At 70.4% G+C, this 55,743-nt stretch carries 54 protein-coding genes and 1 pseudogene; 29 read left to right on the top strand and 26 right to left on the bottom strand.

Annotated features, from left to right (window positions below; all coding sequences use genetic code 11):
- Positions 1-344: 344 nt before the first annotated feature.
- The 7 genes from ACZ5XZ_RS01240 to ACZ5XZ_RS01210 form a co-directional block, all read right to left on the bottom strand.
- Positions 345-815, bottom strand: coding sequence for a DUF3291 domain-containing protein (locus ACZ5XZ_RS01240; protein WP_468973316.1), 471 nt, complete (start codon positions 813-815; stop codon positions 345-347).
- 32 nt (positions 816-847) lie between these two features.
- Complete coding sequence (locus tag ACZ5XZ_RS01235; RefSeq protein ID WP_468973313.1) at positions 848-1,486, bottom strand: helix-turn-helix transcriptional regulator; 639 nt, start codon at positions 1,484-1,486, stop codon at positions 848-850.
- A 63-nt stretch (positions 1,487-1,549) separates the two neighbouring features.
- A complete protein-coding gene (locus tag ACZ5XZ_RS01230) occupies positions 1,550-1,975 on the bottom strand; it encodes a lasso peptide biosynthesis B2 protein (RefSeq protein WP_468973310.1) in 426 nt (141 codons plus the stop codon).
- The gene (locus ACZ5XZ_RS01225; protein ID WP_468973308.1) at positions 1,972-2,232 is read right to left on the bottom strand and encodes a lasso peptide biosynthesis PqqD family chaperone; all 261 of its coding nucleotides are present in this window, start codon (positions 2,230-2,232) and stop codon (positions 1,972-1,974) included. Before ACZ5XZ_RS01225 ends, ACZ5XZ_RS01230 begins: the two co-directional genes overlap by 4 nt.
- A complete protein-coding gene (locus ACZ5XZ_RS01220; protein ID WP_468973305.1) occupies positions 2,213-2,710 on the bottom strand; it encodes an asparagine synthase-related protein in 498 nt (165 codons plus the stop codon). Before ACZ5XZ_RS01220 ends, ACZ5XZ_RS01225 begins: the two co-directional genes overlap by 20 nt.
- On the bottom strand, positions 2,703-4,025 hold the full coding sequence (locus ACZ5XZ_RS01215) for an asparagine synthase-related protein (protein ID WP_468974143.1): 1,323 nt from the start codon (positions 4,023-4,025) through the stop codon (positions 2,703-2,705). The genes ACZ5XZ_RS01220 and ACZ5XZ_RS01215 overlap by 8 nt, the downstream gene beginning before the upstream one ends.
- A gap of 206 nt (positions 4,026-4,231) precedes the next feature.
- Positions 4,232-4,387 carry a lasso RiPP family leader peptide-containing protein gene (locus tag ACZ5XZ_RS01210; protein ID WP_468973302.1) on the bottom strand — a complete coding sequence of 52 codons (156 nt, stop codon included), beginning with the start codon at positions 4,385-4,387 and terminating at the stop codon, positions 4,232-4,234.
- Positions 4,388-4,725: 338 nt separating this feature from the next.
- Here ACZ5XZ_RS01210 and ACZ5XZ_RS01205 point away from each other — a divergent pair, with 338 nt between their 5' ends.
- From ACZ5XZ_RS01205 to ACZ5XZ_RS01195, 3 genes and pseudogenes are all read left to right on the top strand, one after another.
- Positions 4,726-5,598, top strand: coding sequence for an LLM class flavin-dependent oxidoreductase (locus tag ACZ5XZ_RS01205; RefSeq protein ID WP_468973299.1), 873 nt, complete (start codon positions 4,726-4,728; stop codon positions 5,596-5,598).
- A gap of 211 nt (positions 5,599-5,809) precedes the next feature.
- Positions 5,810-6,529 (top strand): DUF899 domain-containing protein, encoded by a 720-nt coding sequence (locus tag ACZ5XZ_RS01200; RefSeq protein ID WP_468973296.1) that lies wholly within the window; start codon positions 5,810-5,812, stop codon positions 6,527-6,529.
- 68 nt (positions 6,530-6,597) lie between these two features.
- A pseudogene (locus tag ACZ5XZ_RS01195) lies at positions 6,598-6,816 on the top strand (hypothetical protein); the annotation flags it as partial.
- Positions 6,817-7,017: 201 nt separating this feature from the next.
- Here ACZ5XZ_RS01195 and ACZ5XZ_RS01190 read toward each other — a convergent pair.
- From ACZ5XZ_RS01190 to ACZ5XZ_RS01165, 6 genes are all read right to left on the bottom strand, one after another.
- Entirely contained in the window at positions 7,018-7,485 is a 468-nt protein-coding gene (locus tag ACZ5XZ_RS01190; protein ID WP_468973293.1) for an ATP-binding protein, read from the bottom strand.
- Between the two features lie 252 nt (positions 7,486-7,737).
- Positions 7,738-8,610 (bottom strand): carbohydrate ABC transporter permease, encoded by an 873-nt coding sequence (locus ACZ5XZ_RS01185; protein ID WP_468973290.1) that lies wholly within the window; start codon positions 8,608-8,610, stop codon positions 7,738-7,740.
- Positions 8,607-9,503, bottom strand: a complete 897-nt coding sequence (locus ACZ5XZ_RS01180) for a carbohydrate ABC transporter permease (protein WP_468974141.1) — start codon at positions 9,501-9,503, stop codon at positions 8,607-8,609. Before ACZ5XZ_RS01180 ends, ACZ5XZ_RS01185 begins: the two co-directional genes overlap by 4 nt.
- A gap of 52 nt (positions 9,504-9,555) precedes the next feature.
- Positions 9,556-10,947, bottom strand: a complete 1,392-nt coding sequence (locus tag ACZ5XZ_RS01175; RefSeq protein WP_468973287.1) for an ABC transporter substrate-binding protein — start codon at positions 10,945-10,947, stop codon at positions 9,556-9,558.
- A gap of 158 nt (positions 10,948-11,105) precedes the next feature.
- Complete coding sequence (locus tag ACZ5XZ_RS01170) at positions 11,106-12,056, bottom strand: sugar-binding transcriptional regulator (protein ID WP_468973285.1); 951 nt, start codon at positions 12,054-12,056, stop codon at positions 11,106-11,108.
- Positions 12,057-12,140: 84 nt separating this feature from the next.
- The gene (locus ACZ5XZ_RS01165; protein ID WP_468973282.1) at positions 12,141-13,487 is read right to left on the bottom strand and encodes an MFS transporter; all 1,347 of its coding nucleotides are present in this window, start codon (positions 13,485-13,487) and stop codon (positions 12,141-12,143) included.
- A 155-nt stretch (positions 13,488-13,642) separates the two neighbouring features.
- Here ACZ5XZ_RS01165 and ACZ5XZ_RS01160 point away from each other — a divergent pair, with 155 nt between their 5' ends.
- From ACZ5XZ_RS01160 to ACZ5XZ_RS01090, 15 genes are all read left to right on the top strand, one after another.
- Positions 13,643-14,434 (top strand): DeoR/GlpR family DNA-binding transcription regulator, encoded by a 792-nt coding sequence (locus tag ACZ5XZ_RS01160; RefSeq protein WP_468973279.1) that lies wholly within the window; start codon positions 13,643-13,645, stop codon positions 14,432-14,434.
- A 74-nt stretch (positions 14,435-14,508) separates the two neighbouring features.
- Positions 14,509-15,507 carry a zinc-dependent alcohol dehydrogenase family protein gene (locus tag ACZ5XZ_RS01155; protein WP_468973276.1) on the top strand — a complete coding sequence of 333 codons (999 nt, stop codon included), beginning with the start codon at positions 14,509-14,511 and terminating at the stop codon, positions 15,505-15,507.
- 43 nt (positions 15,508-15,550) lie between these two features.
- On the top strand, positions 15,551-16,954 hold the full coding sequence (gene xylB / locus ACZ5XZ_RS01150; RefSeq protein ID WP_468973273.1) for a xylulokinase: 1,404 nt from the start codon (positions 15,551-15,553) through the stop codon (positions 16,952-16,954).
- A gap of 230 nt (positions 16,955-17,184) precedes the next feature.
- Positions 17,185-17,943, top strand: a complete 759-nt coding sequence (locus ACZ5XZ_RS01145; protein WP_468973270.1) for a trypsin-like peptidase domain-containing protein — start codon at positions 17,185-17,187, stop codon at positions 17,941-17,943.
- A gap of 336 nt (positions 17,944-18,279) precedes the next feature.
- On the top strand, positions 18,280-19,311 hold the full coding sequence (locus ACZ5XZ_RS01140; RefSeq protein WP_468973268.1) for a 2,5-dihydroxypyridine 5,6-dioxygenase NicX family protein: 1,032 nt from the start codon (positions 18,280-18,282) through the stop codon (positions 19,309-19,311).
- Positions 19,312-19,365: 54 nt separating this feature from the next.
- Positions 19,366-20,634 (top strand): FAD-dependent monooxygenase, encoded by a 1,269-nt coding sequence (locus ACZ5XZ_RS01135; RefSeq protein WP_468973265.1) that lies wholly within the window; start codon positions 19,366-19,368, stop codon positions 20,632-20,634.
- Between the two features lie 106 nt (positions 20,635-20,740).
- Positions 20,741-22,138 carry an MFS transporter gene (locus tag ACZ5XZ_RS01130; protein ID WP_468973262.1) on the top strand — a complete coding sequence of 466 codons (1,398 nt, stop codon included), beginning with the start codon at positions 20,741-20,743 and terminating at the stop codon, positions 22,136-22,138.
- Positions 22,139-22,187: 49 nt separating this feature from the next.
- Positions 22,188-23,036 (top strand): FAD binding domain-containing protein, encoded by an 849-nt coding sequence (locus tag ACZ5XZ_RS01125; RefSeq protein WP_468973259.1) that lies wholly within the window; start codon positions 22,188-22,190, stop codon positions 23,034-23,036.
- Entirely contained in the window at positions 23,033-25,387 is a 2,355-nt protein-coding gene (locus ACZ5XZ_RS01120; RefSeq protein WP_468973256.1) for a xanthine dehydrogenase family protein molybdopterin-binding subunit, read from the top strand. Before ACZ5XZ_RS01125 ends, ACZ5XZ_RS01120 begins: the two co-directional genes overlap by 4 nt.
- Positions 25,384-25,917, top strand: a complete 534-nt coding sequence (locus tag ACZ5XZ_RS01115) for a (2Fe-2S)-binding protein (protein WP_468973254.1) — start codon at positions 25,384-25,386, stop codon at positions 25,915-25,917. The genes ACZ5XZ_RS01120 and ACZ5XZ_RS01115 overlap by 4 nt, the downstream gene beginning before the upstream one ends.
- A 3-nt stretch (positions 25,918-25,920) precedes the next feature.
- Complete coding sequence (locus ACZ5XZ_RS01110) at positions 25,921-26,601, top strand: SRPBCC family protein (protein WP_468973252.1); 681 nt, start codon at positions 25,921-25,923, stop codon at positions 26,599-26,601.
- Positions 26,598-27,260, top strand: coding sequence for an isochorismatase family protein (locus tag ACZ5XZ_RS01105; protein WP_468973249.1), 663 nt, complete (start codon positions 26,598-26,600; stop codon positions 27,258-27,260). The genes ACZ5XZ_RS01110 and ACZ5XZ_RS01105 overlap by 4 nt, the downstream gene beginning before the upstream one ends.
- 38 nt (positions 27,261-27,298) lie before the next feature.
- Positions 27,299-28,153: an alpha/beta fold hydrolase gene (locus ACZ5XZ_RS01100; protein ID WP_468973246.1), complete on the top strand. Its 855-nt coding sequence runs from the start codon at positions 27,299-27,301 to the stop codon at positions 28,151-28,153.
- Between the two features lie 78 nt (positions 28,154-28,231).
- Entirely contained in the window at positions 28,232-28,714 is a 483-nt protein-coding gene (locus ACZ5XZ_RS01095; protein ID WP_468973243.1) for a MarR family winged helix-turn-helix transcriptional regulator, read from the top strand.
- 76 nt (positions 28,715-28,790) lie between these two features.
- Positions 28,791-29,597, top strand: a complete 807-nt coding sequence (locus ACZ5XZ_RS01090; protein ID WP_468973240.1) for a maleate cis-trans isomerase family protein — start codon at positions 28,791-28,793, stop codon at positions 29,595-29,597.
- Here the strand turns inward: ACZ5XZ_RS01090 and ACZ5XZ_RS01085 are convergent.
- Positions 29,594-30,460, bottom strand: a complete 867-nt coding sequence (locus ACZ5XZ_RS01085) for a class I SAM-dependent methyltransferase (RefSeq protein ID WP_468973237.1) — start codon at positions 30,458-30,460, stop codon at positions 29,594-29,596. The two genes, ACZ5XZ_RS01090 and ACZ5XZ_RS01085, sit on opposite strands and share 4 nt — an antisense overlap.
- Before the next feature lie 137 nt (positions 30,461-30,597).
- On the opposite strand from ACZ5XZ_RS01085, the gene ACZ5XZ_RS01080 reads away from it, so the two are divergent.
- The 3 genes from ACZ5XZ_RS01080 to ACZ5XZ_RS01070 all read left to right on the top strand — a co-directional run bounded on the left by ACZ5XZ_RS01080 (position 30,598) and on the right by ACZ5XZ_RS01070 (position 34,073).
- Positions 30,598-31,224: a TetR family transcriptional regulator gene (locus ACZ5XZ_RS01080; RefSeq protein ID WP_468973234.1), complete on the top strand. Its 627-nt coding sequence runs from the start codon at positions 30,598-30,600 to the stop codon at positions 31,222-31,224.
- Between the two features lie 230 nt (positions 31,225-31,454).
- Positions 31,455-32,903: a Dyp-type peroxidase gene (locus tag ACZ5XZ_RS01075; protein ID WP_468973232.1), complete on the top strand. Its 1,449-nt coding sequence runs from the start codon at positions 31,455-31,457 to the stop codon at positions 32,901-32,903.
- A gap of 339 nt (positions 32,904-33,242) precedes the next feature.
- Entirely contained in the window at positions 33,243-34,073 is an 831-nt protein-coding gene (locus ACZ5XZ_RS01070; protein WP_468973226.1) for a HipA family kinase, read from the top strand.
- Between the two features lie 170 nt (positions 34,074-34,243).
- Here the strand turns inward: ACZ5XZ_RS01070 and ACZ5XZ_RS01065 are convergent, their stop codons facing one another.
- Positions 34,244-34,948, bottom strand: a complete 705-nt coding sequence (locus tag ACZ5XZ_RS01065; protein ID WP_468973222.1) for an alanyl-tRNA synthetase — start codon at positions 34,946-34,948, stop codon at positions 34,244-34,246.
- Positions 34,949-35,022: 74 nt separating this feature from the next.
- Positions 35,023-36,036, bottom strand: coding sequence for a DMT family transporter (locus ACZ5XZ_RS01060; protein ID WP_468973218.1), 1,014 nt, complete (start codon positions 36,034-36,036; stop codon positions 35,023-35,025).
- Between the two features lie 247 nt (positions 36,037-36,283).
- On the opposite strand from ACZ5XZ_RS01060, the gene besA reads away from it, so the two are divergent.
- Positions 36,284-37,669 (top strand): L-propargylglycine--L-glutamate ligase BesA, encoded by a 1,386-nt coding sequence (besA, locus tag ACZ5XZ_RS01055; protein WP_468973215.1) that lies wholly within the window; start codon positions 36,284-36,286, stop codon positions 37,667-37,669.
- A 56-nt stretch (positions 37,670-37,725) separates the two neighbouring features.
- Here the strand turns inward: besA and besB are convergent, their stop codons facing one another.
- Genes besB through besD form a run of 3 tightly spaced genes read right to left on the bottom strand, consistent with a single transcriptional unit; the run spans position 37,726 to position 40,843 of the window.
- Positions 37,726-39,273 (bottom strand): L-2-amino-4-chloropent-4-enoate dechlorinase/desaturase BesB, encoded by a 1,548-nt coding sequence (besB, locus tag ACZ5XZ_RS01050; protein ID WP_468973212.1) that lies wholly within the window; start codon positions 39,271-39,273, stop codon positions 37,726-37,728.
- Complete coding sequence (gene besC / locus ACZ5XZ_RS01045; protein ID WP_468973209.1) at positions 39,270-40,043, bottom strand: 4-chloro-allylglycine synthase BesC; 774 nt, start codon at positions 40,041-40,043, stop codon at positions 39,270-39,272. Before besC ends, besB begins: the two co-directional genes overlap by 4 nt.
- Positions 40,044-40,084: 41 nt before the next feature.
- Positions 40,085-40,843 carry an L-lysine 4-chlorinase BesD gene (besD, locus tag ACZ5XZ_RS01040; protein ID WP_468973206.1) on the bottom strand — a complete coding sequence of 253 codons (759 nt, stop codon included), beginning with the start codon at positions 40,841-40,843 and terminating at the stop codon, positions 40,085-40,087.
- A gap of 581 nt (positions 40,844-41,424) precedes the next feature.
- Between besD and ACZ5XZ_RS01035 the strand changes: the two genes are divergently transcribed.
- From ACZ5XZ_RS01035 to ACZ5XZ_RS01025, 3 genes are read left to right on the top strand one after another with little or no spacing between them, the layout of a single operon-like run.
- Positions 41,425-42,234 carry a 2OG-Fe(II) oxygenase family protein gene (locus tag ACZ5XZ_RS01035; RefSeq protein WP_468973203.1) on the top strand — a complete coding sequence of 270 codons (810 nt, stop codon included), beginning with the start codon at positions 41,425-41,427 and terminating at the stop codon, positions 42,232-42,234.
- Positions 42,235-42,273: 39 nt separating this feature from the next.
- On the top strand, positions 42,274-42,864 hold the full coding sequence (locus ACZ5XZ_RS01030; protein WP_468973200.1) for a nitroreductase family protein: 591 nt from the start codon (positions 42,274-42,276) through the stop codon (positions 42,862-42,864).
- Complete coding sequence (locus tag ACZ5XZ_RS01025) at positions 42,861-44,162, top strand: cation:proton antiporter (RefSeq protein ID WP_468973197.1); 1,302 nt, start codon at positions 42,861-42,863, stop codon at positions 44,160-44,162. The genes ACZ5XZ_RS01030 and ACZ5XZ_RS01025 overlap by 4 nt, the downstream gene beginning before the upstream one ends.
- A gap of 102 nt (positions 44,163-44,264) precedes the next feature.
- Here the strand turns inward: ACZ5XZ_RS01025 and ACZ5XZ_RS01020 are convergent, their stop codons facing one another.
- Positions 44,265-44,744 (bottom strand): hypothetical protein, encoded by a 480-nt coding sequence (locus tag ACZ5XZ_RS01020; RefSeq protein ID WP_468973194.1) that lies wholly within the window; start codon positions 44,742-44,744, stop codon positions 44,265-44,267.
- Positions 44,745-44,782: 38 nt separating this feature from the next.
- A complete protein-coding gene (locus ACZ5XZ_RS01015) occupies positions 44,783-45,343 on the bottom strand; it encodes a hypothetical protein (RefSeq protein WP_468973191.1) in 561 nt (186 codons plus the stop codon).
- 202 nt (positions 45,344-45,545) lie between these two features.
- On the opposite strand from ACZ5XZ_RS01015, the gene ACZ5XZ_RS01010 reads away from it, so the two are divergent.
- On the top strand, positions 45,546-45,800 hold the full coding sequence (locus ACZ5XZ_RS01010; RefSeq protein WP_468973189.1) for a hypothetical protein: 255 nt from the start codon (positions 45,546-45,548) through the stop codon (positions 45,798-45,800).
- A gap of 97 nt (positions 45,801-45,897) precedes the next feature.
- Complete coding sequence (locus ACZ5XZ_RS01005) at positions 45,898-46,575, top strand: TetR/AcrR family transcriptional regulator (protein WP_468973186.1); 678 nt, start codon at positions 45,898-45,900, stop codon at positions 46,573-46,575.
- 6 nt (positions 46,576-46,581) lie between these two features.
- Here ACZ5XZ_RS01005 and ACZ5XZ_RS01000 read toward each other — a convergent pair whose 3' ends face one another.
- Both ACZ5XZ_RS01000 and ACZ5XZ_RS00995 read right to left on the bottom strand, forming a co-directional pair.
- Positions 46,582-47,403: a VOC family protein gene (locus ACZ5XZ_RS01000; protein WP_468973183.1), complete on the bottom strand. Its 822-nt coding sequence runs from the start codon at positions 47,401-47,403 to the stop codon at positions 46,582-46,584.
- 105 nt (positions 47,404-47,508) lie between these two features.
- A complete protein-coding gene (locus tag ACZ5XZ_RS00995) occupies positions 47,509-48,129 on the bottom strand; it encodes an L-threonylcarbamoyladenylate synthase (RefSeq protein ID WP_468973181.1) in 621 nt (206 codons plus the stop codon).
- A 161-nt stretch (positions 48,130-48,290) separates the two neighbouring features.
- Here ACZ5XZ_RS00995 and ACZ5XZ_RS00990 point away from each other — a divergent pair, with 161 nt between their 5' ends.
- Entirely contained in the window at positions 48,291-49,874 is a 1,584-nt protein-coding gene (locus ACZ5XZ_RS00990; protein WP_468973178.1) for a glycosyltransferase family 39 protein, read from the top strand.
- A gap of 91 nt (positions 49,875-49,965) precedes the next feature.
- Here the strand turns inward: ACZ5XZ_RS00990 and ACZ5XZ_RS00985 are convergent, their stop codons facing one another.
- The 3 genes from ACZ5XZ_RS00985 to ACZ5XZ_RS00975 are packed head-to-tail and all read right to left on the bottom strand — an operon-like array spanning position 49,966 to position 53,853.
- Positions 49,966-50,685 carry a hypothetical protein gene (locus tag ACZ5XZ_RS00985; protein ID WP_468973176.1) on the bottom strand — a complete coding sequence of 240 codons (720 nt, stop codon included), beginning with the start codon at positions 50,683-50,685 and terminating at the stop codon, positions 49,966-49,968.
- A gap of 16 nt (positions 50,686-50,701) precedes the next feature.
- Positions 50,702-51,829, bottom strand: coding sequence for an NAD(P)/FAD-dependent oxidoreductase (locus ACZ5XZ_RS00980; protein WP_468973174.1), 1,128 nt, complete (start codon positions 51,827-51,829; stop codon positions 50,702-50,704).
- Positions 51,826-53,853 carry a LodA/GoxA family CTQ-dependent oxidase gene (locus ACZ5XZ_RS00975; RefSeq protein WP_468973171.1) on the bottom strand — a complete coding sequence of 676 codons (2,028 nt, stop codon included), beginning with the start codon at positions 53,851-53,853 and terminating at the stop codon, positions 51,826-51,828. The genes ACZ5XZ_RS00980 and ACZ5XZ_RS00975 overlap by 4 nt, the downstream gene beginning before the upstream one ends.
- Before the next feature lie 351 nt (positions 53,854-54,204).
- On the opposite strand from ACZ5XZ_RS00975, the gene ACZ5XZ_RS00970 reads away from it, so the two are divergent.
- A complete protein-coding gene (locus ACZ5XZ_RS00970) occupies positions 54,205-55,632 on the top strand; it encodes an FAD-binding oxidoreductase (protein WP_468973168.1) in 1,428 nt (475 codons plus the stop codon).
- Positions 55,633-55,743: the final 111 nt, after the last annotated feature.

Genomic DNA, 55,743 nt, shown 5'->3' with positions numbered 1-55,743 from the left:
AGCGGGTGGTGCACGGACCGTCGCACGAGCGATCACCGGCCCGTCGATCACAGGAGACGGAAGAGCGAGCTCACGCGGTTCGGGGCCCCGTCGATATCCGGCCCCTCCCCCGCACCCCACGTCCCGTCCGGCACTCAGGCGACTGGCCAGTGCGAACGGGACCGTGAAGTTCGCACACGCACTCGACCTGGCGGCCCGGTGCCACGGCCCCGGATCGCCCCGGAAAGCACCACTGCCTGGCGATACACCGCTTCGGGCCGAACACCGAAAGCCGAGGCGACATTGTCCTTAATCGGGGTCCTTTGGAAAGAAGGACCTCGCCGGCGCCCACTCTCGCCACAGCCCTACAGCTGCGCGACCCCGGATGGTGCCGGGTAGGGGTCGCGGAAGGTGAACGCGAGGGGGCCGGGGCCGTGTTCGCGTACCCTCGCGACCCGCTCCATCGCCTCCGCGATGCTTGGGCGGTGACCGGCCGGGATCCACCACAGAGCCTGGTGCGCATCGGCCATGCGGTGGAACCACTCGCGGCGGCGGCTCAGTACGCGCAGGTGATCGGTCTGGTAGGTGAAGTTCCGCAGGGCTTCGACCGACTCCCAGACCGAACAGTTGATCAGGAGCATGTCGTCGTTCTCGTCGGGGCGGGCACCGGTCGCGTCCTCGCCCCCATCGTCGACCATGCGCCACACGAAACCGGGGCTGCGCTCGGCAAGCGCGTTGATCTCGGGCAGTTGGGCGACGAAGCCGGCCAACTCAGGGCCGTCCAGCGGAGCGACGATGCGGCCGATGTTGACCTGCGCGAGGTGAAAGCCAGTCATGAGCACAGCATGGCTCGACCCTACTTCTATAGTCAATGAGTTTTTGTTTTAGAGAGGGCCACACAACACCCGCCGGGACACGGGTCCATCGTCGGCGACCACTGCTCGGGTGCCAGGCCCTCCAGCAGCGCGAGATTCATCCCGCAGACCAAGGCGGGGAACTCCTCGGCCAGCGCGTGGAAGGGGCAGTTGCGCAGCCGCAGCGTCTCCCCCTCCCAGAAGGGCTGGTAGCCGCGGGCCTGCAGCACCTCGACCAGGTCGTCGGCGGCCGCATCCGGATGTGCCGCGCCCGCGGCCTTCGCCGCGGCCTGTAGCTCCCGGTCCAGGCCGGCGTTCTCCACCACCTCGGCGAGCAGCCGACCGGCCGCGTCGTAGGACCGGGGCGGGACGGACACGGCGTGCTCGCCCTCGGCACGCCGGTACACCTTCGCCGGCCGCCCCGCCCCGGGGCCGGTGCGCCCGGACAGTCGCCGGAAGGACACCGCCAGCAGCCCCGCCTCGACCAGCTTGTCCAGGTGGAAGGCGGCCAGCGATCGGGAGATCCCGACCGCTTCCGCGGCCGCGTCGCGCCCCACCTCACCCGGGGTGGCGGCGACATGTCGATAGAGCCGACGGCGCACGGGGTCACCCAGCACACCCAGCACCGCAAATGCGGAATCTTCAGCAGTCACGCGCCGATTCTATGACCAATGGAAGTGCTCGAAACAGATCTGTGTCGCCCGCGCGGCTCCACGCTACGGGCGGTGGTCGTTGAGCGGGGGAACGGTGAGCAGGGTGCGGTAGGTGGCGGTGTCGTCGGGTTCGCCGACGCGGCGACCGTCGGCTTCGACCCAGGCGTGAGCGGCGAACGGCGGGGTGCGTACCCCCGTGGACCAGGTGGGCCAGGTGCCGCCGAGGCGGCACAACAGGGCCGTGGCGAGGGAGCGTTGGAGGCAGTAGTGCCCGGAGCACAGGACGCTGACGGCCGTGACCTCCTGCCGGGCCCGCAGGGCGGTGGCGTGGTCGGCGGGTCGCGCTCCACGGCGGGCGGCCCGCAGGACGGCCTGCAGACGCTTGGGCGGCAGGTGGGCCAGTAACCGTGCGCCGGCGACGGCGGTGCGAGCGGCGGCTCGGCGGCCGAACGGGGGACGGTGGTGGCCGGTGTCGAGGATCTGGCTCACGGGGCGCCGACCACCAGTCCGCAGCGGGTGAGACTGTCGAGCAGGGCGGCGACGTCGGCCGCGGCGCGCTCGCGGGGGACGGGGCGGGTGGCGGCGAGTCGATCGGCGATCTGCTGAGGGCCGGCGCCGTCGAGGAGGGCCTGGAGGACGGTTGCGCCGGTGGCGTTGAGTTGCCAGTAGCGGCCGTCGCGCTCGTCCAGCAGGACCATGCCTTCGTCGGTGGGGCAGCAGGCGACGTCAGTGCGTAGCCGTGTCAACGGGGTGCTCCTGGTGTGGGTGGCGGCGGGGGACGAGGTGGGCGGGGTCGGGGTGGGCGGCAAGGTCGCGCAGCCACACCTCGGCGGCCAGCGTGTTCTCCAGTTCCGGAGCGCCGCCGATGTTCAGGTCGGGGCTGATCAGGGCGCGGCGCAGGAGCTCCCGGTCGGCGAGGCCGGCGGTGACGAGGTGTGAGGTGTCGGCGATGCCGGACAGGTGGCGGCGGTGGGTGCGCAGGCCGAGGTACCAGTCGGGGCCGCAGTGGTCCTTGGTCGTGCGGTGCAGGATGTGTGCGGGCACCAGGCCGTCCATCGCGGCGGCCAGCAGGGGTTTGTACGCCCAGGGGTGGCCCGCTTCATGAGGCCGGGCGGTCAGGCAGGCGGTCAGCACGGCGTCGTCGCAGAAGGGGCTGTCCGTCGGCAGTCCATGAGTGCTGGACGCCTCGTGGAGGAGGGCGGCGCCGCGTCCGGCCTCACGCATCTGGAGGAGCCAGGCGTGCCGGCCGGGGTCGGGGTCCAGCGGCTCGGTGTGCGCGGCTGCGCGACGCAGGGCCGTGGCGACCAGGTCCACGGCATGGTCGCTCGCCCAGGGCGGCAGGGCCGGCCGGGGTCCCCACGGGGCGGGGCCCTGGTGCGTCCCGGCACCTTCGCGCAGGCGTGCGGCGGCGCTGGTGAGCCAGGCCGGGTAGGAGCCGGTGCCCAGGAGGGTCCGCGCGGCGGCCGGCAGGCTCCAACGGCCGCGGGCCTTGAAGCCGTTGGTGGTCGGGCGGCACGATGGCGTGGTCGCCTCCGTGCCCGGACAGGCGCAGCTCGGCTCCCCGGGCGCGCAGCGCGTCGGCCGTGTGGCGGTGCCGTGCTCGGTCGCGCAGCAGGCCCGAGGGCTCCTCCAGGGGCTCGCGACGTTCGTCGAGACCGGTGAAGCACGCGGGCAGGTCGGCGGAGGGGAAGACCAGGGGTTCGACGTGGGGCAGGTGGTCGGCGGCGAATCGGGCGTAGTGGTGGTCCTGGTTGCCGGGCCTGTTCCAGTGCTGGGTCGAGGTGACCAGATGAGCGCCGGCTTCAGCGGCCAGGAAACACAGCGAGGTGGAATCCATTCCGCCGGACAGATCCGCGGCCAGCACCCGGCCCGGACGCACACGCAGCGCCACGGCGGCCCGCAGGGCCTCACGCAACAGGCTCGCGGCGTCCACCATGGGCAGGTGCGCGGGCGGTGGCCGCCACCACGCGGTGGTGCACGTACGTCCGTCAGGAGCGACCCGGAGAGCGTGGCCGGGCTCGACGGATTCCACCCCGGTCCACATCCCGGCGTCGGCCAACGGGTGCGGCAGGCAGGGCGCGGCGAGACGGGCGGCGACCCGGGCCGGATCAAGGTCGGCGTCCGTGAGGTGGGCCAGCGTGCGGGCCCGGTCCGCGCACACCGTCACTCCCCCGACCTCCGCGCGGTACAGGCGCCGGGCTCCGAAGGCGCTCCCGCGGACGTACAGGTGGCCGTCCACGGACGCGGCCACATGGAAACTGCCGTGCACCCCGTGCAGCGCGGATTCGACGTCCGCGACCGTACGGACCCTCTTCAGACGGGCCGTCAGGTCCACCGGGGTCGTGGACGAGGTGCCCACGACCGCCAGCATCCGCCCGCCCTCCGAAGCCAGCACCATCCGCTCCGACGGCCACGAACCCACCAGCCACGGCCGGCCCGACGGATGGCACACCACCTCGACGGCCGCCTCCCGCAACCGTGCCGCACATCCCTGCCGCGTCTCCCGATCCGGGAGCGCCACGAACCAGCTCGCCACCATGTCACTCACTCAGCAGCCCACCCTCAACACCTCGCGCCGAAACGCTCCCTGGCACGCCTGCCCCCGAAACGCGAACGGGCTCCGGCCCGGTTCGCCGGACCCTGGACTCCTCCCGTCGGCGGTTCTCCCACGAGGACCCCCAACGGAAAAGTGCGGGTGCCGGCCCGCGCCGCACGGCGGTCACACACCGGCACCCGCACACCGGGTCACGACCAGACGTACCAGGTAGCGCCCGCCTCGGGGTAAAGCCCCGTATTGCCCTGGGTGAGGTCGGCGAAGTCGCCGACTTCGGTCAGCAGCGGGGACTCGTACACGTCAGCGGTCTCGATGTTCCGCGTCTCGATGTTCTGCGTTTCGATCAAGGTGAGCACCTCCAGATCAACACGGGTGGACGATCCAGCCGCTACCGGCAAAAAGATCTGCTCTGCCAGGCTGAGAGTTTCCGAATGCGTCCACCCATTTCTCACTGAGCCGGATCGGACAGGCCCCTGCACACGGGGCAGCCCGGATATGAATCCGGTCGCGCGCTCTCAGCACCGACCCATCGACCCTGGCAGCGGGGAATGAAATGCCGATGAAACGACGCCGGACTGGGCACCCCGCTCACCATACGGTCACGACACTTGTCGGTGGCCTGGCCTGAAGTCGCCTGGCTCCGCCTCCCATTGCCTCTTCACGGCCGGTTGCGCATCCTGCTGTGATGCGCTTCTCCCTGAACATTCCCAACTTCGGTGACTTCGCGGACCCCCGTAACGTCGCGACCGTGGCGACCGCGGCCGAACAGGCCGGCTGGGACGGGCTCTTCGTCTGGGACCACGTACTGCACCGACAACACCAGGGGCGCCCCTTCGCAGACCCCTGGATGCTGCTGACCGCGGCCGCGCTGGCGACCTCCCGGATCCGGCTGGGCACGCTGCTGACGCCGGTCCCCCGTTACCGTCCGCAGCAACTCGCCCGCCAAGTAGCCACCCTGGACCACCTCAGCGGCGGCCGGGCGATCTTCGCCGCAGGTCTGGGCGGTCCGATCGAGGACGAATACCGCAGCTTCGGCGACGCCGCCGAGCCACGCGTCCTCGCAGAGCGGCTGGACGAGGGGCTGGAGCTGTTGCGGCACTTCTGGTCCGGCGAGCCGGTGAACCACCACGGCCGGCACTACGAGGCCCGGGACGTGACGCTGCTGCCCGCCACCGTTCAGCGGCCCGGTCCGCCGATCTGGATCGGCGGGTTCTGGCCGCGTCGCCCGCCCATGCGGCGAGCCGCGCGGTGGGACGGCGCGGTGCCGCTCTTCGAGTCGGCGCGGCATGGCCATGTGCCGGATGCGGCAGAGGTACGGGAGCTGGTCGGCTATGTGCGCAAGCAGCGTTCGGAGGGGGCCGAGCGTGCCGGGTACCCCTTCGAGTTCGTGCTCGGCGGTGCCACGCCCCTGGACCCGGCCAAGGCCAGGGACGTGATCGGTCCGCTGCACGACGCCGGCGCCACCTGGTGGGACGAGCGGCAGGTCCAGACGGGCCCCGATCTGGACCGCCTGCCCCCGGTACTGCGCCGCGCCGAAGCGGGGCCGCCGGTCGTCTGAGGTGCCCCGGAGTGGCGGCAGGAGTAGACAGGAATGGTGACGGTCGACGAGCCGGACGGGGACGAGGCCCTGCCAGAGCTGTGCGGCGTACCGGTGCGCACCCGTGCCATGTGGCGGTCGACCCCGGACGCAGGGGGTCCTGCTGAGCGGCGCCCCCTCACACCCCGGCCCGGCGCGAGCGCTCGGACCGCACTGGAAGGTGCACTTCGCCATGACGACACCCGCGATCGTTTCACCGCAGGAGTGGGAGGCAGCGCGCCAGCAGCTGCTCGTGGAGGAGAAGCGGCTCACCCACGCCCGTGACGCACTGGCCGCCAAGCGCCGGCGGATGCCGTGGCAGGCGGTGGAGAAGGAGTACGCGTTCGACGGGCCCGAGGGCAGGGCGGGTTTGCTCGACCTGTTCGAGGGGCGCCGTCAGTCGATCATCTACCGCGCCTTCTTCGAGCCCGGCGTCTTCGGCTGGCCCGACCACGCCTGCCGCGGCTGCTCCATGCTGGCCGACCAGGTCGGCCACCTTGCCCATTTGCACGCCCGCGACACCACTCTCGCCTTCGTGTCGCGTGCGCCGCAGCCGGACATCGAGCGCGTCAAGGCACGGATGGGCTGGGCGATGCCCTGGTACACCATCACCGACGCATTCGACACCGACTTCGGCGTGGACGAGTGGCACGGCACGAACGCGTTCCTCCGCGACGGCGACCGCGTGTTCCGCACGTACTTCGTCAACGCCCGCGGCGACGAGGCGATGGGAAGCCTCTGGAGCTACCTCGACATCACTGCGCTCGGGCGGCAGGAGATCTGGGAGGACTCGCCGGACGGATACCCCCAGACCCCGCCCTACGAATGGTGGAACTGGCACGACGCATACGGCGAGGCCGAGCCGGCACCGGAGTGGGTGGCCCAGACCGGCCGAGGGCCACGACACCGGTGAGCTGAGACCGCCGGCCGAGGAGACCGAGACGGGGAAGATCATCATCAGCGAGAACGTCTCGCTCGACGGTGTCGTCCAGGACCCCACCGGCGAGGAGGGCTTCAGCCGCGGCGGCTGGTTCCTCCAGATGGGGGACAAGGACCGCGAGGCGTGGGCCAAGCTCAAGCGTGGTGGACGAAGTCTCCCGGCTCAAGCAGGAGCTGGACGGCGACATCGTCGTCTACGCCAGCATCCAACTCGTGCAGTTGCTGATGGAGCACGACCTCGTCGACGAACTGCGCCTCACCGTGTTCCCGGTCGTGCTCGGGGCCGGCGAGCGCCTCTTCGGCGAAGTCGGCGACGAGAACCCCTGCGCCTCATCAGCGCCCGCACCCTTGGCGACGACCTCCTCTTCCTCACGTACCAGCCCGTCCGGGACGCCCCCTAGGGGGGTCTCTTGGCTCTCCGTGGCCTGCCTGACGGTCGCGGCGGCGCAGGTCAGCTGCAGGTCAGCCCTGGGGGGCGTCGGTCGACCGTCGCAGAGTCGCCCGGACCCACTTGCCGCCCGCGGGATCCAGTCCGCACGTCCAGGACTCGGCGAGCGCAGCGATGATCATCATCCCGCGTCCGCAGTCCTCCTCCCGCCCGGCCGCACGCTGGACGGGCAGGATCACGGAGCCGTCGTGCACCTCGATGTGCAGCACATCGGATTCCAACGCCAGCCTGAGGGCGATCACGGAATCCGGCCCCCGCTCGCGCCCGTATTCGGCGAGCAGCCGGGCACCGTGGCGAATGGCGTTCGTGGCCAGCTCGCAGACGATCAGTACGGCCGCTTCGATGAATTCTTCGTCCTCGCCCCGCATTCGCAGAAATTCCGAGGTGAGGGTGCGCGCCTGCCGGGCGGAGGACAGGACTGCCGGCAATGCGCACGAGGCAGAGGTCAGTTCGACATCACGCGGGATGGCGAATTCAGCCACAACAGTCATTTTCCTTGACCCTTCAAGCAAGCAAAGCGTGCGATCAACGCGGCCGCATCTGCGGCTTTTTGCTCATGTGAGCAATAACAGCTCATATATGCAATTTCCCTTCCATTAAAGATCCGTGAAATGGGGTGTCAATAGCCTGCGGTCACGGTTTTGAAAGATGAGCTGTTTCTGCTCAGACGAGCGGTATTGCCGCAATCTTGCGTGACGGTCCGTGGCGGAGCAGTGATGCCCGGCGAACGGGCGTCATTTCACGGCTCCGAGGGAGAGGCCCTGGACGAGTTTGTCCTGGGCGGCGAACCCGGCGAGGAGCACCGGGAGGGAGATGACGGTGGCGGCGGCGCAGACCTTGGCCAGGAACAGGCCCTGGCTGGTGACGAAGCCGGTCAGGAACACCGGAGAGGTGCCGGCCACGATCCCGGTCAGGACCCGGGCGAAGAGCAGTTCGTTCCAGCTGAAGATGAAGGAGATCAGGGCGGTCGCGGCGATGCCCGGCATGGCGACGGGGGCGACGATCCGCAGCAGGGTGGTGTGGAGTCCGGCGCCGTCGATCGATGCGGCCTCCAGCATCTCGACCGGGACCTCGGCCAGGAAGGAGCGCATCATCCACACCGCGATCGGCAGGTTCATCGAGGTGTAGAGGATGACCAGCAGCCAGATGTTGTCGAGCATCCCGGTGTTCTGCGCGACGAGGTAGATCGGCAGCAGTCCGGCGACCAGCGGCAGCATCTTGGTGGAGAGGAAGAAGAACATCACATCGCTCCACTTGCGCACCGGCTTGATCGACAGCGCGTACGCGGCGGGTACGGCCAGCGCCAGTACCAGCAGTGTGGAGACGACCGCCGCGGTCAGGGAGTTGATCAGCGGCGGCCAGGGGCTGACGCCGGTGCCCGCTCCGAAGAACTCGCGGTAGCCGTGCAGGGTGAGAGGGGCACCCACGCTCGGCGGATTGCTCGCCGCGTCCGTCTCGCTGTGGAAGGACGTCAGCACCATCCACGCCACCGGCACGAAGAAGAGCAGACCGCACAGCCAGGCGAGCAGGCCCAGGTACGCGCTCCGGCGACGCCGACGGCGGGCGGAAGCGGGAAGCCGGTGTGCGGCGCGCGGCGCGCCGGTCATCGGGGGCCTTCCTCGCGGAGCAGGGACGAGACGGTGCGCAGCGCGAGGGTGGCCACGAGCAGGGAGCCGATCAGCACGACGACGCCCTGTGCGGAGGCCCGTCCGTAGTCGTGGGCCTGGTAGAAGGTCTGGTAGATGGTGTAGGGGAGGTTGGCCGTGCCCAGGCCACCCGACGTGATGGTGAAGACCGCGTCGAAGTTCTGGATGATGAAGACGGTCCCGAGCAGGGCGGCCAGTTCCAGATAGCGCCGCAGGTGGGGCAGCGTCAGATAGCGGAAGATGTCGAAGGCGGAGGCGCCGTCCACCCGCGCGGCCTCGACGACGTCGGTGGGCCGGCTCTGCAGCCCTGCGAGCAGGATCAGCATCATGAACGGTGTCCACTGCCAGATCAGCGCCACCTCCACGGCGGCGAGCGGAGCGCTGGTCAACCAGTCCGGCTGTGGTGGGTCGTCGCTGCCGAACAGGCTCCACAGCCAGGTCAGTGAGCCGTTGAGGAGCCCGTACGAGGCGTTGAACAGGGCGTGCTTCCACAGCAGCGCGGAGGCGACGGGCACCACCAGGAACGGGGTGATGAGCAGGGTGCGCACGATGCCGCGGCCGCGGAAGCTCCGGTCCAGCAGCAGCGCGAGGCCCAGCCCCAGCAGCAGGCTGACCAGCACCACGGTCACCGTCAGCAGGATCGTGGTCCACACCGCGTTGCGCAGCACGGGGTCGGTGAAGACGGCCCGGTAGTTGCCGAAGGCGGCGAAGCCGCGGTTGTCCGGGGCGAGGGCGTTCCAGCGCAGGAAGGAGATCACCACCGTCGCCACGAACGGGAGCTGGGTGACGACGATCAGGAAGACCAGGGCGGGCAGGAGGGGCGCGCGGCGGGCCCGGGCCCTGGCCCGGTCCAGGGCCGGACGGCGGCGGGTGTGGGAGGTTCCGTGTGAGCCGTGCCGCGATGCGTCAGCCGCCTCCGTAGGCACGGGCCACCTCCCGCGCCAGTCGCTGGCTGTGACGGAGGGCGGCGGGCACGCTCTGCTTGCCGGCGATGGCCGAGCTGATCTCGTGGGAGACCTTGGTGCCGAGGTCGGCGAATTCGGGGATGCCCACGAACTGGATCCCGGGCGCGGGGCGGGGCTGGAGCCCCGGGTCGTCGGGCCGGGCAGAGCTGATCGCCCGCTCGGTCGGGCCGGCGAAGGCACGGGCGGAGCGGATGTACCGGGGATCGCGGTAGAGGGAGGCCCGCTTGCCGCCGGGCACCTTCGACCAGCCCAGGGTGCGGCCCACCAGCTGCTCGTACTCCTTGCCGGAGGCCCAGCGGATGAACTTCCAGGCCGCGTCCTGGTTCCTACTGGCCTTCTGCACACCCCACGCCCAGGTGTACAGCCAGCCCGAGTTGGCGGTCCGCTCCACCGGGGCCGGTGCGTAGCCGACCTTGCCCGCGACCTTGGAATCGGCGCTCTCCAGCGAACCGGCGCCGGCGGTCGCGTCGTACCACATGGCGACCTTGCCCTGCTGCATGTCGTTGAGGCACTCGGTGTAGCCGGCCTGCGGCGCGCCCGCCTCTCCGTGCTTGCGGACCAGATCGACGTAGAACCGGGTGGCCTTGGTGAACTCCGGGCTGTCCACCTCGGCCTGCCAGTTCTTGGTGAACCAGGTACCGCCGAAGGTGTTCACCACGGTCGTCAGCGGGGCTACCAGCTGGCCCCAACCGGGCTGGCCGCGCAGGCAGATGCCCTTCATCCCCTTGCGGAAGCCGTCCAGCTCGGCGGCCAGGGACGCCACCTGCCGCCAGGTGGGATGGGCGGGCATGCTCAGCCCGGCCTCCTTGAACAGGTCCTTGCGGTACATCAGGAACGACGACTCGCCGTAGAACGGCTCCGCGTACACCTTCCCGTCGGCGGCCGTCAGGGACGTGCGGACCGGGGCCAGGATGTCGCCCTGGTCGAACGAGCGGTCCTTGGCGGCACGCGTACCCAGCTCGGTCAGCCAGCCGTTGCGGGCGTAGATCGGCGTCTCGTAATTGCTCACGCTCGCCACGTCGTACTGCCCGGCCTGGCTGGAGAAGTCCTGGCTCATCTTGTCGCGCAGATCGTCCTCCGGCAGCACGGTGAAGTTCACCGTCACACCGGTCTCCTTGGTGAAGTGCTCGGCGGTGAGCTTCTGCAGATCCACCATCTGCGGGTTGTTCACCATCAGCACGTTGAGGGTGTCGCGGCCGCGGTTGCCGACATCGCCGGCGCCCCGGTAGCAGCCGCCGGCCGCCACGGCCAGGGCCACACCGGCCCCACCGACCGCGCGGCCGAAGCGGCCGAAGCGGCCAGGGCCGTTCCTGCCACGGCGTCGTGCTCTCACGACTGGCACCTTTCACCCGCCCGCGGCAACAATGCCGGTTTCCTTGCGCACTCCCCCCAACGGAGCAAGGAACTGGCGCCCACGGACGCGACGCGCGGGCCCCCGGTCGCGCGGGCGGCGCCTGGGAGCATGGCGTCGCCGCAGAGCACGGCGTCGTCTCAGAGCAGGCTCTCGGCGACCCCGGCGTCGGTGACCACGCCGTTGAAGAGGCCGGTCTTGAGTGCCGCCGCGGCGGCGGTGGCCCGTTCGACGCCGTCGGCCATGAGGATGACGTCGGGGACCTTGCGCAGTTCGTCGAAGCTGATGGCGATGATGCGTTCGGTGAGTTCGGGGACGATGTCGCGGCCCTCGGCGTCGAGCGGCCGGCCGGCGACCTCGGCGCATACGCCCCGGCGTCGGTAGTCCTCCCGGTCGGCGTCGCTGAGCGCGTCGAAGACGGTGGAGAGCCCCGGGCCCCAGCCGCCGACCGTGACGACGGCCTTGGTCACGTCGCCGAAGCGGCGCACCGCGTCGACGACGCCGGGCTGCTCGCGCAGCATCCGGGCCGCCGTGGCGTCGGGCAGCAGCAGGGGCGCGTAGATCGGGTAGACCACGCCCCTGGATATGGTCGCGGCCCGGCGCACCGCCTCGACGGCCGACACATTGACCGGACGCAGCGGGGTGACTCCGCAGAGCTGGACGACCGTGCATCGGGCGAGTGTGGTCAGTTCGAGACCGAGGGCTTCGACCTCGGGGCCCCAGACGAGGCCGAGGACGTCGTTCTCGGTGACGATCTCGGCCAGCAGGTCGGCGGTGACCGCACCGAGGCGGCGGGTGGCCTGGGCCGTGTCGTCCGGGTCTTCGTGCCGGGAGTCGATGACGATGGCGTGCCGCAGGCCGTATCGCGTGCGCAGGGCGTCGGAGAGCGGGGCGTCGAGCTCGGCGGGCAGACGGATCTCCAGCCGGATCAGGCCCTCGCGGAGGGCGGACTCCAGCGTCCGGGCCACCTTGAACCGGCTGATCCCGAACTCCTCCGCGATCTCCATCTTGGATTTGCCTTCGAGGTAGAACCTCTTGGCCATCGCGGCGGTCTGCACCAGGTATTCCGGGCCGGTGTGGTGTGTGCGCATAACAGCCCTGGCCTTCCGGGACGGGACGCCGTCCCACGTCACTGCTCACGTGAGCGCATGCGTCTCATATGCACCTTTTCTCCATTAAAGCCCCCGGGAAGGCGCTGTCAACGCCTCCACCTCCTGCCGCTCCGCCTGGTGCACGACGGCGGGCGCACCGGGTTCCGTGCGCGGCTCGGGCGTCTTGATGCACAGCACGAGGACGGTGCTGAGCAGATGCAGGGCGGCGTAGATCCACATGACTCCACCGATGCCGATCGACCCGATGAAGAGCGTGCCGATGAGCGGGCCGAGGGCCATGCTGGCCCCGGCGCCCAGCGTGTAGGCCGACATGATCTGCCCCTTGCGTTCGGGGGCCTGCGCGGTCATCAGCGGGGGCAGCGGGACGTATCCGGCCATGCCGACACCCAGCGCGCCCGCGGCGATCGCGACGAGCAGGTAGTCGTGCCCCGCGACCTCGGGTACGTAGTACAGCGCCAGGCAGGCGAGGGCCGAGACCACGCCGCCCAGCCAGGCCACAGTCCTGCGCCGGCTCCACCGGTCGCCGAGCGCACCGAAGAACACCACACAGGCGAGGTTGCTGGCCATCATGACGATCAGCAGTGAGGCCCACTCCTGGGCGCGGAAGCCGACCTGGTCGACGAGGTGGAGCGGGACGAAGACCCACACGCCGAACTGGGACGTGGTGTTGATGAGCCGGACCACCGCCCCCAAGCCCACGCGCGGCTCGGCGAACATGACGGTGAAGCAGCCCAGGAACGTACGGGGCAGGCCGACGCGCTCGGACTCCCTGGACAGGCCCTGGAATCCGGTGCGTTCCCGCAACAGCAGCAGGACGACCAGGGCGCCCGCGACGATCATCGCGAGCGACACCCACAGCGTGCGGTAGAAGCCGATCGAGGGCTTGAGGAACGAGACCAGGGCGGAGCCGAGGACGGGGTAGCCCATGGTGAAGCAGAACCAGAACCAGCCGAGCGCCTTGCCGAGCTGCCGTTCCGGGGCGCCCGCCATGATCCAGACCATGAACCCGTAGGCGAACAGCGGATACCCGAAGCCGCGCAGGCCGTAGGTGGCGAGGATCAGCGGGTAGGAGTGGGCGGGGACGGCGACCGAGAGCATCAGCGCGTGGCAGACCACCCAGCAGGCCGCCCCGGCCATCATCACCCGGCGCGGTCCCCACAGGTCGCACAGCCCGCCCGCCAGGAAGGCGCCCACCGCGGCGGTGACTCCGTACGCCGTGAAGACGATGCCGACGCCGGCCTCCGCGAAGCCGAGGTCGGTCTTGAAGTACGCGGGCAGATAGCTGGTCTCCACACCGTCGCCGACCATGAACAGCAGAACGCCGACATAGCCCCATAGGAGGGCCCGGGGCATCCCGAGGACGGCGGGGCGGGGCAGCGACAGATCGCGCTTTCGGGGTGTGCGCAGCACGGCGGGGACCTCCTGAGGGGCCGGGCGTTCGCCCGAACATGGCCATCAGACTGAACAACCTCACAGAGAATTTCAAGAGCTTCACATAAAGTGTGTGATGTTCTAGGGTGAGAGCACGGCGACGACCGCCGGCGAAACGAACGGGGGTGCCCACGATGCGACCGAGTCGCGGCTCCGAGGCAGAGGTGGAGGAGCGCCGGCAGGCGGTGCTGCGCCATGTCGCCCAGGAAGGCGAGATCCGCATCGCCGACCTCGCCGAGCGGATGCGCGTCAGCGTGATGACCATGCACCGGGACCTGGACAACCTCCATGAGCGCCAGTTGCTGCGCAAGGGCCGCGGAGTGGCGACGGCCTTCTCCAACGTCGCCATGGAGAGCGCGCTGCGCTTCCGGGAGCACGCCAATGTCGCGGTCAAGACCGCCATCGCGGACGCGCTGGTGGCGGAGGTCTCCCCCGGGGACACGGTGCTGATCGACTGCGGCTCCACGCTCTTCCCGCTCGCCCGCCGGCTCGCGGCCGTCGAAGGCATCCGCGTCATCACCAACTCGCTGCGCATCACCTACCTCCTGGCGGGCTCGCCGGCCGAGGTGACGCTGCTCGGCGACCGCTTCTACGAGGACTTCGAGTCCTGCGCCGGTCCGCAGACCCGGCGGCAGCTGCAGGACATCCGCGCCACCGTCGCCTTCGTCACCGCCACGTCGATAAGCGGCGGCCGCCTCTTCCACCCGGTGCGCGAGTACGCGGACAACAAGCAGGCGTATCTGCAGGCCGCCGACCGCGCCGTACTGGCCGTCGACCACAGCAAGTTCGGCCGCACGGCCACCTATCCGTACGGCGATGTCAGCGGCTACGACCTGCTGGTCACCGACGCCGAAACCCCCGAGAGCGAACTCAAGCCCGTCCGCGACCTCGGCGTCGAGATCCGCACCATCGAACCCCACAGCTGAGCCGGCCCCCGCCGCAGCTCCCCGCACCCCCGGGCGCACTCCCCCGAGCGCCTCCCCGAGAAAGGCCCCGATCCATGCGCGCTGTCGTCATCCACACCCCCGGGCACCACGAGGTCACCACCGTCGAGGACCCCACCCCGGGCCCCGGCGAGGTCGTCGTCGCCCCCGCCGCGGTGGGCATCTGCGGCACCGATGTGCACATCGTCCAGGGGGAGTTCGCACCCACCCCGTATCCGATCATTCCCGGCCATGAGTTCACCGGCGAGATCGTCGCGCTGGGGGCGGGAGTGACCGGGCTGCGCACCGGGGAGCAGGTCGCCGTCGATCCGTCACTGTTCTGCGGCGCCTGCCACTACTGCTCGATCGGGCACGGCAACCTGTGCGAGAACTGGGGCGCGATCGGCGACACCGTGGACGGCGCGATGGCCGAGTACGTCAAGGTCCCGGCGGCCAACTGCTACCGGCTGCCCGAGGGCGTCGACATCGCGCAGGGCACGCTGATCGAACCGCTGTCGTGCGCGGTACGCGGCTTCGACGTCCTGCCGCGCCGCCTCGGCGACCACTACCTGATCTACGGCGCGGGCACCATGGGGCTGATGATGCTCCAGCTCGCCAAGGCCGCGGGCGCCGCCTCCCTCTCGGTCGTCGACATCAACACCGACCGTCTGGAGGTCGCCCGACGGCTGGGGGCGGACGCCACGGCGGTGAGCTCCGCGGCGCTGGACCGGCCGCAGGGCTGGGAGACCGTGATCGACTGCACCGGCGTCATCCCCGTGATCGAGGACGGCCTCGGCCGGGTGCGACGCGGGGGCACCTTCCAGCAGTTCGGCGTCGCGCCGTCCGCCGCCAAGGCGTCCTTCTCACCGTTCCGCGTGTACAACGACGAGATCACCATCGTCGGATCGATGGCCGTCCTGCACAGCTTCGGGCGGGCCGTGGACCTGATGGCCAAGGGGGTCATCGACGCCGACACGATGATCACCCACAGCTTCGGGCTGGACGACTTCGCCGCCGCCCTGCAGACGTTCCGCGACGGAACGGGCCGCAAGATCCAGCTCCGTCCGCAGGCCTGAACCCCCTTACCGTCCCGTCGAGTTGCACGGAAGCGACATCGTCATGCCCACAGTTGCCGGGGTGGACTCCTCTACCCAGTCCTGCAAGGTCGTCGTCTGCGACGCCGACACCGGGGAGGTCCTCCACCAGGGCCGCGCCGCCCATCCCGACGGCACCGCGGTCTCCCCCGAGGCCTGGTGGCAGGCTCTGCTCCAAGCGGGCGACGGTCTGCTGGAACACACCGACGCCCTCGCGGTCGCGGGACAGCAGCACGGCCTGGTGGCCCTCGACGGGGCCGGCCGGCCGGTGCGCGACGCACTGCTGTGGAACGACACCCGCTCCGCGCAGGCCGCCGCGGATCTCGTCGCCGAGCTCGGCGGACCGGAGAAGTGGGCCCGGGCGGTCGGCACCGTACCGGTCGCGGCCATCACCGTCGCCAAGCTGCGCTGGCTGGCCGAGCACGAGCCGCACCACGCGGACCGCACCGACCGGGTGCTGCTGCCGCACGACTGGCTGACCTGGCAGTTGTGCGGCGGCCCCGCTACCGGCGCCGAAGCGGTCACGGACCGGGGAGACGCCTCGGGTACCGGCTACTGGTCCCCGGCCGAGGGCGCCTACCGAAGGGATCTGCTCGCCCTCGCCTTCGGCGGCCGGATCCCCGAACTGCCCCGCGTGCTGCGCCCGAAGGAAGCGGCGGGCCGCACACCGCACGGGGCCCTGGTGGCGGCGGGAACGGGCGACAACATGGGCGCGGCCCTGGGCCTGGGCATCCAGCCGGGCGACGTGGTGATCTCGCTGGGCACCAGCGGCACCGCCTTCGCCCTCTCCGAGCACCCCGCGGCCGACCCCACCGGTGCCGTCGCCGGCTTCGCCGACGCCACCGGCCGCTTCCTGCCGCTGGTGTGCACCCTCAACGCCGCGCGGGTCCTCAGCTCCACCGCCCGCATGCTCGGCATCGCCCTCGACGACCTCGACCCCCTGGCCCGCGAGGCCGAGCCCGGCGCCGGCGGCCTGGTGCTGCTCCCCTACCTCGGGGGCGAGCGCACCCCCAACCTCCCCGAGGCCGCGGGCAGTCTGATGGGCATGCGCAAGGCGAACATGCACCCGCCGAACCTCGCCCGGGCGGCCGTCGAGGGCATGCTGTGCAACATGGCCGACGCCCTGGACCGGCTGCGCGCCCAGGACGTCAGCGCCCGACGCGTCCACATCATCGGCGGGGCGGCCAAGGCTCCGGTGGTCGGCGAGATCGCCGCCGAGATCTTCGGCACCCCGGTCACCGTGCCCGAACCCGGGGAGTACGTCGCCCTGGGCGCCGCCCGGCAGGCCGCCTGGGCCCTGGCGGGTACGCCCGAGCCGCCGCACTGGCCACTCGCAGCGGCTCGGCAGATCCCCGTACCGTCCGACGGCTCGGCCGGCCGCCGCATCCGCGAGGCCTATGCCGACGCGCGGGCGCTGGTGTACGGATGACCGCCCCGGCGCCCGGCGACCGACGCCTCGGACGCCCCGAACTTCCCGGACGCCCCGTCAACTGACCGCGCCCACGCCGCGGTCCACGCCCCCTCCGGGCGGGCGCGTGACGCGGTTCACATGGTCCAAAAGAGATGATGGCGTTCCCGAGGGGCGGGTTCCGCGATTGGCTGAGGCCGCAGTCCCGCGTCCTTGTTCCGACCGACCCAGCCCACACGGGAAGTGATCGCATGTTACGTGTGTTACGCGCCCTCGGCCTCACCCTCCTCCTGGCAGGCATGACCCTCGCCGCGGCCCCGTCCGCGAGCGCCGACACCCGCACGGCCGTCGGAGGCGGCACCGGCATCATCTTCCGGCTGAATCCCACGCCGGAGACGCCCACGAGCTACTACATCTGCACCCTCACCGCGGTCGGCCGGGACTCGGCCGGCAACCTGGTGGGGCTGACCAACGCGCACTGTTTCATCGACGAGCAGGGCAACAAGCTGGTCGGCGAGCGGGTCTACCGCGACGCCTCGCCGGCGGGCACGGCCTTCTCCCCCGCTCCGATCGCCGACAGCCGCCCCGACCTGGAAACCGGGGCCATCGGCACGGTGACGTACGTCAGCACACCCAACAACCTGCTCAACTCCGGCCCCAAGGGCCTGGACTACGCGGTGATCAAACTCGACGAGAGCCGGGTCGCCCCCACCAGCACCGTCGGACAGGTGACCATCACGTCGATCGGCGCCCCGCCCGCCAACGGAACCCGCATGTGCAAGGAGGGCCACCGGACCGGCCTCACCTGCGGCGTGAAGCTGGGGACCAACGGGATCTGGTTCACCCACCTCATCTGGACCGACGGCGGTGATTCGGGTTCCCCCGTCGTCAACGGTCAGACGCTGGTCGGCAACGCCTGGGGCGCCCAGCACAGCTCGCCGATCCTGAGCATCATCGACGCGATGAACGCCCACGGCGGAGTCGGCGCCGGCTTCCATCTCGCCGCCTGAACCTCCCCGCACCTCCCGTCCCCCGGTCCTGCCTCCTCGGCGGGGCCGGGGGACGGTGCGTAGCGGCGGGTCCTCCTGTCGGGCCGTCGGGAAAGAACCGTGTCGACTCGGCGCGCGCCCCTTGCCAAGGCAGATCGTACGTGTTCGGATTATCTCCGTCGGGCGGCTCCGATCGTGTCGAATCCGCTGGTCAACCCCTGTGCCGCGGGGCGATTTCGCGCTGCCCCGCGCTCCCCCGTCCCCCTCGACCGGCGCGTCCCGAGCAGGGCCGCCGGATGCCGCGGTCGGCACGACGGCCGTGCGCGGTACCCGTAAGCGAGCCCTGGGAGGAACCCCGTGTTCGATCTTTCGTCCGTCGATCTGCTCGATGCGTTCACCCGCGAACTGCGGCTGTGCAAGGTCCGCAGCGGCGAGCATGTCGTCGTCCTCGCGGAGCCCGGCAGCCGTGGCGACTACGTGGCGGCGGCCTTCGGTGCGGCGAAGGCGTGCGGTGCGCATGTCATCGCCGCGACGGTGCCGGGCGGCAGCCCCGCCCCGATGCCCAGCACCCACACCGGTGCGGGTCCGGGCCTGGTCTCCGTCCTCGACGACACCACCGCGCAGGACCTGCTGAAGTCCGCTGACCTGGTCGTCGACCTGACCCGGGAGGGCTTCATCCACGCACCGGTCCAGCAGGAGATCCTGCGCACGGGCACCCGCATCATCTTCGTCTGCGACGCCCCCGACGTGCTCGTCCGCAACCTGCCCGAGGAGGGCGACAAGGCCGAGGTCCAAGAAGGCGTCGACCTGTTGAAGCGGTCCTCCGTCATGCGGGTCACCTCGGACGCCGGCACCGACCTGACCGTGCAACTGGCGGGCGCCAAGCCGGAGTTCCAGTGCGGGTTCGCCGACGATCCGGGCCGCTGGGACCACTGGCCGAGCACGATGGTGCTGTGCTGGCCGGAGATCTCCGACGGGCAGATCGTGCTGGCCGAGGGCGACATCCTGCTGCCCTTCAAGGAGTACGTGCGCGACCCCGTCACACTGCAGATCGCCGGCGGGCACATCGAGAAGGTGTCCGGCGGCGCCGAGGCCGCGATGCTGTCGACGTTCTTCGAGGACGCACGGGACCAGTGGGCGCGCAGCCTCTCCCACATGGGCTGGGGACTGATGCGCTCGGCCGACTGGTTCGCCACGGCGATGTACGGCAAGGACGACCTGATGGGCATGGACGCCCGTGCCTTCGCCGGGAACTTCCTGTGGTCGACCGGGCCCCATCCGGTGCTGGGCCGGGAGTCCTACGCTCATCTCGACATCGCCATGCGCGGCTGCACCGTCGCGGTGGACGGCACCGAAGTGGTCACCGCGGGACGGCTCGCCGAGCGCTGAGCCCGCCCCGCCGTACCGCGAACCATCCGTAGTCGCCCGTGAGTTGGAGGAAGAGTGGCGTCCAGTCAGTCGTACGAAGTCGGCGTCGTAGGGGGAGGTCTCGGTGGGCTGACCGCCGCGTTGGCACTGCGGCAGCGCGGTCTGCGGGTCACCGTCCTGGAGCAGGCGGCGCAGCTCGGCGAGGTCGGCGCGGGCATCCAGACCGCGCCCAACGCCAGCCGGATCCTGCTGGGCCTGGGACTGCGCCGGCAGCTGGAGGCCATCCACACCGAGCCGCTCGACCAGGTGCGGCGGCGCTGGAAGGACGGCAGCGTCATCGGCCAGACCTCGCTGGGGCAGCGCTGCAAGGACGAGTTCAACGCCCCCTACTGGCACTACCACCGGGCCGACCTGCACCGCGTCCTGCTGGACGCCTGCCTCGACCCCGCGGGGCCCGGCCCCGTCGTGGCGGTGCACACCGCGAGCAAGGTCACCGCGCTGGACCGCACGGATCCACAGCGCCCCGTGGCGGTCACCGAGGACGGCCGGCGCCACACCTGCGACGTGCTGATCGGCGCCGACGGGATCCGCTCGCGGGTCCGCGAACTGATGGGCGCCCCCGACACACTGCTGTTCTCCGGCGAGATGGCCTACCGGGCGCTGATCCCGGGCGAGCTGATCGCGGCCGACCCGGCGACGCGCTGGCTCGTGGACCGCTACCAGAGCACGATCTGGTACGGGCCCGACCGGCACCTCGTGCACTACCTGATCCGCGGCGGCGAGTACCTCAACATTGTGGCGTGCGTGCCGTGCACGGACGAGGTCCGCGAGAAGTGGACCCTCCCCGCGACGGCCGGGGACCTCGTCGACGCCTTCCCGGGGTGGGACGACCGGGTACCGGCGATGCTGTCCAAGGCGAAGGAGGACGTCTCCGTCTTCGCGCTCCACCACCGGCGGCGCGACCCGGTGTGGATGGACGGGCGGGTCGCCCTCCTCGGCGACGCCTGCCACGCGATGCTGCCCTACCAGGCGCAGGGCGCCTCGCAGGCCATGGAGGACGCCGCCGTCCTCGCCGAGGAGCTGGGGGCGGTCACCGCCGGCGGCGTCGAGGAGGCGCTGCGCCGCTATGTCGACCGGCGCGCCAGACACGCCGGAATGGTCCAGGACGCCTCGCTGCAGAACAAGACCTTCTACCACCTGCCCGACGGCCCGGAGCAGCGGGCCAGGGACGCCAAGCTCCAGAACTTCGACGGCGAGTCGGACCTGTCGTACCGCTGGCTGTGGGGCGGCACCCCGCTCAACGACCACGACAGCGGCGCATTCTCCTACCAGTTCGCCCGCTGAAATTTCTTCTTGCAGGAACCTGCATCCGACACCCGCATGCGAGGGCGATGAGCTTCACGTCCGCGATGATGCCGCACGTACCGACCCGCAACACCGTGGAGCGAACGTGAAAACAGGAGATCAGATCGTTCAGGAACTCCCCTGGAGATGGTCCGTCCAGGGCAGGATCTTCATCATCGGTGGCCTCGGCTACCTCTTCGACGCCTATGACATCGCCCTGAACGGCTTCCTCATGCCGCTGCTGGGGGCGCACTTCGACCTCTCGCTCAGCGCGCGCGGCCTGGTGGCCACCGCCAACCTCGTCGGCATGGCCGTGGGCGCCATCGCCTGGGGCGCGGTCGCCGACCGGATCGGGCGCAAGAAGGCCTTCAGCGTCACCTTGCTGATCTTCGCGCTGTTCTCGGTGCTCGGCGCGCTCGCGCCGAACTACCCGGTCTTCCTCGGGCTGCGCTTCCTCGCCGGTGTGGGGCTCGGCGGCTGCATCCCCGTCGACTACGCGCTGGTGGGCGAGTTCTCGCCGCGCAAGTACCGGGGCCGGGTGCTGACCGCGCTCGATCTGTGGTGGCCGATCGGCGTGACGCTGTGCGGGTTCGTCTCGACGGCGATGCTGCCCCTGGAGGGGAACTGGCGCTGGATGCTCGCGACGATGGTGCTGCCCGCGCTGCTGCTGTTCTGGGCGCGCCGCGGCATCCCCGAGTCGCCGATCTATCTGACGAAGAAGGGCCGGGAGACCGAGGCCCGGCAGGTCATCGACGGGCTCGTCGCCCGCACCGGCGCCCCCGCCGAGCCCTACGTCATCCCCGAGCCGGTCGCCGCTTCGGGGCCGCGCGGAGTGGCCGCGGCCGCCGAACAGCTGGGCCGTATCTGGAAGTTCAGTCCCCGGATCACCTCCGCGGCCTGGCTGCTGTTCGCCACCATCATGCTCGTCTACTACGCGGCGCTGAGCTGGCTGCCGTCCATCCTCAAGGAGGAGGGCCTCGGTGACACGGCCGCCTTCATGAGCACCACCCTGATGAGCGGTGTCGGCATCCTCGGTGTCCTGGTCTCCACCGCGCTCGTCGATGTGATCGGCCGCAAGTGGATCATCGGGGTCTCGGCGCCGGTCGGGTCGCTGGCGCTGGTGGTCTTCGCACTGGTGATGAAGATGCCCACCGGGTCGGTGGTGACGATCGCCGCCTTCGGCTTCCTGATGCAGCTGGCCATCCCCGTCCTGTACGCCTACGTCGCCGAGCTGTACCCCACTCCCCTGCGGGCCAGCGGCTTCGGCTGGGCCTCCTCGGTCAGCCGGGCGCTGACCGGCTTCGCACCGCTGCTGTTCGGCTCGGTGATGTGGCCGGTGCTGGGGCTCCCGGTGACCTTCGCGGTGCTGGCGCTGGCGGTGCTGGTGGCCGTCGTGTGGATGGCCATAGCGGCACCGGAGACCAAGGGCCGGGCCCTGGACAGCGCCGGCGAGGACCCGTCGGCGGCCACGGCCGGGGCGGTGCCCGAGCAGGCGCAGCTCTGACGACCCATCAGCACCACAGCACCACAGCACCACGTACGACAGGAGGACCATGAAGCCCGCACCGTTCCGGTATCACCGGGCCCCCGACGTCGAAGGAGCCACCCGGCTGCTGGCCGAACTCGGTGACGACGCCAAGGCCATCGCCGGCGGACAGAGCCTGGTCGCGATGATGAACTTCCGACTGGCCCGCCCGCGACACCTGATCGACATCGGCGGCATCCGGGAGCTCGACCGGCTGCACCGGGACGCCGGGGGCGCGCTGCGCATCGGGGCGCTCACCACCCACCACACGGTGGAGACCGCTCCCACGGAGGTGCTCGGGGCGGGCTTTGCGGTCCTGCGGGACGCCATGGGCTGGATCGGGCATCTGCCCATCCGCACGCGCGGCACGGTCGGCGGCAGCATCGCGCACGCCGACGCCACGGCCGAGTGGTGCCTGCTCGCGGTGGCCCTCGACGCCGAGTTCGTGGCGCGCGGCCCGCGCGGCGAGCGGAGCATCCCGGCCGCGGACTTCTTCCTCGGCTACTACACGACCGCCCTCGACCCGGACGAACTGCTCGTCGAGATCGTCTTTCCCCGGCCCGCTCCGCATGCGGCCCTCACCGAATTCGCCGAGCGGCGCGGTGACTTCGCCCTGGTGGCGGCCGCCGTGGACCTCGACGTCGAGGAGGGGACCGTACGCGGCGGCCGGGTGGCGCTCGGCGGTGTGGCGGCCACGGTGGTACGGGTGCCCGAGGCGGAGGCCGTGCTGGCCGGCGAAGGCTCCTTCGAGGCCTGCGCGGCCGCCGCCGCACAGGCCGTCGATCCCCCCGACGACGCGTCCGGCAGCACGCACTACCGCCGGGGACTGGTCCGGACGCTGGTCCGGCGGGCCTGCGAGGAGGCGATGTCCCGATGACGGAACGGAAGCTGGTGGGCAGGTCGGTGGCCCGCCGCGAGGACCCTCGGCTGCTGTCCGGACGCGGGCGGTTCGTCGACGACATCGCGCTGCCCGGCATGCTGCACGCCCAGTTCGTGCGCAGTACGGTCGCCCACGGCGAGATCGCCTCGGTCGACCTGTCGGCGGTCCGCCGCGTCCCGGGTGTCGTGGCCGCGTTCACGGCGGACGACCTGGCCCTGGGCGACATCACCGCCCAACTGGGGCGTCCTGCCTCGGAGTTCGTCCCGACCGCGATGCCCGTTCTGGCCCGCGACAAGGTCCGCTACGTCGGGGAGCCCGTCGCGATCGTGGTGGCCCGGGACGCCTACGCGGCCGAGGACGGACTGGAGGCGGCGCGGGTCACGTACACCACGCTGCCACCGGTCATGTCCGAGGAGGCGGCCCTCGCCCCGGGCGCTGCCCTCGTCCACGCCGAGGCCGCCCGCAACACCCTCGTCGACGTCTCGCTGTTCGCCACGGACGGCATCGACGACATCTTCGACTCCGCGCCCTGTGTCGTCCACGTCGACAGCAGGACCGGCCGGCAGAACGCGCTGCCGCTGGAGACCCGCGGCGTGGTGGCGCACTGGGACGACCGCGAGGAACAGCTCGTCCTGCAGACCTGCACCCAGGTCCCGCATCAGGTACGGACGGTGGCCTCCCGCAGTCTGCGTCTCGACGAGCGCGCGGTGCGGGTCGTGGTGCCCGACATGGGCGGCGGCTTCGGCCAGAAGTGCGTCGTCGGCCGGGAGGAGATCGCGGCCGGCGCGGCCGCGCTGCGGCTGCGGCGGCCCGTGAAGTGGATCGAGGACCGCAAGGACGCGCTGTCCGCGTCGTTCCTCGCCCGTGAACAGCACTATCGGGTGCGCGCCGCCTTCGACGCGGACGGCGGGATCCTGGCGCTCGACGCGGACGTGGTGTGCGACATGGGCGCCTACTCCTGCTATCCGTTCACGGCGGGCATCGAGCCGCTGATGGCCTCCGCCGAGATGCCCGGTGTCTACCGGGTGCCCGCCTACCGGGTGCGCGGCCGGGCGGTCACCACCAACAAGGCCCCCACCGCGCCGTACCGGGGCGTGAGCCGGCCGCAGTACGTGATGGTCGTCGAGCGGCTCTTCGAGCGCGCCGCCCGCGAACTGGACCTGGACCCCGTCGAGATCCGCCGCCGCAACGTCATCACCGACTTCCCGTACACGGGCGTCAACGGCATCACCTACGACCCCGGTTCCTATCTGGAGTCCCTGAATCTCTGCGAGCGGCTCGTCAGGGACGAGGGCTGGTACGACCAGCAGGCCGCGGCGGCGGCCGAGGGACGGCACCTCGGCATCGGCTACGCGTGCTTCAGCGAGCGCACCGGTTACGGCTCGGCGACCTTCGCCCAGCGCAAGATGCAGGTCGTGCCGGGCTTCGACATCTCCGAGGTGCGGATGGACACCAGCGGCGCGGTGACCGTCACCACCGGCACCATGAGCCACGGGCAGAGTCACGAGACCACGATGGCGCAGATCGTCGCCGACGAACTCGGTCTGGACATGGCCAAGGTGCGACTCCACCAGGGCGACACCGACCGCATCACCTACGGCTGGGGCACCTTCGCCAGCCGCTCCATCACCGTCGGCGGCAGCGCGGTGCGCCTGGCCGCGGCGAAGCTCGGCGACAAGCTCCGCGCCGTCGCCGCGGCCCGCTGGGACGTCGGCCCGGACGAGGTGGAACTGGCGGACGGCCGCGTCCGCCGCCGCGACGACCACGGTGCCGTCCTGACCTACGAAGAGATCGCCGACATCGCCTACCTCCAGGCGCAGCTGCTGCCCAAGGACATCGAACCGGGCCTGTCGGCCACCGCCACCTTCGACGTCTTCAACGACGGCACCTTCTCCAACGCCACCCACGGTGTCGTCGTCGAACTGCACGAGGGCACCGGGCAGGTGCAGATCCTCCGGTACGTCTGCGTGGAGGACTGCGGGGTCGCCATCAACCCGCAGGTGGTGGAGGGGCAGTGCCGCGGCGGCATCGCACAGGGCATCGCGGGTGCGCTGTTCGAGCAGGTCACCTACGACGCCCAGGGCGAGCCGTCGGCGACCAGCTTCATGGACTACAAGGTGCCCACCGCCCACGAGATCCCCGATGTCCTGATCCACCACCTGGAGACGCCCTGCGCCTTCACCGAGACCGGCGCGAAGGGCGCCGGCGAGGGCGGCACCATCGGGGCTCCCGCCGCCGTCCTCAACGCCGTCAACGACGCCCTGCGCCCCACGGGCGTCGAGCTCGACCACACACCGGTCACCCCGGAGACCGTGTACCGCGCCCTGCACCAGGAGGCCACCCGATGACCGATGACGCAGTCGTGACGCAGCGGGAGTTGCAGCTGTTGACCCTCGACGTCAACGGCGAGCAGCACGAGGTGATCACCGAGCCGCGCCGCACCCTCGTCGACGTGCTCCGTCACGAGCTGCGGCTGACCGGTACGCACGTCGGCTGCGAGCACGGCATCTGCGGCGCCTGCACCGTGCTGGTCGACGACCGTCCGGTGCGCGCCTGCCTGATGTTCGCGGCGCAGGCCGAGGGGGCCCGGATCCGTACCGTGGAGTCCCTTTCGGACGGGGACCGGCTCAGCGATCTGCAGCGGGCGTTCAGCGAGCACCACGGGCTGCAGTGCGGGTTCTGCACGCCGGGCTTCCTGATGCTCGCCGAGGGGTTCCTCGCCGAGCGGCCGGAGGCGACCAAGGAGGAGATCCGGGAGGTCGTCGCCGCCAATCTGTGCCGGTGCACCGGCTACCAGACCATCGTCGAAGCGATCGACGGGTGCGCGCGGGCCCGGCGCCGGGCCTGCGCGGGTCTTTGTGACAGCAAGGAGAAATGACGTATGCAACTGACCCACGAGGTGCCGGTGCAGGCCTCGCCGGACGAGGTCTTCGCCCTGATGAACGATGTCGAGCGGGTCGCCGGGTGCATGCCGGGCGCCGCGCTCGACGGGCAGGACGGCGACGTCTGGCAGGGCCGGGTGAAGATCAGGGTGGGTCCGGTCAGCGCCGCGTACGCGGGCACGGTCCGGTTCCTGGACGTCGACGCCGACCGGCGGCGGCTGCGGGTGCACGCCCGCGGGGCCGACGCGCACGGCAGCGGGGACGCGGAGGCCGAGGTCGCGCTGGAGGTGGTGGCGGCGCCCGGGGGCGCGGTGCTCCAGCTCTGCACGGACCTGGTGATCCGCGGCAAGATCGCCCAGTTCGGGAAGGGGGCGATCGCCACCGTGTCGGACCGGATCCTGCAGCAGTTCGCCCGGAATCTGGGGAGTCTGCTGGACCAGAACCGGGCCGGCGCGGCGGCGCCCCGCGACGCGGCCGTCACTTCCACCGCGCCCACCGCACCACGGGCCGCCCTCGCGCAGAGCACCGAACTCGACGGCCTGGCGACCCTGCTCGGCCCGTCCGCCGCCAAGTACGGCCTGGTCGCCGGGGCGTTCGCGTTCGGGCTCTTCGAAGGCTGGCTGCTGGGCCGGCTCGGTGCCCAGGCACGGGAGCTGCGCGCCCTGCGGAGGGCGTCGTGAGCGCCGCGCGGTACGGGCCGGAGACCGAACTCGCCTATGCCCGGGCGGGCTTCGGCGGCCCTGTGCGCCGCGGTGAGCGGCCCGCGATCGTCGTGGTCGACCTCACCCGTGGCTTCACCGAGGACGTCTTTCCGTCCGGCGCCGACCTGACCGATGTCGTCGGCGCCACAAGCGAGTTGATCGAGGCGGGCCGCGGGGCCGGCGTGCCCGTCGTGTTCACCGCGATCGCGTACACGCCGGCCGAGGCGACCGGCGACGCCCTCCCCTGGCTGCACAAGGCGCGGGGCATGCGGGCGCTGCGCGAGGGCAGCGCGGAGGTCGTGGTCGATCCCCGGCTTCCGCGCCGGCCCGCGGACCACCTGATCGTGAAGAAGGGCGCCTCCGCCTTCTTCGGGACCTCGCTGGCCGCCCTGCTGACCGGCCTCGGCCGCGACACGGTGCTGGTGTGCGGGGCGACGACGAGCGGTTGTGTGCGGGCCACGGCCGTGGACGCCGTGCAGTGCGGATTCTCGGTGCTGGTGCCGCGCGAGTGCGTCGGCGACCGGGCGGCCGGCCCGCACGAGGCGAATCTCTTCGACATCCAGGCCAAGTACGGCGATGTGATCGGCCTCGCGGACGCCGTCGGCTATCTCGGCGGGCTACCGGGCCCGGTCCGGTGACCCCGCCCCCACTCCCCCGTCCGCCACTGGAGGTTCCCGTGCCACCGAACCCGCCCACCCGCTGTCTGCCGCAGTCCGCGCTCGCCGACTTCGCCGACGTACCCGCCACGAGCCGCTGGGTGCGTTCGGGCGGCACCCGTCTGCACGTCCTGGACTACGGCGGCGACGGCGTCCCGCTCGTCGTACTGCCCGGCATCACCAGCCCCGCGATCACGATGGACTTCGTCGCGCGTGAACTGACCGGCCTGGTACGCCCGTTGGTGCTCGACATCCGCGGCCGTGGGCTCTCCGACGACGGCGGCCGCTACGACCTCGACGCGTACGCCGAGGACACCGAAGCCGTCGTCACCGGGCTCGGTCTGGACCGCCCGGTGCTCTTCGGGCACTCCATGGGCGCGCGGATCGCGGCGGTGACGGCCGTCCGGGGCAGGGTCGCGCTGCGCGGCACGGTGCTGGGCGACCCGCCGATGAGCGGACCGGGGCGCGGGCCCTACCCGACGGCGCTGACGGCGTTCCTGGACCAGTTGGCGCAGGCCGCACGCGGCACGGACGCGGACGAGGTGGCCGAGTCGTGGCCGCGCTGGCCGCGGCCGGAGCAGGAACTGCGGGCGCGCTGGCTGGCCAGCTGCGGGCGGGAGGCCGTCGTGGCCACCCATCGCGGTTTCGAGAGCGAGGACTTCTTCCGCTGGTGGCCCGGTGTGCCGGGCCCCACGGCGCTGCTGTACGGCGCCGAGAGCCCCGTCGTCACCGCCGAGGGCGCGCGGGAGGCGGCCGGGCTGCACCCGTCCGCCGCGCTCGTCAGGATTCCGGACGCCGGCCACATGCTGTTCTGGGACAACCCGCCGGCCGCGCTCGCGGCGCTGCGCGAGGCCCTCGGCCCGATGCTGACCTGACACCCCGTCCGCGGACCGGTTCCCGGACCGTCCCGTTCCGGCTGCCGGACCGAGGCGGAGCCATGCTTAAGTGAGCCCATGGCTGACGAAACCGCACCCTCGACCTCCACCCCGCCCCGGCCTCCCGCCGCCCTGACGACCGCGCCCGGCTACCAGGTCCGGCGCCTCTACCAGGCGTATCTCGCGGTCTGGATCCGCGCGGTGGACCCGACGCTCACCGGCCCGCAGTTCGCGGTACTGCAGACCGTGGACGCGGCGCCGGGGCACGATCAGCGGTCGATGGCGTCGGCGGTGGCCCTGGACACCTCGACGATGGCGGACGTCGCCCGGCGGCTGGAGACCCGGGGGCTGATCGTCCGCAGGACGGCCGCCGACGACGGCCGCCGCAAGCTGCTCTACCTGACCGAGGAGGGCAAACAGACCCTCGACGACGCCAACAGCCGTGCGCGGCAGCTCGACCAGCGGCTCCTGGAGCCCTTCGGCGGCGAGCGCCGCGAAGAGATCGTGCACCTGCTCACGTCGCTCGCCGACCACTGGGAGCGGCTCACCGAGGACCTGTAGCCGCGCGCCGCGGCACTCCACGGGTCCCGGTCCCGCTCGTCAACGACCGTCTGCACACCGGACCCCGGAGGATGCCGTGCCCCGCCCCGACCACCACATCGGCCTGATCGTGCCCAGCTCGAACCGCACCATGGAAACGGAGCTGCCGCGCATGCTGCATGCGCGGGAGTCCGTCCTGACGGAGGACCGGTTCGTCTTCCACAGCAGCCGGATGCGCATGCAGCACGTCACGCCGGAGCAGTTGCGCGCCATGAACGCGCAGACCGGACGCGCCGCCCTGGAACTCGCCGACGCGCGGCCCGACGTGGTCGCCACGGCCTGCCTCGTGGCGATCATGGCGCAGGGCCCGGGGCACCACTGCACCGCGGAGGACGAGATCACCACCGTGCTGCGCGACCAGGGCGCGCCGGCCCCCGTCGTCTCCAGCGCCGGGGCGCTGCTCGACGGGATCAGGGCCCTGGGGGCGCAGCGGATCGCGATCATCACTCCGTACAGGAAGCCGCTGACCCGCCTGGTCGCGGAGTACATCGAGGACGCGGGCACCGAGGTGGTGGACGCGCTGAGCCTGGAGGTGGCGGACAATCTGGCGGTGGCCCGCCTCGACCCCGCCGACCTGCGCGCGCACTGGCGGCGCCTGGACCTCTCCCGGGCCGACGCACTGGTCCTCTCCGCCTGCGTCCAGATGCCGTCGCTGGCGTCGATCCAGCCGGTCGAGGACGCGGCGGGCCTGCCGGTGCTCTCCGCGGCCACCGCCACGGCGTACCGCATCCTGACCGCACTGGACCTTGCGACGTTCGTGCCCGGCGCGGGCAGCCTGCTCAGCGGCCGCGTCCGCCGGCCCGCCGACTCTCCTGGGGCCGCTGCCGGCGGGCGGCCGGTCTAGGCCGTCTCCGATGGGCCATGGCCGGGACGGTGGGCCGTGACCAGCAGGGCGGCGCTGCGCAGGCGTACCGCGCCGTCGGCCTCGTGGGGGCGCAGGGTGTCGATGAGCCTTTGGCGTGCGCGCTCCTGCTCGTCCGGTCCGACCTGGCTGGTCAGGTGGTGTCCGGGGCCGGATTCCAGCAGCAGGGCGGCCGCGTCGGCGGCGTCGCGCCCCCACGTCCCGTAGGCCTCGGTCTCGGCCACCTCGATGTCCTGGTACCCGGCGGCGGACAGCACCTCGCGCAGCAGGTCCGGTTCCGCCAGGGAGAACATCCCCGGACCTCCCGGCGCGCCGAAGCCCTCCATGGGCAGGATGTCGCGCAGTGCGGCGACGGCCCGCAGCCACTCGTTGGCCTCGGCACGCGTCGCACAGACGAAGGCGATGCGGCCACCGGGGCGCAGGGCCCGCCCGATGTTGGCGAAGGCGGCGACGGGGTCGGCGAAGAACATCACTCCGAAGCGGCTGATCACGACGTCGAACGCGCCCGGCTCGAAGGGGTGGGCCTGCGCGTCGCCCTGCTCGAAGGCCACATTGCCCAGCTCTTCGAGCTCCGCGGTCCGGCGTGCGCGCGCCAACATCGGGGCGGAGAGGTCCAGGCCCAGGGCCCGGCCGCGGACGGCCCGGCGTGCGGCGAGCCGGGTCGTACTGCCGGCTCCGCAGCCGATGTCCAGGACGCGGTCGCGGTCGGTGAGGGCGGCGGCGGTGAGCAGGGGGGTGTTGAAGCCCCCGTTCACGGCGTCCCAGCGGTCCTGGTGCTGGGCCCAGTGGGTGCCCTCGTAGCCGTTCCATGCCTGTGCCTGATCGGTGTTGACGAGGTGTTGCATCCGTGACCTCCTGCTGGCTCCGGTGTCTGCCGAGACCTAGAATGGGCGCTCGCCCAAACAGTATGGGCGCACGCCCATACTGGCAACGCCCTTTGTGTGCCGGAGTGTTCACCGCGAGCACGTACAGGAGAGGTCTTATGTCACCACGTGGGGTAGCGATCCCCGACCCGCGCGAGCGGCTGTTCGCCGCCGCGGAGCGGGTCGTGTCCCGCGAGGGCCCGACCGCCCTCACCAGCCGAGCGATCACCACCGAGGCGGGCTGCGCCAAGGGGCTGCTGCACACGCACTTCGACGGCCTGGACGAATTCGTCGCCGAGCTGGCCCTGGACCGGCTCGCGCGCACCGCACGAGAAGCCGCGCAACTCCCCGGGCGCGCCGGTCGGGCAACCGTGGCCGACAACCTCGTCACGGTCGCACTCGCCCTGCTGAACTCCCTGGACCCCGCGGTCATCGGCCTGGCCATGACCCGCTCCGGCGCCGCCCTCCGGATTCGCCGGGCACTGGAGGCCGGCGCGCCGGGCTTCGCGGCGATGCAGGACGCGATCACCGCGTACCTGGACGCCGAACGGCGGCTCGGGCGCCTCGCGGACGGCACCGACACCGCGACCGTCGCACTCGCTCTCGTCGGCACTCTCCACCACCTGCTGATGACCGACTGGGCCGGCGCCCCGCACCCCCGCGAACCGGCAGAACGACTGATCGCCCTGCTCATCGGCACCGACTCGGACGGCACGGCGGGCACTCAGGCCACGCCGCCCGGGTGAGCCGGCGCCCCGCTACGACCCGAAGGGCGGCTTCAGCTCCGGGTGGCCGGGCACGCCGGCCAAAGGGAGCGGGACGGTGGCGAGTTCTGTCATATGACGTGGCCATATGGATGAATCGCACGGACGTACGGGGGACCTGCCGGCCCCCACCGTGGCGAGCAGCTCCCGATCGGGAATGCGGGAAGCGCGGCGTTGCCGCCCTTCCCGAACCCGAACGAAAGGAGCAATCGATGGACGTCGACTTCGACAAGGAAACCGGTATCGGCCCCACGGATCCGAAGGGAAAACTCACCACCGAGGAGAAGGCCCTCCTCCGTGATATTCAGGGAAACATCCTGAAGAGCCACGGCCGGGACCACAGCCGGCACCTTTTCATCAAATTCGACGCGGCCAAGGCACAGGAAGCCAGAGCCTGGCTCGGCGAGTTGAGCAAGACCAAGGTGACCTCCGCGCTGAAGCAGTGGGACGATTCACGCGCCCGCGCCGAAATCTTCGAGAAATCGAAGAAGGAGGAGGACCCCGAGGCGTATCTCGGTGTTGAGCTGTCCAAGAAGCCCAGCAGCATCTTCGTCAACGTCATGCTGTCGGCCAAGGGGTACGACGCCCTCGGCCTGAGCGGCAAAAAGCCGACGGACACCACGTTCGGCGCAGGCGCCGCCGGCGCGGTGAGCAGGCTTGCCGACCCGCCCCGGAAGGACTGGGAGTCACCCTTCAAGGAGGATCTGCACGCGCTCGTCGTCATCGCGGACGACGACCCCGGCAAGGTCGCCGCCGAGGCCAAGGTCATCGCCGACTCCCTCAAGGCCGGCAAGGTGGTGAACACCGAGGTCGGCCGGGCCCTGCGGCGCGGCAAGAACGGCCCCGTCCACGAACACTTCGGCTTTGTCGACGGCGTGAGCGACCCGCTGTTCTTCGCCAAGGACATCCCCAAGAACAGCAAGCAGTGGAACCCCGGGGCGCCGCTCAAGCTCGCTCTGGTGAAGGACCCCGGCGGGCACTCCAAGACCGGCTACGGAACATTCCTGGTATACCGCAAGCTCGAACAGAATGTCGACCAGTTCAACATGGACCGGCACGAGTTGGCCAAGGCCCTGGCGAAGGAGGACAACCGGACCGAACCCAACCACGCCGACCGCGAACTGGCCGGAGCCTACCTGGTGGGACGCTTCCCCGACGGATTCCCGGTCTCGGAGAACGCGACTCCCGACGGCGCCGACAAGGACATTCCCAACAACTTCAACTTCAGCGCCGACACCGGCGGACTGAAGTGCCCGTTCCAGTCGCACATCCGCAAGACGAACCCACGCGGAGACACCACCAAGTTGGGCGGGACGCTCAAAGAGGAGCGAACCCACCGCATTTCCCGCCGGGCCATCAGCTATGAGAAGAAGGGCAAGGTCGGTCTGCTCTTCCTGTGCGTCCAGGGGAACATCCAGAACCAGTTCGAGTTCATGCAGTCGGCCTGGGTCAACGCCCCCGGATTCGTCCAGCCCCAACCTCCCACCGGCCTGGACCCCGTGGTCGGCCAGGGCAAGCCGGTCGCCCAGCAGTGGCCCGCGAAGTACGGCTCCGACAAGAAGGTCACCCTGAGCCTGAAGCAGTCCGTGCACATGAAGGGCGGCGAATACTTCTTCATGCCCAGCATGGGCTTCCTCAAGGGCCTCGCAAAGACCAGCTGACCCGCAAGGCCGGCTGACCCACAAGGCCGGCTGATCCGTGCGGTCCACAACCGCCCGGGACCGGATGCCCGCCACCCGGCCCCGGGCGGCCCCCTGGCGACCTGCGCCCCGGCGTCAGCCGGCCGCCCGCCCGGCTTCCCGGGCGTGCCGGGTACGTGCGCGCGCCAGGGCGGCGTCGAAGCATCTCCCGTCGAAGCGGTCCGTCGCGTGAGGGTGCGCGCGGTACGACGCACGCGCGACCTGCAAAAACTATAATGCACTCCATATTTGCACTAGGCTTCACTATTACTACCCGAGGTGGGCCCGGTGGGCGCCGTGACGAAGTAGGGGCGGGAAGGCATGGCCATCACAGCGTCGGATGCGCTGCGCAGGGTGACCGCCGTCCGGTACGTGACCCCGCTGCGGAGCGGGGGCTCGGTCCCCGGCGCCGTCGAGGCCGACGACCTGGGGACGTACGTCGTCAAGTTCACCGGCTCGGCGCAGGGACGCAAGGCGCTCGTCGCCGAGGTCATCGTCGGCGAGCTGGCCCGGCAACTCGGCTTGCGGGTCCCGGAGTTGGTGCTGGTCGACTTCGACCCCTCGGTCGCCGCGGAGGAACCGCACCAGGAAGTGCGGGACCTGCTGCACGCCAGCGCGGGGCTCAACCTCGGCATGGACTATCTGCCGGGAGCGACCGACTTCACCCCCGACGCCGCGGACGCCGTCGAGGTCGATTCGGCGGAGGCGGCCAGAATCATCTGGCTGGACGCGTTCACCGCGAACGTCGACCGCACGACCCACAGCCCCAACCTCATGACCTGGCCGTCCTCCGGCCACCAGCGCCCCCGCCTGTGGCTCATCGACCACGGCGCCGCCCTCGTCTTCCACCACCGCTGGGACACCGCGACCGACACGACCACGAAGGCGTACGACTTCCGGCACCACGCGCTCGGCACCCGACAGCCCGACATGGCCGCGGCCGACGCCGAGTTCGCCCCCCGCATCACCACGGAGCTGCTGCACGAAGTGGTCTCCGCCATTCCCGATGCCTGGCTCACCGACGAACCGGGATTCGCCACCGCGGCAGAGGTCCGCGACGCCTACGTCGCCCATCTCACGGCCCGGGCCCGGGACTCCGCCTCCTGGCTCCCGACGGAGTTCCCGTCGCCGCGCGGTCCGGCCACCGGTTAGGGGCTAGGGCCTGTCCGATGGGTCAGGGTCGGACAGACCCCAAGGGCCGCGCGAACGCAAGAGGCCGCAGCCACGGCAACGCATCTCCGCAGTGGCTGCGGCCTCTTCGTGGAGCGCGGCTTCGATCACGACCGGGACGTACGCTCCACCGACGCCCGGGCCGGCGCCGATCAGTCGAGCGGCGCGTGGACCGCCTCGTAGCCGACCTTCAGCCGGCTCGACTTGATTTTGACGGAGCGGATGGAGACATCGGTGAGGCAGCTCAGGTCGGTGACGTGCGTGCCACCACAGAACTCCGTCGCGAGGCCCTCGATGGTGATCGTCCGCCGCCCGTCGCACTCGCCGGAGCTGATCGGGAGGCCCTGTGCGAGGGCCTTGGCCACTCCCTCCCGCAGGGAATCAGCCAATTGCTCCTTGTCCATTTCCGCGCCCTCCAGCTCGTATTCGACCCGAGCCTGGCCGGGAAAGTGGTTGCTGCCCACGTGGCGCACCCCGAAGGGGCGAATCAGCGCGTCGACCAGGTGACCCGCGGTGTGGAGGGCGGCATGCAGGCGACGTTGTTCGGCGTCGATGGCCGCCGTGACCACTTGGCCCTCGGAGAATCCAAGGGGGTCGTTCCCGGATTCCGGGACCAGTTCGACGTAGACCCGTCCCGATTCGGGGTCACGGAGGGGAGACGCGGGAATATCGTCGACCCAGCCCCGATCGCTCGGTTGCCCTCCGCCCTGCGGATGGAAAATGTTGTCCACCAGGGCCAGCCGAATCCCGGCGGCGCTCGACGCGCAACTCAGAATCCTGCTCTTGGCCTCGTAGGTGTACGTCTGGGTCAGATAGACGTTGTTCTGCGTGCCCACTGTCTTTGGGGTGCCTTCCATATGGCTCACGGTGTGCTGCGGGAGAGTGCTCATGGTGCGCTACAGGAGAAGATCGAGGGGCGGAAAATGGCGAATTATTTGAGCCCCGGTGCCGCCGGTCCGTGCCGCTCGGCCGGTCGCGCCGTTCTGTGCTGGGCCGGCGGCTCCTTCCCGCCCGCCCCGTCCCACTCGTCCGTGTGGGCCGTTTCGGGCTCTCCGGTCTGTGCGTCGGGGGCGTCGCCGGAAGCCGCCCGGCGCGGACGGCGATTGATGAGTGCGACGCCCGTGATGCCGAGCGCCCCGCCGACCAGTGCCAGGGGGGACGGCACCTCCCCCAGCCATACGTACGCGACGACGAGGGCGACCGGTGGCACGAGGTACAGGGCCGCGGTGGACGAGGCCATGGACAGCCGGGCGACCGCGTAACCCCAGACTACGAAGCCCACCGCGGAGGGGAACAGTCCAAGGAAGATGGTGGACCCCAGTGACGCCGCCGACGCGGTCGCGAAGCCGTGCACCATCCAGGGGAAGAGGGGGAGCAGGAAGAGGGTTCCCGCCCACATCGCGTAACAGGCGACCTCGAGGCCGGTGTACCAGGCCAGGAGGGGCTTGGTCGCGAAGTGGTAGACGCCCTGGACAACGGCCGCGGCGAGGACGACCCACGCCGACGCGGTGTATTGGGCGTGGCCTCCGGCCACCGCGATCACCGCCGCGCCTACGATCGCCACCACGCTTCCGACGGCCTTCAACCAGGTGATCCGCTCCCCGAGGAAGGCCGCCGCAAGCAGCACGCTGAACACCGGTGCGACGGCGATGAGCAGGCTCGCGGTGCCGGCGGGGACGTGCACCTCGCCCCAGTTCAGAAGGACTTGGTAAGCCGACATGCCGCTCACACCGCACAGCACGATCATGGGCAGGTCGCGGCGGCGCGGTGTGCGTACGCCGAGGAACGGTGCCGCGATCGCCAGGGCGACCGAGGCGACCATGAGGCGTGCCAGCGAGAGGCCGGCGACACCGAAGCCCTCCAAGCCCACGCGAATGGCGGGGAAGGCCGACGCCCACGCGAAGACAGTGAGGGCCAGAGCCCAGATGGCTTTCGGGATCTTCACGAGCCCGATCGTGTCACCGACGCATGTCCGGAGCAAATGCCCCAGACGCAAATAAAGGGGTGTCGGGTCATTTCTGGCCACACACTTTACGGCGAACACTCGTACTTTTTTGCGAGAAATCACTGGAACGGGTAATTCCGATCCCACTTTTACCGACAAGCTCGTAGCCTCGCCTGGAGCACCCGGTCCGTATGGATCTGTGCGGACCCTCGGCCGCAACCCAGACAAGCGAGGCAGAGCGCTTCTTATGGCTGATTTCGACTTCACGCGGATTCTGATCTATGCGTTCAACTACGCCGACCGGATACTGCAGGAGGTGTCGTACCTTCGCTACTCGGCGGAGCGGAGCCTTTGTTTCCTGTGGGACCTCCGCGACCCGGCGGTGCGGGCTGTCGTCATCACGTCGGAACCAGTCGATCCCTACACGCTCGAGTACCACTTCCGCGACGTCTTCCGGTTCGACGACCGCATGATCGAAAGCGCCCGTGAGCGGCTGACCCTGCTGACACCGAGCTCCCACCAGCCGCGCCCGCTCGATGATCTGGTCCTCGAGGAGGACCGGATCGTGGACGCGCTGCGGGGCGCCGCGCAGGAGAGCGCGCGGACGTCCATCGTCCACTTCATGGCCTCCGACTCCCTCGACGAGTTGGCCCGCCGGGTCGGTGCCGATCTCGAAGAGGGCCACCGGTCCTTCGTCGCCCGCTGGGGAAGCAAGGCCGGCGGCAAGGAGATCCTCCTGCGCGCCGGTGTCGCGGTACCCGACGGGACGGCGGAGGAGCTGCGCAGCGAGGAGGCCGTGGTACGGGAGATCGAGCGGCTCGCCTCGGGCCCGCGCCGGGCGCGGCGCGTCATGGTGAAGCTGAGCCCGGACACCTATGCCGCGTCGATCGGCAATGTGCTGGTCGACTGCGACAAGCTCGGCAGCACCGGGGATCTCCTCGCAGCCGCCGAGGTGATCCGGATGCCCTCCGACGACTTCTACCGGGAGCTCGCCGACGGAGGGGCGATCGTGGAGGAGTTCCTCGACGACGTCACCTCGTCGCCCAGCGGGCTCGGGGACATCCGCGCGGACGGCACGGTCAAGGTGGTCGCCAGCCACGACCAGGTGCTGTCGGGCGGCCAGTACTGGGGGTGCCGGTTCCCGGCGGAGGAGCGGTGGCGGCCCGTCATCAACGACGCGGTCGCGCGCACGGGTGCGGTGCTGGCCGAGCTCGGTCACCGGGGCACGTTCGGTATCGACTTCGTGATCGCGGGAGAGCGCGGACCGCTCGCGGTGGAGATCAACCTGCGCAAGGTCGGTCCCAGTCATGTGCTGAAGTACGCCGAGGCACTCGTCGGCAATGAGGTCGGGGACGACGGACTGCTGCGGCGGAGCGACGGAGCGCCGATGTGCTACGTGCACGGGCGGCTGCACGAACCGGAGGCGCTCGGCAGGATCGACCCGCGGACCGCCGTCGAGCGGCTCCGTGCGGAGGGGTTGCTCTACCAGCAGGACAAGGGCGAGGGCGTGGCCCTGCATGTGCTGGGGGCCCTGAAGTCCTGCGGCTTCGTGGAGTTGACCGCCTTGGCCCCCACCTTCGAGGCCGCCGACGCGTACAGCAAGGCGGCGAAGGCGTCCCTGATGCGTGCTTGACGGAGGCCTGCTCGAGAAGATGAACCGCCCCGCGTGACCAGGGCGGTTCATCTCGCTCAGAGTTGGCGCAGGGCCTGCTCGAAGGTCTCCACGATGCGCTCCGGCTCCTCGGTGCCGACGGATATCCGCAGCATGTCCCGGTGCAGCCCTCTGGCCCGCAGAGCGGCACGGCCCTCGGGCGTCGAGAGCAGGTCGTAGTGCGCGATGAAGATCTGCGGTGACGCCATCGTGAACTCGGCACCGAAGCTGGGGCCCTTGGCAACCGCGAGGCGGTCGTACACCTGCTCCAGCGGGACTTTGAGGTCCATCATGAGCAGGCCCCCCGGTGCGTCGGACCGGCGTTCGACCTTGCGGTAGTTGCCCTCGGAACGTGCGTCGTACGCCCAGTCGACGCGTCGGACGACCCTGTCGTGGCGTGCGAGGCAGGCGGCGAGGGCAAGGGTGTTGGCGTTCACCCGGTCCATACGTTCCGCGTAGCCGCGGATCCGGGCCGCCACGCGTGCCGTGTCGCGGTGGTAGGGCTCGTCGCCGTGGCGCGGCAGCTCGGTGCGCAGGTCCGGTCCGAAGGAGGAGTCCGGGTTGACCACGGCCGCGCCCATCAGGACGTCGGCCGATCCGGTGGCGTACTTGGTGAGGCTCTCGCAGACCACGTCGGCGTGGGGAAGCACATCGACGTTGTAGGGGGTGGCGATCGTCGCGTCGACCACCAGCGCGCAGCCCGCCCGGGCGGCGATCTCCCGCAGGGCCGGGATGTCCGGGGCGCGCAGGCTCGGATTGCTCGGCACCTCCGCGATGATGCCGGCGAGCTCCCCGGCGTGCGCGTCGGCGACACGGGCGATCTCCGGCAGGTCGAACGGGTCGGGGACCGTGGTGTGTTCGACGTCGATGACGCGCTTCTCCAACAGGCTCATGGTGTCGAAGAAGATCCAGCCGAGCTGGAGCCATCTGCGCCGGCCGTTCTCCCGCTGGATCCCGGAGACCGCGGCGATGGCCGCCGCCACGGCGTTCATGCCGCTGTTGTGCAGCGATACGTCCGCTGTGTCGCGCACACCGTAGGCGTGGGCGAGGACAGCCCTGACGGCTTCCGAGGGCGCTTCCTCCACCGCGGCCTCGGCTTGCCGGCTCTCGATCAGACCGGCGTCCAGCAGGACGTCTTCCGCCTCGCGCGAGGACAGGTGGCTACCCGTGTGCTGTACGTATGCGCGGACCCGTGCGGCCGAGGGACCGTCGGCGGGGAGCCGCACCCCGTGCAGGCCGTGTCTGTCGAACGCGGCGTCAGGGGAGAGTCCGGCGTACGCCGCGGCGGCCCCCGCGGCTCGTGCCGAGCGGGCCAGGACGAGGCCCTCGCCCGGTCCGATGCCGTCCTGCGCGAGGAGCCCCGCCACCCGTGTCACATACGGATGAGTACGGAAGCGCGGATAGCCCCAGGAGATGCGGCTCCGGGTGGCCGCGTCGTCCGACTCGTAGCCGACGACCGCCGCGACGTCGGGGATCGAGACGGACACCGAGTGGATGGAGCCGGGGACGGGCCGGCCTGCGGCGATGTGCCGCAGGCCGCGGGCCGACCCGATGTCCCCGGACTCCCCGGATGCTTCGAGGGTCATACCTCGAGGCCCACGAGCTGCTGCACGCCGTCCCAGTAGCGCTCCACGAGTCCGAGGAATTCGAAGGCGCCCTCCTCGAACTCCGTCCGGGTGGCCGGCGATCCCACATAGGGAGCGATCGCGTTGAAGACGGAGTTGCTGTGGCCCACCTCGACGTCGATGTGCAGTTGCCAGAAGTGGCGCAGGTCCTTGTCGTAGCCCTGGTTGCCCAGCCCGTCATTGATCTTGGAGACCATGATGGACGACATGGTCTCGTCGGCGTACAGCGCACCGAGGGCCTTGTGGATCGACGATTCGGTGTAGAGAATCCGGATTCCGTCGTTCAGCCGCTTGGTGACCTCCAGCGGCTCGTAACGGTCGAGGTGTTCCTTGTCGATTCCGATCCGGGCGAGGAAATCGCCGAAAAGGACGGAGTGCGTCGGGTCGCCGCCGACCTCGTCGGCCACGTTCAGGATGATCTCCCGGAGGATCATCTCGTCCCGGGTCTTGATCGCCATCCCGGTGATGTAGAAGGGGAGATGGCGGAAGAAGTAGTGGCACTCGCTGTACATGAGGCGTTCTTGCTCGGGGGAGAGCCGCGTGGTGCGGTAGGCGTTCAGGTAGGGGTGTTCGACACCACGGTGCCCGGCGATGCGGGCCAGCATGCCGTCCAGGTATTCCTTGATTGCCGGGTCCTGGACGGCTATCCGGCGGCGGATTCCTGGTTCGACGTTGTCGAAGTGGTCCCATACGGCTGTGGTGGTGGAGTCCGGGGTGTTCAGCTCGGTCATCGTCGTCTCTCTTCGTGGACGGGAATCGGCGTCGGGTGCTGTCACTTCTTGATGGCGGACGCCGCCGAGACATTGGCGTCGTCCCACCACCGGTCATCCGCGTCGAGCTCGCGCTTCAGGTCCCGGTCGCCCGCCCACGTCATGTTCAGGATGATGCGGGTGGTGTCCTCGCGCAGCGGGATCGTGCGGTGCAGCGTGGTGTCGGTCCGCAGGAAGTACACGTCTCCCGAAGCGAAGTGGTAGGTGTTGATGGGGTTTTCGGCGAGATAGTTGTTGATCCGCGGTGATGCCTTGTCCCATGTGGTGTGGGGTACGCACTGGAGCAGGCCGCCGACGTCGATCGGCGGTGCCAGGAGCACCCAGATGAGAGCGAAGCTGAAGTCGCCCCAGTGCCATCCGTGCGTGTCCCCACGCTGTTCCTGGCGAGTGATCAGGAACTCCTCGTCGGCCTTGGGGCAAGGGTGCAACTTCTCGCCGGCGAGGGTTTCGAGAGCGCGTAAGAGGTCGGGGTTCGCGTAGAGCGAGGTCACCAGTTCGCTGTTGGCCGCGATCATCTCGCTGGGCACCACGGACATGGAGCGGCGGGTGTAGCCGGTGGTCTGGAGGCGTAAGTCGCGTCGCTCGGCGTGCTTCTCAAGGAGGCGTTCCGCTTCGGCGCGCACCAGTTGACGTGTGTGCTCTTCGATCAGGTCGGTTACGGTGGCGATTCCGTACCGGTGGTAATGGTGCGACATCCGGCGGATTTCGCTGTTGTCCAGCGGGGTGCAGACGCTCTTGGGGCCAAGTCCGTTACCGCTCACGAAGGGTCTCCGATGTTCGGCTGGTGAATGCGGGATCGGCTGCACTGATCAGAGGTGGTGCCTGGTGGCACGCGCGTTCAGGACCGTAGGTGCGTTTCCCGGCCCTGATCAACCACGCGATCACGTGAAGGCGTGAATTCCGGTCAACTCGGGAGACGATTATCGCGGGTTGGGGAAGCGCGACAGGTGTCGGACCACGAAGTCGCGGTTGATCGACTTCAGGGGTATGGGCAGACGGGCGTTCCAGGTACGACACGATGGATCTTCCGGGCCGCCCACCAGTCCATCGTTCGATTAACGTGGCGTGAATCGCACGACGGCCATTTTCCACCTCTCGACGGCTCGGCGACCACGTTCTATCCAGAGCCCGTTGCCACACCGCCCACTCGCGCGAATAATCAGCGGGGCATACCGTGGTGCGTCCGACATCCACCAGGCTCCTCATGCCGGGAGTTGACGACCGTCCCTGCCCGATGCGCCGCCAATGTTCAGGAGCCCATGCGTCCCCGTGTGCGAAGTCGCTGCTCTGCCTTGCCCTTTTGCAAGTCCCGGCACCAAGTCCTGATATCGGATGTGGAGGCATGATGCCCAGCACAGCGCTTGGTCCGAGTTTCTCCGCCGAGGACGTCTCCGCCTTCTCCAGGCAGCACATCACCGATATCGCGGCGGGCAAACTCGCCGCGGCCCGCATTCCCGGCTTCTTCGACCGGGCGACCCTCGACAGCATGACGGCCGCACTGCACCGTCTGCCCACGGTCGACTACTACCCGGTCCGGGTCGCCATGACGAGGTTCGGCCCGGCCCTCAACGACTACCGGACTCCCCAGGGTGTGCTGCAGGCGGATCGCTACTGGCCGGACGCCGACGCCGCGGAGCGGATGTGGCGGGAGGCCGGCATGGTTCCGGATCCAACCCTGATATCGCTGGACATGCTCGGCAGGGCATGGGGGGCGGAGGTGACGACCGCCACCATCGGTGGGCGGCCCGCCTTCGTGGGGATGATGCGCGAGATCAACGCGGGCACACTGCTGCACTACGACGACATCCACCTCGAGTACCCGGGTGGCCTCTTCGATCAGGAGATCGTCTCCCAGCTCACCTACAACGCCTACCTGGTGGTACCGGAAGAGGGCGGTGGGACGAGCCTGTGGCAGCACCGCTGGGAGGCGTCCGACGACGTCCACCGCCGACGGTACGGGTACGACCCCCGTGTGGTGGACGGCTGTCGGGGCGTCACCATCGCCCCTGGCCACGGTGACGCCCTGCTGTTCAACCCCAACCACTACCACCGCGTGCTGCCGAACGGGCAGGGCGGGGAGGGCCGGCGGCGGATCACCGTGACGTTCTTCCTCGGCCTCACCCCGGCGGGTGATCTGGTCGCCTGGTCCTGACTCCGCCCTGCCACACGACCTGGAAGGAACCGACGCCCCATGGACGTCATGACCGCGATCGTCACCCGCAGGAGCGAGAAGATACTCTCCCAACCCGCCCCGAGCGACGAGGAGTTCCACTACCTCCTCCGCGGTGCGGCCACAGCGCCCGATCATGGCAGGCTGCGCCCCTGGCGCTGGATACTGGTGCGCGGTGAAGCGCGCGCCGCTCTGGCTCGCACGCTGGTCCCCAGGGAACCCCGCGCCGTCGCGAAGGGCTCGGGCAGCGTCCCGGAGCCGCCGCTGCGGGCGCTCCTGGTCTTCGCCCCCGTTCCGGAACACAAGATTCCTGAATGGGAGCAGCTCGCCGCCAGCTGCTCCATGACGCACGCGCTCATGATGCTGCTGCACGCCCGTGGCTACGGCAGCATCTGGCGCACCGGCCGGCTGTGCACCAGCCCCGAACTCCGCGGCCTGTTACACATGGCGGAAGAGGAACGGCTACTGGGCTCCCTGGACATCGGTACGCCTCCGGGGGGCCTCCGGCAGCGCAGGCCGCTTCCCGACATCTCGGACCGGGTCTCGGTCTTCGAGGCCGTGACCGCCGTGCGGGCGACGGGCGGGCCCCGGGAAGTGGTCGGCGCGGAATGAGCGGCGGACTGCTCGTACAGGTCGGCGTGCTGCTGGCCACGGCCCTGGTGCTGGGACGGCTGGCCGTACGCGTCGGCATGCCGCCCGTGGTCGGTGAGCTGTGCGCGGGGATCCTGCTGGGCCCCTCGGTGCTCGGCCATGCCGTCCCCGCCCTGTCGTCCTGGCTGCCCGACGCGGCCGTGCCGCACGGCCCCCTGGACTCGCTCGGACAGCTCGGCGTCGTGCTCCTGGTGGGCACCACCGGTATCGAGATCGATACGAAGATGCTTCGCCGCAGGAGAGCGGCGACCCTGGCCGTGGGCACCACGGGGCTGCTGGTACCGCTGGGGCTCGGGGTGGCGGTGGGGTTCTGGCTGCCGTCGTCACTGGTCGCCGTGGAAAGCGAGCAGCCGGTGTTCGCGGCGTTCCTCGGTGTGGCCCTGTGCGTCAGCGCCATCCCCGTGATCGCCAAGATCCTCGCCGATATGCGCCTGCTTCATCGCACCGTGGGGCAGCTCATTCTCGGGGCCGGCATGGTGGACGACGCCATCGGCTGGCTGCTGCTGGCGGTGGTGTCGGCCATGGCCGGCGGCCAGGTCCAGGCCGGCCATGTGCTCATCTCCGTCGGGTACATGGCGGGCGTGGTGATCCTGGCACTGTCCGTCGCCCGGCCCCTGGTGCGCCGGGCACTGGCCATGGCGGAACGGGCCGGCGATACCGCTCCCACGATCGCCGTGGTCACGACGGTCCTCGTACTGGGCGCCGCCGCCACGCAGTCGCTCGGCCTCGAGGCCATGCTCGGTGCGTTCATCGGCGGCGTGCTCATCGGCTCCGGAAGCAACGTCGACCTCAGGAAGCTCGCTCCGCTCCGGGCGGTCGTCATGGCGGTGTTCGCCCCCCTGTTCTTCGCCACCGCGGGCCTGCACATCGACCTGGCCGCCTTGGCTCATCCCGTGGTGGCGGTCGCCGCACTGGTGGTGCTGGCGGTCGCCGTGTTCGGGAAGTTCGCCGGCGCGTTCCTCGGGGCGCGTCTCGCCCGGCTCGGGGTGTGGGAAGCGCTGGCCATGGGCGCGGGGATGAACGCGCGCGGTGTCATCCAGATCGTCGTCGCCACGGCGGGCCTGCGCCTGGGTGTACTGACCACGGCCACCTACACCATCGTCGTCCTGGTCGCGGTCGTGACCTCGGTGATGGCTCCCCCCGTCCTGCGTATCGCGATGCGCAGGATCGAACAGACCCAGGAAGAGGAGCTGCGCCGCCGCGACCTCGCCGCGTTCTCCGAGCCGAGTCTGGAGGGCCCGCCGCCACAACGGCATTGACCGGGCTCAGCCGGTTCTTCGCAGGTCGGCGCGTGGTCGAAGGCACGCCCGGTTGCCGTCGCCCCGATTTTGGTGGCGGCGGGCGCCTGCCGATCGACGAGACTACTCAGTGAGCAGGCGGTTGAAGAAGGCCCGGTAATGGCGCAGTGCCAGGCGCAGGCCCTCGGTGTCCACTTGATCGCCGCGGTTCCACTGTTCTTCCAGCGTCTGCTTGTGGTCGGCGAACGTCGCGGCAAGGCTCTGCATGACCTCTGCGACCAGTGCGTCGGCACCCTGCACGGCGTCGCGCGGGTCGTCCACGAACCTGCTCTGAAGCTCCTGCCAGCGGCTGCGGAACCCGTCGGCGTCCTCGGGCGAAAGGAGCTGCGGAGCCTCTTCCTCTTCCTCGGCGGCGCCTGCACCCTCAGGGGCGGGCGCCGTCGAGGCTTCCGTGTGCACGGCGGTGGCCTCGCCAGGGAGATTGGGGGCGTCGGCGGTCGCTTGCAGTTCCTCGTCCGGAGGCGGCTCGGGCCCGCCGGGCTGGGCCAGATCCTCGGTGGTCAGTCCACCCGTCTTGTGACCGGTGTCGGGTGCTTGTGGCATTTCTTCGTCCCTTGGGTGTCGTAGCGGGCGGTGTGCGTTCAGGCGGGGGCGTGGCGTGCCTGGCCACCGTCGGAGAGCAATTCGTCGAAGAGGGCGCGGTAGTGGACCATGGCGCCCCGCAGCTGCTCGGTGGTCGCCTTGTGCTGCGTACCGAGCGCGTCGACCTCGTGGGCGGCGCGGTAGTGCTCCAGTGTGCGGCCGTGCTCGACGGAGAGGTCCCGTAGCTGCTGGTCGAAGTCTTCGGTCGGGTAGCCCCGCTCGTGCATCAGCGACGTCACCAGACGGTCCGCATCGTGCACAGCCGTTTCCGGACGGTCGACGAACTCCTCCTGCACGCTGACCCAGTCGCGGCTGTACCGCTCGCGGCTGCTGCTGGGCAGCGGCTTGATGTCCAGCGAGTCGTGGCGCTTCTCGCGTGATCTCAGCTCCCGCTCACCGGCCAGCCGGCTGTCGGCGGATTCGACGGTGCGTTCGTACTCCGGTCCGAAGCGTTCACGGAGCTGGTTCCGTCGTCGCACGTACAGCGTGATCCCGACGGCGAGCAGCGCAAGCACCACCACAATGGGAATGATGATCGCCAGAAGGGTGCCTGTTGACATCGGCGAACCTCCCTACATGGGCTCCTTCCCAGCTTAGAACCCGGGTAGGTGGTTGACCGTGCAACTGAATTGCCCACCCGCGAGGCCGACCTCCTCACCTGCGCGAACGGCTGCGGTCCGGCCGCATCGTACGACGGAGCCGGGGTAGCCGAGGGCATGGAACGGAAGCACGGAGCAACGAGCAAGGCGCAAGGAGCAACAGATGACACTGCCGTGGCGACAGGACGAGGGGTGGCGACGACGCTACCCGCAGCCGGGACCCGACTGGACCCAGGGCATGCCTCAGGGGCCGACGGACCCGCTCACGCCGACGGGGCGGATCGATCAGTACGGCCGGATGGGGAGCGCGCTGCGCGGTGGCCGTCTCGCACCCTGGCAGCGGAAGGTGATCACCGGCTTTGCGCTCGGCGCCGCCGTCGTCACCGTGGTGTCCCTGCTGCTGGTGTTCTTCGGCTGAGCCGAGGGAGCGAGTGCGCTGCGGTAAGGCGATGAGGGCCTGTCCGATGGGTCAGGGCCCCCGCCATGGCCCATCGGACAGGCCCTAGGGTTGCGGCATGAGCGAAGGGCTGCGGGAACGCAAGAAGCGGCAGACGCGGCAGCGCATCTCCGACGTGGCGATCGGCCTGTTCGTGGAGCGGGGCTTCGACCACGTCACCATCGCCGAGGTCGCGGCGGCGGCGGAGGTCTCGGTCAACACCCTCTACAACTACTACGAGGCCAAGGAAGACCTCGTCCTGCCGCCCGACCAGGCGTCCCCGCAGCGGCTCGCCGACATCGTCCGCGACCGGCAGCCGGGCGCGTCCGCCGCGCGGGCCGTACTCGACCACCTCCGGGACGAACTGCGGCGCCGTGACCGCAAGGTGGGCCTGACCGCGGGCTTCGGCCGCGTCTTCACCATGATGCGGGCCGCCCCCACCCTCACCGCCCGCCTGGAGGACCTCGGCCGGCAGATGACCGAGGCGCTCGCCCACGTCCTCTCCGAGGAGACCGCGGCCGCCCCGGGCGACCAGACACCGCGCCTGGTGGCCAGCCAGATCGGCTGGTTCCACGCACTGCTCTACAGCGAGATCGGCCGGCGCATCGAGGCGGGTGAGAAACCCGACGAGATCGCCGAGGCCGCGCTGGAACTCCTCGACCTCGTCGAGGAGATGCTGGGCGAGCGCGCCCTCGGCTACGCCGTACGCAACGCGGCCACGGACAGGGACACGGACAGGGACGGGGATACGGGCTGACGCCCGCTACGCCTCGCTCATCTGCGGCATCTCGCCGACCGTCGTGCGCATGTCGATCACCGCGAACGCCGCGCCCTGCGGGTCGGTGAGGGCGGCAAAGCGGCCGAACGGGGTGTCCATCGGGCCGAAGTGCAGCTGGCCGCCGAGCTTCCTGGCCTTGCCGACGGCATCGTCGCAGTTCTCGACGTCGAAGTAGATCTGGACGTAGCTGGGGATCTCCTTCGGGAACTCCTCGCCCATCTTCATCCGGCCCAGCACCGGGTTGTCGGTGCCGCCGAGGCTGAAGACCTTGAAGTCCATGCCCTGGGCCTCGGGGTCGTCACCGGGCTCCATCTTCCGCGCGGAGTAGGGGAAGACCTTCTTCAGGAAGTCGTCGGCCGCGTCCGGCCGGCGGGTGAAGAGCTCGGCCCAGCAGTACGCGCCGGGTTCGGCCGTCTTCTCGAACCCGTGGTGCTCGCCGGCCTGCCACACACCGAAGACGGCACCGCTGGGCTCCTTGGCGAGTGCCATCGAGCCGAAGGGGCCGACCTGCATCGGCTCCATGAGGAGGGTGCCGCCCGCCCCCTTGATCTTCTCGGCGGTCTTGTTCACGTCGGAGGAGGCGAAGTACAGACACCAGGCGGAGGGCGAGTCCTCACTGCCGGGCATCGGCGGGACGACGGCGGCGACGGCCTTGCCGCCGGAGTAGGCCTGGATGTAGTTGCCGTACTCGCTGGAGGCCTCGCCGAACGTCCACCCGAGCACCTCGCCGTAGAAGCTCTTGGCGCCCTCGACGTCCTTGAACATGGCGTCCGCCCAGCAGGGGGCGCCTTCGGGGAAATCGGACATGGTGTGGCTCACTCCTCTCCGACTTCCCACGCTAGGCGCAGGCCGTCCCGGCCGCGCGGGGAGCACCGCGGCGGGATCGTCCGGGGAGGCCCGGCCTGGCTGCGGCTACTCGAACCGCGCGGTGTCGCCCGCGCCTCGGCGTACGATCTCGAATCCGCCGCCGGAGAAGTCGATGACCGTGGTCGGTTCGGTGCCGCAGTCGCCCGAGTCGACCACCGCGTCCACGACATGGTCGAGCCGCTCCTTGATCTCCCACCCCTGCGTCATCGGCTCGTCCTCGTCGGGCAGGAGCAGGGTGCTGGAGAGCAGCGGCTCACCCAGCTCGGCCAGCAGGGCCTGCGCGACGACATGGTCGGGAATCCGGACGCCGACCGTCTTCTTCTTCGGATGCAGCAGCTGGCGCGGTACCTCCCTCGTCGCGGGGAGGATGAAGGTGTAGCTGCCCGGGGTCGCGGCCTTGACGGTGCGGAACACGTCGTTGTCGACGTGCACGAACTGCCCCAGCTGCGCGAAGTTCTGGCATACGAGGGTGAAGTGGTGGCGGTCGTCGAGGTTGCGGATCGAGCGGATCCGGTCGATGCCGTCACGGCTTCCCAGCTGGCATCCCAGCGCGAAGCAGGAGTCCGTCGGGTACACGACGAGAGCGCCTGAGCGGATGCTGTCGGCCACACTGCTGAGGGTGCGCCGCTGGGGATTCTCCGGGTGCACGTCGAAATACTTCGCCATCCGGCGAGTCTACGGGCTGTCCCGTGATTCCTGGTGGATCGTCCTGCGGCGCCTGGTGTGGTGGATCCCAGGGCCTGTCCGATGGGTCAGGGTGATCGGGGCGTGCGCTGCGGCTGCGTACTCAGGCGTGCCTTGTATGCATCATGTATAGAGTGCCCGGCATGTCTCTCGATCTTGGCCACGGAACCACCGCCGTCCTCGGGGGGAGCGCCGCCCGCGGCCGCGTCGGAGCGCCCCGGGCGCGGAGCCTGCTGGTCTGCGGGGTGCCCGCGCTGCTGGCACTCGTACTGGGGCTGTGGGGACTGCGCCGCCAGGACGCCATCTGGCGGGACGAGGCCGCCACATGGGAGGTGGCGCGGCGGTCCATACCCGAGATCTGGCATCTGGTCGGGCAGGTCGATGTCGTCCACTGGCTCTACTACCTGCTGATCCACACCGTGTTCGAGGTCTTCGGAGCGAGTCTGGCAGCGCTGCGGCTGCCTTCGGTGCTGGGCCTGGTCGTCGCCGTGGCGGCCACCGCGGCGACCGGTCGCCGGCTCGCCGGCCCGCTGGCCGGACTCGCGGCCGGACTGGTGCTGGCCCTGCTGCCGGTGATGCAGCGGTATGCGCAGGAGGGACGGTCCTTCGCGCTGGTCGCGGCGGGGGTGGCGGTGGCGACCTGGTTGCTGGTGGGCGCGGTGTACCCGGCGGGGCCCACGGCCGCCCGCGACGGCCGCCGCTGGCGGGGCGCCTGGGGGTGGCGCTGGGGCGCCTACGCGGCGGTCATGCTCGTCACCGCGCTGCTCAACTGGCTCTCGCTGTTCGCGTGGGCGGCCCACGGGGTGAGCGTCGTCCTCGCCCGGCGCCGCGGCCGACGCCCGCTGCTGTCACGGTGGTTGACGACCGCGGTGGTGATCGTGCCGGGGACGCTAACGCTGATACTCGCCAGCCGTCCGCAGGCGTCGCAGGTGGCGTGGATACCGCCGGCCTCCGCCGCCAGCCTGCTGGGCGTGACCGCGATGCTGGCGGTCGGCCTGGTGTGCGCCCGAATACCGCGCCGCGCACCGGAGGGGCCGTCGCCGGTCCCGGTGGGGCTGCCGCTGCTCGCCGTGCCGCAGCTGGGGTTGCTGCTGGCCTCGTTGCTCGTCGAGCCGCTCTATGTCGACCGCTATGTGCTCTTCACGTACATCGGGCTGTCGCTGCTGGTCGGTTCCACCGTCGCCTGGGCGGTGCGGGCGGTGCCGGCGTACGCCCGGGCGCGGGGCCGCGACTGGGGCCGGGTGCGGGGCGGGACGCTGCTCGCCGGGGTCATGGCGGTCGTGTTCCTGGCGCTGCTGCCGCTGGAGGTGGGCCTGCGGACCTGGGCGAGCCGGACGGATGACGTACGGGTGGTCGCCCACAAGGTCGCAAGGCTCGCTCACCCGGGGGACGGTGTGGTGTTCCTGCCCGACCAGCGGCGGGATGCCGCGCTCGTCACGCCCGGCGCGTTCCGCGGGCTCGACGATGTCGCGCTGGCGAAAAGCCCGGTCGCCTCCGGGACGTTGTACGGCGTCGAGGCGGCCCCCGAACGCATCCGGGCCGCCATGCTCGCCCACCGGCGCCTCGTCGTCGTCAGCGACGCCGACGGCAAGAGCGGCGGCTCCTCCCCGGTTCCGCCCTCGCCCCGCGACATGGTCAAACGCGCCGTTCTCGACCGGCACTTCACCGCCACCGGCGTCGCCGAGACGGGAGGCCGCCGGGTGACGGTGTACGTGCGGGCCCGGTAGCTGCGGGCCCTGGGGGTGTCGCCCCGGCTGGCCCGGGCCGCGAACGGTGTCGCGACCCGGGCCAGGGAGAGACTCGGTGGTGTGGTGTGGGTCAGCTGTTGAGGCTGGTGTGGTTCCACCAGCCCTGGCGTCCGACGGTGAAGTCGACCGTCGCGCCGTTCCCGTTGAGCTTGCCCTGGTACTGCTGGCCCTTCTTCAACGGGCTCTCGACCAGCTTGCCGTGGGCGTCCTGGATCGAGTCGATGACCAGGGTCGGGACCTTCTTCAGCGTCGCCGCGTCGATGGCCTTCATGGGGGCGATGGTGACGGCCTCGTCCCAGTTCGGGCGCTCCGCGAGCTGGTGGGCGAGGTGGATCTCGTCGCCCTCGCCGAACACCAGGTAGGTGAGGTACTCGGGGTAGGGCATGCCGCCCAGCTCGCGGAAGGAGAGCACGTCCTCCTTCTTGCAGTCCACCGTGGTCTCGGCCGTGGTCATCTGCTGGAAGTCGCGGCTGCCGTCCGGCTTCACCACGACCCGCTCCAGGTGGACCTTGAACTGCTTGCCGTTCTGCAGCTCCGGGAGCTCGAAGTGGTGCGGACAGCGCAGCGAGTAGAAGACCCGCTGGTCCTCGTGCTTGGCCCGGTCGTCGAGGTACATCTTCTTCAGCTCACCGCTGTCCTTGATGGTGAAGCTGAACACCGCCTGGTAGTTGTGGCCGGACTGCGGGTTGTACAGCGCCAGGTGGTAGAAGAAGAGCTTCTCCTTGCCCAGGATCAGGAAGCGGTGGATGTGCTGGTGTTCCGCGTGGTCGGAATCGGGGTGGCTGGTCATGGTGCGTGGTCGCCTTTCATCGGGTGGGGCTCGGTTGGGTGTCGCGCCGGCGCCGGGCCCAGAAGGGCCGTTCGCTCCAGCGGGTCTCTTGGGCGTGCACGACGCGGTGGCCGTGCTGGTAGGCGGTGCGGGCGGTGGTGACCTTCGCCGCGTAGTCGGCCAGCGCCGACCGGTCGCCGCGCAGCCGGGCGTGGACCGCCTCACCTGCGCTCAGCCCGGTGTAGAGGGCGGTGAGAATGCCCTGTGAGCTGAGCGGGTCGAAGGCGACCGCCGCGTCGCCGGCCGCCGTCCAGCCGTCGCCGTGCACCCGGTCCAGATGTGCGCTGTGCGCGGGGGCTCGGCGAGGTGGTGGCAGCGGGCTCAGTCCGTGCGGACGAGCCCGGTGCGCTATGTGCCGGGTCGCCAGCAGCCGGTCGCGGAACCGCTCGGCGCCACCGGCGGCGCCGGGCAGGTCGGGGTCGGTGAAGTAGGCCACCAGACGCCGCCGGGAGGGCAGCAGCGCGGTGTACCACCAGCCGTCCTGGTCGGACTCGACCAGCGAACGGCCGTCGGGGGCGGTCTGCGGGGCCGGGTCGAGGGTGAGGTGGAGGGCGGTCAGCCGGTCGTCGCGGCGCCGCCGGGCGCCGGAGCGGACGGCGATCGCGGCGCCCCGTCCGGTGGCGTCCACCACCCAGCGGCAGCGGACCGTGCGCTCCCCGCTGCCGCCGGAGCGGTCGCACAGGGCGAGTCGCCAGGTGCCGTCCGGCTGCCGGGAGGGGCGCCGTACGGCGGTGTGCTCGGCGACGTCGGTGCCCGACTCGCGGGCCGCGGCGCGCAGCCGCCGGTCGAAGAGCGGACGGTCGAGGTGCCAGCCGTGGCCGTAGGGGTCGTTGAGGGAGTCCACGGCGTGCAGTTCGGTGGAGCCCCAGGCGGACAGGTTGCCGTGGCAGGGCAGATGGCCGGTGGCCAGGACCGGCTGGGCGACGCCGAGGTCGGCCAGGAGCAGCCGCCCCACGGACACCAGTGCCTCACCCGTCTTGGGCGGGCCGGTGCCCGAGTCCGCCAGCAGGACCGTGCGCCCGGCCCGTGCGAGGGCGAGCGCCGCCGCGCAGCCGGCCGGGCCGCCACCCGCGACCACGACGTCGTAGGCGGGAGGGGGGCTCACTGCTGGGTGCCGTGGAAGGGATCGAGCTTCTCCAGGTATCCGGCGGCGATCGCCGCCTCGTCCTGGCCGGTCGCCGCCATGACCTCCTGGACCGTCTGCTGTACGAGATCGGCCTCGACGTCCTCGGCCGGAATGCTGCCTCGCCAGGTGCCGGCCACGGCGGCCAGTTGGGGTACGCCCGCCTCGGGTACCTGGATGTTGATCAGGTTGGCGTGGTCGGGGACACTTTCGTATCCCGGCTCCGACTCGACCTGGATGTACTTGGGGAACTTGTCGTCGCCCACGGTGTACTCATGGGGCTCGACGATGCCGAACTTGTACCAGTCCCTGATCATCTGCCGGCGCTGCTTGTTGAAATCGGTGCCGGTCAGGCCGCGCAGCCACACCGCGCGGTTCTCGAACGCCTTCTCCCTGGCGGTGTCGTCACCGCCGCTCGGCTTGGTGTTGACGGTGAGGAAGTCCGACATCTTCAGTACGTGGTTGGGCATCTGGGCGGGCCAGAAGGTCGGCAGATAAGGGCTGTAGCGGGGACCCAGGTTGGCGAGTACCTCATAACCGGAGCGGCAGCTGGCCGTGTCGCACTGCCAGGGAGCGGCCATCCAGCGGGTGAGGTCGCCCGGCCCCTGCGCGTGCAGCGGACCGTTCTTCCCCAGCATCTCCTGGAGGTTGAAGTGATCGCCGTAGTCGGGTTCCGGGCTCGTGCGGTGCAGGATGCGGAAGGGCTCGGAGTACATGGTCTTGTGCCGCATCGGCCAGGTGACCTCGCAGCCCGGGTGGAAGGCGTCGGCGGCGCAGTTCTCCAGCGCGGCCCGGTCCAGCAGGCCCGGCCGTTCGGTGACGGGCGCCTGGTCCACGTCCGGGTATCCCTTGCGGGGCGGGCCGGTGGTGAAGTGGCCTTCGGCCCACAGCGCCAGCATCGTGTCCTGGGTGGGCGAGAGCGTGATGTGCTGCCGGACGGAGTTGGGCTTGCTGGACATGGCGTCGCCGTAGAGCCATGGCCAGGGCAGCGGGGACATCCCGTCCCGGCAGTAGTCGCGCATGTGGATATAGACCTGGCGGCGCAGTTCGCGGCTGGTGTCGCCGGGGTCGGCGAGCCGTTTGCGCATGTCCGGGTGGCGGAAGTCGTGCGGGCCCTTCCAGCCGAACTGGGTGGCGAAGCCGTGGTTGACCCATTGCAGGTCGCAGAAGCGGGTCAGCAGCGGTTCGATGTCGTCCGGGTACGACGGCTTCGGCTCGACCGGCAGCGTCTGCTCGGTGACGTACACGTCGTAGAGCACGTCGTAGAGGGTCCGGACGGTCTTCACGCCGGGTGCGTAGTGCGGCGGGGCGACCACGACCCAGGCCGGGGAAGCCGTCTTGGTGGCGCCGCCGATGGTGACCTCCGCCGTGACCGGGCCGTCGGAGACGTCGTCGTACCAGGTGTCGTTGTTGGCGACGCCGGTGATCGGCTGCTCTTTCTCGGCCCATGAGGCCGAGGTGCCGACGCCGCCGACGACCATCAGGCGGCCGTTGTCCTGGGTGGTGGCCGAGCCGAGGGAGACCGGCTTTTGCATGATCTTGCCGTCGAATGTGGCGGTCTCGTGCGCGGAGGCGCGGATGGTCTTGCGGCCGGGGTCGTTGACGAGGCCCTTGCGCGCCGCGCCCGTGACGGTGGCGTTGCGCCGGCTCCGCTTCTCGGTCGTCAGGCTGCCGGCCTCGGGGATGTCGAGCGGGATGTGGAACTGGTACCAGGCGGCCTTCTTGTTGGCCAGGTGCACCGACCACTTGATCTCGCTCACGTCCGGGTCGTCCAGGGTGAGTTCCCTGACGACCTCCCCCGCCTGGTTGTAGCCGTAGAGACGGAAGCGGGCGGCCTGCCGGATGATCTTCCCCGAGCCGTCCTTGTAGGAGCCGTGCGGCAGCGGCGGCTGGTCCGGTGACTCGGGGCCGATGAAGGGCGGCTTGGGGCTGTTGCCGACCCGGGCGATGCCGATGGCCGGGTGGATCTTCACCTGGACTATCTGCTGGTCCGTCGAGTTGTCCATCTAGGGGCCTTTCCTTGGGCGGACGCACATATCTCCCCGAAGGCCTCAAACGTAGGATCGCCCCAATCCGGGCAGCGAGGCGGAGGCGTCACAATGGGTGTACGCATTCACCCCTTCGAGTCGGCGTGTCTCGAAAACCGCCCCCAGAAGTCCTACGGAGCGTGATGATGGCGGCGCGGCGGCGGACTTCGGCCCGGCGTGCCCGACACGCGACAGGGCGCCCTCTTCTCGACTGGAGGGGGTGATCACACCGTGTTAGCGTGAACATATCCGCATCGAACGGACGTGCGGATATCTGCGCTCGCCCGTTCTCCCCCGCTTTCCTCGAACCGCCAGAGGGAGATGGTGACCATGGCGCGGAACCATCTGTTCCATGCGCCCCGGGCCGGCACCAAGGCCCACAAAGCCGAGGAGACCACCACCTGGACCGCGGCACGAACGGCTGCCCTCCAGGCCAACGTGGACTGGGCAGGCCTCCGCCAACGGATGCGCGGAGCGTTACTGCGGCCCGGAGATCTCGGATTCGAGGACGCCAGGAAGCTCTTCAACCCGCTCAACGACGACCACGTACCCGCAGCGGTGGCGCAGTGCGAGTCGGTGTCCGATGTCCGCGAGGCGGTGCTGGCGGCCGCCCACCGGGTTCCGCTGGCCGCCCGCAGCGGCGGCCACTCCTACGTCGGCTACTCGGCGCCGCACGGTGGTCTCACCCTCGACCTGCGCCGTATGTCGGCCGTGAACGTCCGGGAGGACGGCACCGCGACCGTAGGCGCCGGCGCCACACTGCGGGACGTCTACACCGCACTCGGCCAGGCGGGCCGCTGTATGCCCGCGGGCTCCTGTTTCACCGTCGGCATCGCCGGGGTGGCGCTGGGCGGCGGAATCGGCGTACTGCAACGGAAGTTCGGCCTCACCTGCGACCACCTCGTGGGCGCCGAGATCGTCACCGCGGACGGCAGGGCCCTGACCGTCTCGGCCTCCCGGGCACCGGACCTGTTCTGGGCGCTGCGCGGAGGCGGCGGGGGCAACTTCGGGGTCGTCACCCAGTTCACCTTCTCCACCGACCCGGCTCCGGCGCTGACGATCTTCAAGCTCGTCTTCCCCGAAGGCAAGGTGCCGGCGGTGCTGACCGCATGGCAACCGTGGATCAAGGAAGCACCCCGCGAGCTGTGGGCGAACTGCAACATCTCCGGCGGGCCCAAACCGAGTTGCTCGGTGGTCGGCTGCTTCGTCGGCCCGAGCACCGCCTGCCATCCGCTGCTGGACGACCTGATCGCACGCTGCGGCGTCGTACCGACGAAGCGGGTCGAGGACCGCGACTACTTCAAGGCCATGCGCTTCTTCTCCGGCAAGCCCGACCGGGAGTCCTTCGTCGCCTCCTCACGGGTCCTCGGCTCGCCCGCCGCCGATCCGGGCGCCGTGGTCGGCCTGCTCACCGGCCGTGCGGGCATGAGTCTGATCCTCGACCCGCTCGGTGGTGCGGTGGCCGACGTGGGCGTCCAGCAGACCGCCTTCCCGCACCGCAACGCCTTCGCCACGGCGCAGATCTACGCGGGCGCGAAGGCGGCCTCCGAAGCCGAAGTGACGCGCAGCGTCGGCGAGGTCGTGACCAAACTCGCCTCCCTGGGCATGGGAGGCGGTTATGTGAACTACATCGACCCGGCGCTGCCCGACTGGCCGACGGCCTACTACGGACCGAACCTGGACCGTCTGCGCTCCGTCGCCCGCGACTACGACCCGGACGAGGTGTTCGGCTTCCCCCAGGGGCTGACCCGGGCCTGAGCGCACGCACCGCGGGGGGGGGGGGGGGGGGGGGGGGGGGGGGGGGGGGGGGGGGTTCGGGGGGGGGGGGGTGTTTTGTGGGTGGAGGGGGGGGGGGAGGGAGGTTTAGAA

This window comes from Streptomyces sp. NPDC033270 (assembly GCF_055576575.1).
Note: the sequence above shows the minus strand (reverse complement) of the source record. Positions and strands in the feature narration are given on the sequence as shown.

Excerpts from the sequence above, each read along its gene's own strand:
- ACZ5XZ_RS01160 (WP_468973279.1), top strand. The coding sequence starts at position 13,643 with ATGCGACCGAGTCGCGGCTCCGAGGCAGAGGTGGAGGAGCGCCGGCAG.
- besA (WP_468973215.1), top strand. The coding sequence starts at position 36,284 with ATGGCTGATTTCGACTTCACGCGGATTCTGATCTATGCGTTCAACTAC.
- ACZ5XZ_RS01110 (WP_468973252.1), top strand. The coding sequence starts at position 25,921 with ATGCAACTGACCCACGAGGTGCCGGTGCAGGCCTCGCCGGACGAGGTC.
- ACZ5XZ_RS01075 (WP_468973232.1), top strand. The coding sequence starts at position 31,455 with ATGGACGTCGACTTCGACAAGGAAACCGGTATCGGCCCCACGGATCCG.
- ACZ5XZ_RS01065 (WP_468973222.1), bottom strand. The coding sequence starts at position 34,948 with ATGGAAGGCACCCCAAAGACAGTGGGCACGCAGAACAACGTCTATCTG.
- ACZ5XZ_RS01010 (WP_468973189.1), top strand. The coding sequence starts at position 45,546 with ATGACACTGCCGTGGCGACAGGACGAGGGGTGGCGACGACGCTACCCG.
- ACZ5XZ_RS01095 (WP_468973243.1), top strand. The coding sequence starts at position 28,232 with ATGGCTGACGAAACCGCACCCTCGACCTCCACCCCGCCCCGGCCTCCC.
- xylB (WP_468973273.1), top strand. The coding sequence starts at position 15,551 with ATGCCCACAGTTGCCGGGGTGGACTCCTCTACCCAGTCCTGCAAGGTC.
- ACZ5XZ_RS01030 (WP_468973200.1), top strand. The coding sequence starts at position 42,274 with ATGGACGTCATGACCGCGATCGTCACCCGCAGGAGCGAGAAGATACTC.
- ACZ5XZ_RS01070 (WP_468973226.1), top strand. The coding sequence starts at position 33,243 with ATGGCCATCACAGCGTCGGATGCGCTGCGCAGGGTGACCGCCGTCCGG.
- ACZ5XZ_RS00990 (WP_468973178.1), top strand. The coding sequence starts at position 48,291 with ATGTCTCTCGATCTTGGCCACGGAACCACCGCCGTCCTCGGGGGGAGC.
- ACZ5XZ_RS00985 (WP_468973176.1), bottom strand. The coding sequence starts at position 50,685 with ATGACCAGCCACCCCGATTCCGACCACGCGGAACACCAGCACATCCAC.
- ACZ5XZ_RS01155 (WP_468973276.1), top strand. The coding sequence starts at position 14,509 with ATGCGCGCTGTCGTCATCCACACCCCCGGGCACCACGAGGTCACCACC.
- ACZ5XZ_RS00995 (WP_468973181.1), bottom strand. The coding sequence starts at position 48,129 with ATGGCGAAGTATTTCGACGTGCACCCGGAGAATCCCCAGCGGCGCACC.
- ACZ5XZ_RS01205 (WP_468973299.1), top strand. The coding sequence starts at position 4,726 with ATGCGCTTCTCCCTGAACATTCCCAACTTCGGTGACTTCGCGGACCCC.
- ACZ5XZ_RS01015 (WP_468973191.1), bottom strand. The coding sequence starts at position 45,343 with ATGTCAACAGGCACCCTTCTGGCGATCATCATTCCCATTGTGGTGGTG.
- besB (WP_468973212.1), bottom strand. The coding sequence starts at position 39,273 with ATGACCCTCGAAGCATCCGGGGAGTCCGGGGACATCGGGTCGGCCCGC.
- ACZ5XZ_RS01170 (WP_468973285.1), bottom strand. The coding sequence starts at position 12,056 with ATGCGCACACACCACACCGGCCCGGAATACCTGGTGCAGACCGCCGCG.
- ACZ5XZ_RS01080 (WP_468973234.1), top strand. The coding sequence starts at position 30,598 with ATGTCACCACGTGGGGTAGCGATCCCCGACCCGCGCGAGCGGCTGTTC.
- ACZ5XZ_RS01085 (WP_468973237.1), bottom strand. The coding sequence starts at position 30,460 with ATGCAACACCTCGTCAACACCGATCAGGCACAGGCATGGAACGGCTAC.
- ACZ5XZ_RS01200 (WP_468973296.1), top strand. The coding sequence starts at position 5,810 with ATGACGACACCCGCGATCGTTTCACCGCAGGAGTGGGAGGCAGCGCGC.
- ACZ5XZ_RS01115 (WP_468973254.1), top strand. The coding sequence starts at position 25,384 with ATGACCGATGACGCAGTCGTGACGCAGCGGGAGTTGCAGCTGTTGACC.
- ACZ5XZ_RS00970 (WP_468973168.1), top strand. The coding sequence starts at position 54,205 with ATGGCGCGGAACCATCTGTTCCATGCGCCCCGGGCCGGCACCAAGGCC.
- ACZ5XZ_RS01215 (WP_468974143.1), bottom strand. The coding sequence starts at position 4,025 with ATGGTGGCGAGCTGGTTCGTGGCGCTCCCGGATCGGGAGACGCGGCAG.
- ACZ5XZ_RS01020 (WP_468973194.1), bottom strand. The coding sequence starts at position 44,744 with ATGCCACAAGCACCCGACACCGGTCACAAGACGGGTGGACTGACCACC.
- besC (WP_468973209.1), bottom strand. The coding sequence starts at position 40,043 with ATGACCGAGCTGAACACCCCGGACTCCACCACCACAGCCGTATGGGAC.
- ACZ5XZ_RS01185 (WP_468973290.1), bottom strand. The coding sequence starts at position 8,610 with ATGACCGGCGCGCCGCGCGCCGCACACCGGCTTCCCGCTTCCGCCCGC.
- ACZ5XZ_RS01220 (WP_468973305.1), bottom strand. The coding sequence starts at position 2,710 with ATGCGTGAGGCCGGACGCGGCGCCGCCCTCCTCCACGAGGCGTCCAGC.
- ACZ5XZ_RS01000 (WP_468973183.1), bottom strand. The coding sequence starts at position 47,403 with ATGTCCGATTTCCCCGAAGGCGCCCCCTGCTGGGCGGACGCCATGTTC.
- ACZ5XZ_RS00975 (WP_468973171.1), bottom strand. The coding sequence starts at position 53,853 with ATGGACAACTCGACGGACCAGCAGATAGTCCAGGTGAAGATCCACCCG.
- ACZ5XZ_RS01145 (WP_468973270.1), top strand. The coding sequence starts at position 17,185 with ATGTTACGTGTGTTACGCGCCCTCGGCCTCACCCTCCTCCTGGCAGGC.
- ACZ5XZ_RS01005 (WP_468973186.1), top strand. The coding sequence starts at position 45,898 with ATGAGCGAAGGGCTGCGGGAACGCAAGAAGCGGCAGACGCGGCAGCGC.
- ACZ5XZ_RS01025 (WP_468973197.1), top strand. The coding sequence starts at position 42,861 with ATGAGCGGCGGACTGCTCGTACAGGTCGGCGTGCTGCTGGCCACGGCC.
- ACZ5XZ_RS01120 (WP_468973256.1), top strand. The coding sequence starts at position 23,033 with ATGACGGAACGGAAGCTGGTGGGCAGGTCGGTGGCCCGCCGCGAGGAC.
- ACZ5XZ_RS01125 (WP_468973259.1), top strand. The coding sequence starts at position 22,188 with ATGAAGCCCGCACCGTTCCGGTATCACCGGGCCCCCGACGTCGAAGGA.
- ACZ5XZ_RS01240 (WP_468973316.1), bottom strand. The coding sequence starts at position 815 with ATGACTGGCTTTCACCTCGCGCAGGTCAACATCGGCCGCATCGTCGCT.
- ACZ5XZ_RS01035 (WP_468973203.1), top strand. The coding sequence starts at position 41,425 with ATGATGCCCAGCACAGCGCTTGGTCCGAGTTTCTCCGCCGAGGACGTC.